The 56,739-nt window shown below is 71.9% G+C and carries 53 protein-coding genes (2 of these 53 running past the window's edge); 19 read left to right on the forward strand and 34 right to left on the reverse strand.

Going from position 1 to position 56,739, the window contains the following annotated elements; genetic code table 11:
• From AB0M43_RS34370 to AB0M43_RS34395, 6 genes are all read right to left on the reverse strand, one after another.
• Positions 1–762, reverse strand: partial view of a family 16 glycosylhydrolase gene (locus AB0M43_RS34370; protein ID WP_363730746.1) — the 5' portion only. It extends 546 nt beyond the left edge of the window; the window shows 762 of its 1,308 coding nt (coding positions 1–762); its start codon is at positions 760–762; its stop codon lies off the left edge, out of view.
• A 132-nt stretch (positions 763–894) separates the two neighbouring features.
• On the reverse strand, positions 895–2,058 hold the full coding sequence (locus AB0M43_RS34375) for an ABC transporter substrate-binding protein (RefSeq protein ID WP_363730748.1): 1,164 nt from the start codon (positions 2,056–2,058) through the stop codon (positions 895–897).
• Positions 2,059–2,149: 91 nt separating this feature from the next.
• Positions 2,150–2,866: an ABC transporter ATP-binding protein gene (locus AB0M43_RS34380; protein ID WP_363730750.1), complete on the reverse strand. Its 717-nt coding sequence runs from the start codon at positions 2,864–2,866 to the stop codon at positions 2,150–2,152.
• Positions 2,863–3,630, reverse strand: coding sequence for an ABC transporter ATP-binding protein (locus AB0M43_RS34385; protein WP_363730752.1), 768 nt, complete (start codon positions 3,628–3,630; stop codon positions 2,863–2,865). The genes AB0M43_RS34380 and AB0M43_RS34385 overlap by 4 nt, the downstream gene beginning before the upstream one ends.
• Entirely contained in the window at positions 3,627–4,601 is a 975-nt protein-coding gene (locus AB0M43_RS34390; RefSeq protein ID WP_363730755.1) for a branched-chain amino acid ABC transporter permease, read from the reverse strand. The genes AB0M43_RS34385 and AB0M43_RS34390 overlap by 4 nt, the downstream gene beginning before the upstream one ends.
• Entirely contained in the window at positions 4,598–5,506 is a 909-nt protein-coding gene (locus AB0M43_RS34395) for a branched-chain amino acid ABC transporter permease (protein ID WP_363730757.1), read from the reverse strand. The genes AB0M43_RS34390 and AB0M43_RS34395 overlap by 4 nt, the downstream gene beginning before the upstream one ends.
• Positions 5,507–5,840: 334 nt before the next feature.
• Between AB0M43_RS34395 and AB0M43_RS34400 the strand changes: the two genes are divergently transcribed.
• Genes AB0M43_RS34400 through AB0M43_RS34415 form a run of 4 tightly spaced genes read left to right on the forward strand, consistent with a single transcriptional unit; the run spans position 5,841 to position 11,458 of the window.
• Positions 5,841–10,046 (forward strand): nitrate- and nitrite sensing domain-containing protein, encoded by a 4,206-nt coding sequence (locus AB0M43_RS34400; RefSeq protein ID WP_363730759.1) that lies wholly within the window; start codon positions 5,841–5,843, stop codon positions 10,044–10,046.
• Positions 10,043–10,456, forward strand: a complete 414-nt coding sequence (locus AB0M43_RS34405) for a roadblock/LC7 domain-containing protein (protein ID WP_197006867.1) — start codon at positions 10,043–10,045, stop codon at positions 10,454–10,456. The genes AB0M43_RS34400 and AB0M43_RS34405 overlap by 4 nt, the downstream gene beginning before the upstream one ends.
• 29 nt (positions 10,457–10,485) lie before the next feature.
• The gene (locus AB0M43_RS34410) at positions 10,486–10,851 is read left to right on the forward strand and encodes a DUF742 domain-containing protein (protein ID WP_363730761.1); all 366 of its coding nucleotides are present in this window, start codon (positions 10,486–10,488) and stop codon (positions 10,849–10,851) included.
• Between the two features lie 46 nt (positions 10,852–10,897).
• The gene (locus AB0M43_RS34415; RefSeq protein WP_197008787.1) at positions 10,898–11,458 is read left to right on the forward strand and encodes an ATP/GTP-binding protein; all 561 of its coding nucleotides are present in this window, start codon (positions 10,898–10,900) and stop codon (positions 11,456–11,458) included.
• 65 nt (positions 11,459–11,523) lie between these two features.
• Here AB0M43_RS34415 and AB0M43_RS34420 read toward each other — a convergent pair whose 3' ends face one another.
• The 8 genes from AB0M43_RS34420 to AB0M43_RS34455 form a co-directional block, all read right to left on the reverse strand.
• Positions 11,524–11,886, reverse strand: coding sequence for a roadblock/LC7 domain-containing protein (locus tag AB0M43_RS34420; protein WP_231400526.1), 363 nt, complete (start codon positions 11,884–11,886; stop codon positions 11,524–11,526).
• A gap of 27 nt (positions 11,887–11,913) precedes the next feature.
• Positions 11,914–14,049, reverse strand: a complete 2,136-nt coding sequence (locus AB0M43_RS34425; RefSeq protein ID WP_363730765.1) for a transposase — start codon at positions 14,047–14,049, stop codon at positions 11,914–11,916.
• A 34-nt stretch (positions 14,050–14,083) separates the two neighbouring features.
• Positions 14,084–14,953, reverse strand: coding sequence for a DNA primase (locus AB0M43_RS34430; protein WP_363730767.1), 870 nt, complete (start codon positions 14,951–14,953; stop codon positions 14,084–14,086).
• A gap of 183 nt (positions 14,954–15,136) precedes the next feature.
• Positions 15,137–16,771, reverse strand: a complete 1,635-nt coding sequence (locus AB0M43_RS34435; RefSeq protein WP_363730770.1) for an enoyl-CoA hydratase-related protein — start codon at positions 16,769–16,771, stop codon at positions 15,137–15,139.
• A 192-nt stretch (positions 16,772–16,963) separates the two neighbouring features.
• Positions 16,964–17,779 (reverse strand): aldehyde dehydrogenase family protein, encoded by an 816-nt coding sequence (locus tag AB0M43_RS34440; RefSeq protein ID WP_363730771.1) that lies wholly within the window; start codon positions 17,777–17,779, stop codon positions 16,964–16,966.
• Positions 17,772–19,190 (reverse strand): aldehyde dehydrogenase family protein, encoded by a 1,419-nt coding sequence (locus AB0M43_RS34445; protein WP_363730774.1) that lies wholly within the window; start codon positions 19,188–19,190, stop codon positions 17,772–17,774. The genes AB0M43_RS34440 and AB0M43_RS34445 overlap by 8 nt, the downstream gene beginning before the upstream one ends.
• Positions 19,190–20,122 (reverse strand): deoxyribose-phosphate aldolase, encoded by a 933-nt coding sequence (gene deoC / locus AB0M43_RS34450; protein WP_363730775.1) that lies wholly within the window; start codon positions 20,120–20,122, stop codon positions 19,190–19,192. The genes AB0M43_RS34445 and deoC overlap by 1 nt, the downstream gene beginning before the upstream one ends.
• A gap of 41 nt (positions 20,123–20,163) precedes the next feature.
• Positions 20,164–20,508, reverse strand: coding sequence for an MmpS family transport accessory protein (locus tag AB0M43_RS34455; RefSeq protein WP_363730777.1), 345 nt, complete (start codon positions 20,506–20,508; stop codon positions 20,164–20,166).
• 98 nt (positions 20,509–20,606) lie between these two features.
• On the opposite strand from AB0M43_RS34455, the gene upp reads away from it, so the two are divergent.
• On the forward strand, positions 20,607–21,239 hold the full coding sequence (upp, locus tag AB0M43_RS34460) for a uracil phosphoribosyltransferase (RefSeq protein ID WP_363730780.1): 633 nt from the start codon (positions 20,607–20,609) through the stop codon (positions 21,237–21,239).
• An 84-nt stretch (positions 21,240–21,323) separates the two neighbouring features.
• On the opposite strand, the gene AB0M43_RS34465 is transcribed toward upp, so the two are convergent.
• Both AB0M43_RS34465 and AB0M43_RS34470 read right to left on the reverse strand, forming a co-directional pair.
• The gene (locus tag AB0M43_RS34465) at positions 21,324–22,970 is read right to left on the reverse strand and encodes a phospho-sugar mutase (protein ID WP_363730783.1); all 1,647 of its coding nucleotides are present in this window, start codon (positions 22,968–22,970) and stop codon (positions 21,324–21,326) included.
• A 32-nt stretch (positions 22,971–23,002) separates the two neighbouring features.
• Positions 23,003–24,796, reverse strand: coding sequence for a protein kinase (locus AB0M43_RS34470; protein ID WP_363730786.1), 1,794 nt, complete (start codon positions 24,794–24,796; stop codon positions 23,003–23,005).
• A gap of 454 nt (positions 24,797–25,250) precedes the next feature.
• Here AB0M43_RS34470 and AB0M43_RS34475 point away from each other — a divergent pair, with 454 nt between their 5' ends.
• Positions 25,251–26,501 (forward strand): amidohydrolase, encoded by a 1,251-nt coding sequence (locus AB0M43_RS34475; protein WP_363730788.1) that lies wholly within the window; start codon positions 25,251–25,253, stop codon positions 26,499–26,501.
• Positions 26,502–26,546: 45 nt separating this feature from the next.
• Here the strand turns inward: AB0M43_RS34475 and AB0M43_RS34480 are convergent, their stop codons facing one another.
• The 3 genes from AB0M43_RS34480 to AB0M43_RS34490 are packed head-to-tail and all read right to left on the reverse strand — an operon-like array spanning position 26,547 to position 29,035.
• Positions 26,547–27,311 carry a methyltransferase domain-containing protein gene (locus tag AB0M43_RS34480; RefSeq protein WP_363730791.1) on the reverse strand — a complete coding sequence of 255 codons (765 nt, stop codon included), beginning with the start codon at positions 27,309–27,311 and terminating at the stop codon, positions 26,547–26,549.
• On the reverse strand, positions 27,295–28,422 hold the full coding sequence (gene solA / locus AB0M43_RS34485; RefSeq protein ID WP_363730793.1) for an N-methyl-L-tryptophan oxidase: 1,128 nt from the start codon (positions 28,420–28,422) through the stop codon (positions 27,295–27,297). The genes AB0M43_RS34480 and solA overlap by 17 nt, the downstream gene beginning before the upstream one ends.
• Entirely contained in the window at positions 28,409–29,035 is a 627-nt protein-coding gene (locus AB0M43_RS34490; protein WP_363730795.1) for a hypothetical protein, read from the reverse strand. Before AB0M43_RS34490 ends, solA begins: the two co-directional genes overlap by 14 nt.
• An 83-nt stretch (positions 29,036–29,118) precedes the next feature.
• Between AB0M43_RS34490 and AB0M43_RS34495 the strand changes: the two genes are divergently transcribed.
• Positions 29,119–31,131, forward strand: coding sequence for a hypothetical protein (locus AB0M43_RS34495; RefSeq protein ID WP_363730797.1), 2,013 nt, complete (start codon positions 29,119–29,121; stop codon positions 31,129–31,131).
• Positions 31,132–31,203: 72 nt separating this feature from the next.
• On the opposite strand, the gene AB0M43_RS34500 is transcribed toward AB0M43_RS34495, so the two are convergent.
• Entirely contained in the window at positions 31,204–32,592 is a 1,389-nt protein-coding gene (locus AB0M43_RS34500) for an NAD(P)H-quinone dehydrogenase (RefSeq protein ID WP_363730799.1), read from the reverse strand.
• A 75-nt stretch (positions 32,593–32,667) separates the two neighbouring features.
• Between AB0M43_RS34500 and AB0M43_RS34505 the strand changes: the two genes are divergently transcribed.
• Positions 32,668–33,111: a gamma-glutamylcyclotransferase gene (locus AB0M43_RS34505; RefSeq protein WP_363730801.1), complete on the forward strand. Its 444-nt coding sequence runs from the start codon at positions 32,668–32,670 to the stop codon at positions 33,109–33,111.
• A 121-nt stretch (positions 33,112–33,232) separates the two neighbouring features.
• Here the strand turns inward: AB0M43_RS34505 and AB0M43_RS34510 are convergent, their stop codons facing one another.
• Genes AB0M43_RS34510 through AB0M43_RS34520 form a run of 3 tightly spaced genes read right to left on the reverse strand, consistent with a single transcriptional unit; the run spans position 33,233 to position 35,566 of the window.
• Positions 33,233–34,174, reverse strand: coding sequence for a GNAT family N-acetyltransferase (locus AB0M43_RS34510; RefSeq protein WP_363730804.1), 942 nt, complete (start codon positions 34,172–34,174; stop codon positions 33,233–33,235).
• 49 nt (positions 34,175–34,223) lie between these two features.
• Complete coding sequence (locus tag AB0M43_RS34515; protein WP_363730807.1) at positions 34,224–34,967, reverse strand: hypothetical protein; 744 nt, start codon at positions 34,965–34,967, stop codon at positions 34,224–34,226.
• Positions 34,968–34,969: 2 nt separating this feature from the next.
• Positions 34,970–35,566, reverse strand: a complete 597-nt coding sequence (locus AB0M43_RS34520; protein ID WP_363730809.1) for an MBL fold metallo-hydrolase — start codon at positions 35,564–35,566, stop codon at positions 34,970–34,972.
• Between the two features lie 70 nt (positions 35,567–35,636).
• Here AB0M43_RS34520 and AB0M43_RS34525 point away from each other — a divergent pair, with 70 nt between their 5' ends.
• Positions 35,637–36,578 (forward strand): DUF4349 domain-containing protein, encoded by a 942-nt coding sequence (locus AB0M43_RS34525; RefSeq protein ID WP_363730812.1) that lies wholly within the window; start codon positions 35,637–35,639, stop codon positions 36,576–36,578.
• A 173-nt stretch (positions 36,579–36,751) separates the two neighbouring features.
• Here the strand turns inward: AB0M43_RS34525 and AB0M43_RS34530 are convergent, their stop codons facing one another.
• Positions 36,752–37,192 (reverse strand): DoxX family membrane protein, encoded by a 441-nt coding sequence (locus AB0M43_RS34530; RefSeq protein ID WP_363730815.1) that lies wholly within the window; start codon positions 37,190–37,192, stop codon positions 36,752–36,754.
• A 72-nt stretch (positions 37,193–37,264) separates the two neighbouring features.
• Between AB0M43_RS34530 and AB0M43_RS34535 the strand changes: the two genes are divergently transcribed.
• Complete coding sequence (locus AB0M43_RS34535) at positions 37,265–37,798, forward strand: TetR/AcrR family transcriptional regulator (RefSeq protein WP_363730817.1); 534 nt, start codon at positions 37,265–37,267, stop codon at positions 37,796–37,798.
• A 142-nt stretch (positions 37,799–37,940) separates the two neighbouring features.
• On the opposite strand, the gene AB0M43_RS34540 is transcribed toward AB0M43_RS34535, so the two are convergent.
• From AB0M43_RS34540 to AB0M43_RS34555, 4 genes are all read right to left on the reverse strand, one after another.
• Positions 37,941–39,686: a biotin carboxylase N-terminal domain-containing protein gene (locus AB0M43_RS34540; RefSeq protein WP_363730820.1), complete on the reverse strand. Its 1,746-nt coding sequence runs from the start codon at positions 39,684–39,686 to the stop codon at positions 37,941–37,943.
• A gap of 154 nt (positions 39,687–39,840) precedes the next feature.
• Positions 39,841–41,193 (reverse strand): ABC transporter substrate-binding protein, encoded by a 1,353-nt coding sequence (locus tag AB0M43_RS34545; RefSeq protein WP_363730823.1) that lies wholly within the window; start codon positions 41,191–41,193, stop codon positions 39,841–39,843.
• 12 nt (positions 41,194–41,205) lie between these two features.
• Positions 41,206–42,012 carry a carbohydrate ABC transporter permease gene (locus tag AB0M43_RS34550; RefSeq protein WP_363730826.1) on the reverse strand — a complete coding sequence of 269 codons (807 nt, stop codon included), beginning with the start codon at positions 42,010–42,012 and terminating at the stop codon, positions 41,206–41,208.
• The gene (locus tag AB0M43_RS34555) at positions 42,009–42,899 is read right to left on the reverse strand and encodes a sugar ABC transporter permease (protein WP_363730829.1); all 891 of its coding nucleotides are present in this window, start codon (positions 42,897–42,899) and stop codon (positions 42,009–42,011) included. The genes AB0M43_RS34550 and AB0M43_RS34555 overlap by 4 nt, the downstream gene beginning before the upstream one ends.
• A 160-nt stretch (positions 42,900–43,059) precedes the next feature.
• Here AB0M43_RS34555 and AB0M43_RS34560 point away from each other — a divergent pair, with 160 nt between their 5' ends.
• The 3 genes from AB0M43_RS34560 to AB0M43_RS34570 are packed head-to-tail and all read left to right on the forward strand — an operon-like array spanning position 43,060 to position 46,010.
• Complete coding sequence (locus AB0M43_RS34560) at positions 43,060–44,013, forward strand: ATP-binding cassette domain-containing protein (protein WP_363731153.1); 954 nt, start codon at positions 43,060–43,062, stop codon at positions 44,011–44,013.
• Positions 44,010–44,780 (forward strand): ABC transporter permease, encoded by a 771-nt coding sequence (locus AB0M43_RS34565; RefSeq protein ID WP_363730831.1) that lies wholly within the window; start codon positions 44,010–44,012, stop codon positions 44,778–44,780. The genes AB0M43_RS34560 and AB0M43_RS34565 overlap by 4 nt, the downstream gene beginning before the upstream one ends.
• A 51-nt stretch (positions 44,781–44,831) precedes the next feature.
• Positions 44,832–46,010, forward strand: a complete 1,179-nt coding sequence (locus tag AB0M43_RS34570; protein ID WP_363730834.1) for an MFS transporter — start codon at positions 44,832–44,834, stop codon at positions 46,008–46,010.
• A 50-nt stretch (positions 46,011–46,060) separates the two neighbouring features.
• Here the strand turns inward: AB0M43_RS34570 and AB0M43_RS34575 are convergent, their stop codons facing one another.
• Positions 46,061–46,690: a Maf family protein gene (locus tag AB0M43_RS34575; protein ID WP_363730837.1), complete on the reverse strand. Its 630-nt coding sequence runs from the start codon at positions 46,688–46,690 to the stop codon at positions 46,061–46,063.
• Between the two features lie 153 nt (positions 46,691–46,843).
• Here AB0M43_RS34575 and ddaH point away from each other — a divergent pair, with 153 nt between their 5' ends.
• From ddaH to AB0M43_RS34595, 4 genes are all read left to right on the forward strand, one after another.
• The gene (gene ddaH, locus AB0M43_RS34580) at positions 46,844–47,644 is read left to right on the forward strand and encodes a dimethylargininase (RefSeq protein WP_363730839.1); all 801 of its coding nucleotides are present in this window, start codon (positions 46,844–46,846) and stop codon (positions 47,642–47,644) included.
• A complete protein-coding gene (rocD, locus tag AB0M43_RS34585) occupies positions 47,644–48,837 on the forward strand; it encodes an ornithine--oxo-acid transaminase (protein ID WP_363730841.1) in 1,194 nt (397 codons plus the stop codon). The genes ddaH and rocD overlap by 1 nt, the downstream gene beginning before the upstream one ends.
• Positions 48,838–48,985: 148 nt before the next feature.
• Positions 48,986–49,366, forward strand: a complete 381-nt coding sequence (locus AB0M43_RS34590; protein WP_363730844.1) for a nucleotide pyrophosphohydrolase — start codon at positions 48,986–48,988, stop codon at positions 49,364–49,366.
• A 164-nt stretch (positions 49,367–49,530) separates the two neighbouring features.
• Positions 49,531–50,076 carry a UTRA domain-containing protein gene (locus tag AB0M43_RS34595; RefSeq protein ID WP_363730846.1) on the forward strand — a complete coding sequence of 182 codons (546 nt, stop codon included), beginning with the start codon at positions 49,531–49,533 and terminating at the stop codon, positions 50,074–50,076.
• A gap of 125 nt (positions 50,077–50,201) precedes the next feature.
• Here AB0M43_RS34595 and AB0M43_RS34600 read toward each other — a convergent pair whose 3' ends face one another.
• Both AB0M43_RS34600 and AB0M43_RS34605 read right to left on the reverse strand, forming a co-directional pair.
• Complete coding sequence (locus AB0M43_RS34600) at positions 50,202–50,435, reverse strand: acyl-CoA carboxylase subunit epsilon (protein WP_363730847.1); 234 nt, start codon at positions 50,433–50,435, stop codon at positions 50,202–50,204.
• Complete coding sequence (locus tag AB0M43_RS34605; RefSeq protein ID WP_363730848.1) at positions 50,432–52,009, reverse strand: acyl-CoA carboxylase subunit beta; 1,578 nt, start codon at positions 52,007–52,009, stop codon at positions 50,432–50,434. Before AB0M43_RS34605 ends, AB0M43_RS34600 begins: the two co-directional genes overlap by 4 nt.
• A 15-nt stretch (positions 52,010–52,024) precedes the next feature.
• Between AB0M43_RS34605 and AB0M43_RS34610 the strand changes: the two genes are divergently transcribed.
• Positions 52,025–52,828 (forward strand): biotin--[acetyl-CoA-carboxylase] ligase, encoded by an 804-nt coding sequence (locus AB0M43_RS34610; RefSeq protein WP_363731155.1) that lies wholly within the window; start codon positions 52,025–52,027, stop codon positions 52,826–52,828.
• A 45-nt stretch (positions 52,829–52,873) separates the two neighbouring features.
• Complete coding sequence (locus AB0M43_RS34615) at positions 52,874–53,392, forward strand: PH domain-containing protein (protein ID WP_363730850.1); 519 nt, start codon at positions 52,874–52,876, stop codon at positions 53,390–53,392.
• A 72-nt stretch (positions 53,393–53,464) separates the two neighbouring features.
• On the opposite strand, the gene AB0M43_RS34620 is transcribed toward AB0M43_RS34615, so the two are convergent.
• The 3 genes from AB0M43_RS34620 to AB0M43_RS34630 form a co-directional block, all read right to left on the reverse strand.
• Positions 53,465–53,935, reverse strand: a complete 471-nt coding sequence (locus AB0M43_RS34620; protein WP_363730853.1) for a GtrA family protein — start codon at positions 53,933–53,935, stop codon at positions 53,465–53,467.
• A 112-nt stretch (positions 53,936–54,047) separates the two neighbouring features.
• Positions 54,048–54,530: a GtrA family protein gene (locus AB0M43_RS34625; protein ID WP_363730855.1), complete on the reverse strand. Its 483-nt coding sequence runs from the start codon at positions 54,528–54,530 to the stop codon at positions 54,048–54,050.
• Positions 54,531–54,540: 10 nt separating this feature from the next.
• Positions 54,541–56,739, reverse strand: partial view of a sigma-70 family RNA polymerase sigma factor gene (locus tag AB0M43_RS34630; protein ID WP_363730857.1) — the 3' portion only. Its footprint extends 567 nt past the window's final position; only the last 2,199 of its 2,766 coding nucleotides appear in the window; its start codon lies off the right edge, out of view; its stop codon occupies positions 54,541–54,543.

Genomic DNA, 56,739 nt, shown 5'->3' on the forward strand with positions numbered 1-56,739 from the left:
CGCCGGGGTGACCCGGAAGTACTCCTGGCCGTCGAGCTTCCAGACGATCAGGTCCGGGCTCCACTCGACGCCGTACCGGTGGAAGTTGTCGGCGAGCTTCTCCCCGTTCGGGAGGGTCCGCGAGCCGCCCTTGCCGCCCGCGCCGGAGTAGCCGGGGCCGTGGATGGTGCCGTACACCGTGGAGGGTTCGCGGCCGATGTTCTCCATGATGTCGATCTCGCCCCGGTCGGGCCACGTGCTGCCCTCGCCGAGCATCCAGAACGCGGGCCAGATGCCCTGCCCGCGCGGGATCCTGATGTTGGCCTCGAAGGTGCCGTACGTCTGGGTGAAGGTGGCGGCGGTCAGCAGCCGCGCGGAGGTGTAGGAGCCGTTGGCCTCCTTCCGGGCGGTGATCACCAGGTGGCCCTGGCCGTCGTGGGCGGCGTTGGCGGTGCTGTTCGTGTAGGTCTGCAGCTCGTGGTTGCCCCAGCCGCCGGCGCCGAGGTCGTGCCGCCACTTCGTGGAGTCGGGCGCGGTGCCGGCGGGCCGGTCGAACTCGTCCCCCCAGGAGGCGGCGAGCGGCGCGCCGCCGGGCGCGAGGGCGGCGGAACCGGTGGCGGCGAGCGGCTCGGAGCCCGAGGCGGAACCGGCGGCCGTCCCGGGCGCGGCGGGCGACGCGGCACCCGGCACCGTGAGGGTCCCCGCGTGACCCGTGGCCGGCGCGGCCAGCGCGGCGGCGAGCAGCACCCCGGCCGTACCCATCAGACGCATTTTTCTGAACACGGTTCCTCCTGAGGGGATGGAGAAGATCAGTGTCGATATGTGTATCCCGAGAGCGCTCTCTCAACAAGGGTTGTGATCAAAAGCGGCACGAAAAAGGCCCCCTCCGCAGAGGGGGCCTTTCACGGGTCACGCCTAGGAGGCCAGGCGCCACTCGCCGTTCTTCACGACGACGATCTTCAACGCGTCGGGCTGGAGCCCCGAGTGGTTCTCGGCCGTCATCTTGATCGGGCCGGTCATCCCGTCGAGTTGGATCGTCTCGAACGCATCCCGCAGCTTCTCCGGGTCGGTGTTGCCCGTCTTCTTGACCGCCTCGGCGACCAGGGACACCGCGTCGGCCCCGAAGGACGCGAAGCCGGAGTAGTTGCCGTAGGCCGTGGAGTAGTCCTTGAACCACGCCTTCTGGGCGGTGACCTGCGGCGTCGTCGCGACCGCGTCGTTGATCGCGAGGATGCCCGGGAACACCATGTACGTGTTCTCGGCCGCGTCCTGCGCGCCCTTCACGAAGAGCTCGGCACCGGCGCCGGCGTCGAGGTACACCCCGCCGGTGAACTTGGCGGTGCTCAGCGACTGGGCGATCAGGCCGGCGGCGGGCATGACGGCCCACGCCACGATCGCCTGCGGGTTCTTCTCGACGAGCTTGCTGACCTGGACGGTCATGTCCTTGTCGTCCTGGTTGAACTCCTCGGCCGCGACGACCTGGATGCCCTTGGCCTGCGCCTTGGCGGTGACCTGGGCCTTGCCGTCCTGGCCGTAGACGTTCTTGACGCTGATCAGGCCGATCTTCGTGATGTTCTTGCGGGCCAGCTCGTTGACGATCACGTCGGCGTCCTCAGCCGGGTTCGGCGCGATCTTGAAGACGAACTTGGCCTCGCTGACAGGGTTGGTGATGGCGCTGGCGGCACCCAGGGCGATGATCGGCACCTTCTTGGTGTTGGCCGCCGCCTTGGCGCCCATCACGCAGGCGCTGCAACCACCCGTGATGATCGCGGAGACCTTCTCGTTGTCGATGAAGTGGTTGACGTTCTTGACGCCCTCCGCCGGATCCGTCCGGTTGTCGCGAATGATCAGGTTGATCTTCCTGCCGTTCACCCCGCCGGCATCGTTGATCTGCTTGACCTTGAGCTTCAGTGCCTTCTCGAACGTGGTACCGATCGAGGCGGTCGCGCCCGACAGCTCCAGGCTCGCGCCGATCTTGATCTCGCCCGCCGGCGCCTTCTTGTCCTCAGCGGCACAGCCAGCCATGCCGGCAGCGACACTTAAGGACAGCAGTGCGACGAGAATGCGGGGTTTCCTCACGGGTGGTCCTCTCCGTTATCTCCCCAAGTCAGGTTCGCTCGGGATGCTATGGGCGATATTCGAGCGCGGTCAAGACCTCGTCACGGAGAGTTCACACAGTCTCGCCCAGATACGCCGCGCGGACCCGGGGGTCCGTCCGGAGTTCGTCCACGGGTCCTGAGAGGACCACCCGGCCGCGATCCAGCAGGTAGCCGCGCTGCGCGACCTTGAACGCGGCGTGCGCGTTCTGTTCGACCAGGACCAGGGTGCAACCGCGGCGGACCAGTTCACAGAGGACTTCTGTGACCTCACCGACAGCCTTGGGCGCGAGGCCCAGCGACGGCTCGTCGAGGAGTACGACACTCGGCCGGGCCATCAGCGCCCGCCCGATGGCCAGCAGCTGCTGCTCGCCGCCCGACAGGGTGCCGGCCTGCTGGTGCCGGCGCTCGGCCAGCTTGGGGAAGAGTTCGTACACCTCGGCGCTGGTCTCGGCCCTCTCGGCCCGGCTGCGGTGGTACCCGCCGAGTTTGAGGTTGTCGGCGACGCTGAGTCCCGAGAACACCCGGCGGCCCTCGGGGACCAGCACCAGGCCGTCCCGGGACCGCTTCTCCGCCGCCCGGGTGGTGACGTCGCGCCCCTCCCAGGAGACGGTGCCCCGCCAGGGCCGGAGCAGGCCCGCGACACTCTTGAGCAGCGTCGTCTTGCCCGCGCCGTTCGAGCCGATCAGGGTGACCGCCTCGCCCTTGGCCACGGTCAGGTCCACGCCGTGCAGGGCCTCGATCCGGTCGTACCCGGCGACGAGCCCGCTCACCTCCAGAACGGCGGTCACTCTTCTTCTCCCAGGTAGGCGGCTCGCACCAGCGGATCGGCGGCGACCTGGGCCGGGGTGCCGTCCGCGAGCAGCGCGCCCCGGTCGAGGACCAGCACCCGGTGGCTGACGCTCATCACGCTTGCCACGTCGTGCTCGACCAGGATCACGGTCACCCCGTCGGCGGCGAGTTTGGCGCACAGCGCGGTCAGGTCGGCGCTCTCGGAGCGCGACAGGCCCGCGAGCGGCTCGTCGAGCAGCAGGAGCTGGGGCCGGGCGGCCAGGGCGCGGGCGATCTCCACCCGGCGTTGCAGGCCGTACGGCAGGCTCGCGGCGTTGGTGTCCGCGTACGCCGAGATCCCGACCCGGTCCAGCAGGTCGGCGGCGAACGCGGCCTGGGCCCGGCGGGACCGGCGCGCGGCCGGCAGCCCGACCAGCCCGCCGACGGCGGTGGCCCAGTGCCCGACGAGCTGGGGGACGAGCACATTCTCGGTCACGGTCAGCGAGCCGAAGAGCTGCAGGTTCTGGAACGTCCGGGCCACGCCGAGCCGGGCGACCTTGTCCGCCGGGTACCGGCCGATGCTCCTGCCGTTGAGCCGCAGCGACCCGGAGGTGGCCCGCCCGACGCCGGAGAGCACGTTGAGCAGCGTGGTCTTGCCGGCGCCGTTCGGGCCGATCAGCCCGACCACCCCGCCGGAGTCGTGCCGGAGGGTGACCCGGTCGACGGCGGTCACCCCGCCGAACCGGACGGTCAGGTCGTCGAGTTCGAGTGTCGCCGTCGTCATGTCCGCGCCGTCCTCAGCCGTCGCCACAGGGAGGTCAGTCCGCCGGCGACGCCGTTGGGCAGGAAGACGAGCACCAGGATCAGGGCCAGGCCGTAGACCACGATCTCGTAGCTGCCGCGCGCGTTGGGCAGCACCATCGGGATGTACAGCTTCGACATCTCCGACAGCGTGGTGACCGCGAACGCGCCGAGCAGCGGGCCCCACACCGTGCGCAGGCCGCCGACCGTCGCGAAGATCAGCAGGTACACGGAGTTGAGGATGTGCAGCATGCCCGGGTCGACCGTCATCTGCCAGTGCGCGTGCAGCGCCCCGGCCAGCCCGGCCAGCCCGCCGGCCAGCGTGAACGCCCACCGGCGCAGGGCCGAGATCGAGATCCCGCTCGCGGCGGTGGCGATCGGGCTGTCGCCCAGCGCGGTCAGCGCCCGGCCGATGTCGGAACGCAGCAGCGCGTCGACGGCCAGCACCGCGAGGAAGAGCACGGCCGCGATGAAGTACCACATGGTGACGTTGTCGGACAGGTCCAACCCGAACGGGCGCAGCGGCGGCAGGCCGCTGAGCCCGTTGTTCGCCCCGGTGAACTCCAGCTGGTTGAACAGGAAGCCCAGCGCCAGGCCGAACGCCAGGGTGGCCAGCGCCAGGTAGTGCCCCTGGGTGCGGAAGATGAACAGCCCGACCAGCCAGGCGACCAGCGCGCCGAGCGCGAGACCGGCCAGAACCGAGAAGAGCACGCCCATGTGGTACTTGGTGGTGAGCAGCGCCGTCGTGTACGCGCCGATCCCGTAGAACGCGGCCTGGCCCATGGAGACCTGCCCGGCCCGCCCGGTCAGCGGAACGAGCCCGAGCGCGGCGAGCCCGAACAGCGCGATGAAGATGGCCACGCTCATCGTGTAGAACGGCACCCGGGTGAACACCGCGGGCACCGCCAGCAGGACCGCGGCGAAGACCGCGAACCCGAGGACCCTGTTCCTCATACCTTGACCACCGAGGCCCGGCGCAGCAGCCCGGTCGGCCGGAACAGCAGCACCGCCAGGAGCAGCCCGAACCCGATCGTGTCCTTGTACGTGCTCCCGATGTACCCGGCGATCATCGCCTCGGCCACCCCGAACATCAGCCCGCCGGCCACCGCGCCCGAGGGCGAGTTCAGCCCGCCGAGGACGGCCGCCGCGAAGCCCTTGAGCCCGAGCGGAACCCCGACCATCGCGTCGAACTGCTGCAACGGGGTCAGCACGATCCCGCCGAGCGAACCGAGCGCGGCGGCCAGCGCGAACGCGAGCAGCGCCATCCGGGCCGGGGAGACGCCCATCAGCTGGACGGTCTCGCGGTCCATGGCGGTGGCCCGCATCGCGGTACCCATCGTGGTGCGGGTCAGGAAGAGCCACATGGCCACCACGGCCACGGCCATCGTCCCGGCGCACCAGACGTACTGCGAGTCGATGAGTACCCCGAGGATCTCCACCGAACGGTTGGAACTGAACCGGGGGGTGACGTGCGGGTCGGGCCCGAACGCCAGGAGCGCCGCGCCCTGTAACGTGATCGACGCCCCGATCGTCAAGATGATCAATCGGTCGTGGGTCGCCTTGCGGGCCGGCGCGATGACCAGGAGATTTATCAGAGCTCCGACGGCCGTGGTGACGCCGAGGGCGATCAGCGCCGCTTCGATCGTGCCCATGTGCTCGGTGAGAATCGCGAAGAGAACGCCGCCGAGCATCACGAAATCGCCCTGTGCGAAATTGATGACTCCGGTGACCTGGTAGACGAGAGCGATGCCGAGACCTACCATCGCGTAGGTGGTCCCGGTTGCGAGTCCAATAAGGGCGTAATTAAGAAATTGTGCCATTTGTCCCACCGGGAGAAAGATCACCAAGCCACCGGCCATCCTGTCGGCACTCCTCCCCGCCAGTCAAGGGAACGCCCAAATAGTGTCTTCCTCGACCGTTCTACGCTCACCGACAGTCTGCGAACGGACACGTTGTGCGATCGATCGGGCCAATGATGGCGGGGAATAGACGCACAGGCCGGCAAAGTGGACCGAGGGGCTCTTTCTCTTTGCCACAGACCGTGATGGAATCTCGGGGGCTCGATATCGTCAAGACAGCATCGAGTACGTCGAGCACCGCGTCGGGAGGACGTCAGTTGTGAGCACGCCGACCACCAAGGCGACGGTCTCCGCGCCCCGCCGTGGCCGTTTTCCTCGGCTTCGCGACTTTCGGGTGCGTTCCAAGCTGGGGTTGATCCTTGCCGTCCCCATTACGGCAATCGTCACCCTGTCGGCGATCAGCCTCATCGACGCCGGGCAGCGGGCCGTTGTCGCAGACAACGTCAACTCCCTCGCCAAGCTGAGCGCGGACGCCTCCGAACTCGTCCACCACCTGCAGAGCGAACGCACCGCCGCCGTGAACCTGCTCGCCGGGCTCAGCGACGTGCCGTCGTACACCGCGCAGCACAACGGCACCGACGTCGCCGTCGACGCCTACAAGAGCAGCCGCAACGGCCTCACCGACCTCAGCCCCGCCGTCACCGACAAGCTCAAGCCGATCGACGACAGCCTCGCCAAGCTCAAGGACCTGCGCGGCGAGGTCACCAAGGAACGCGGCGTCGACCGCCTGTCCCTCGGTGCCGCCGTCTTCCGGTACGACGTGCTGGTCGACAACCTCCTCGCCTACCGGGACACGGTGTGGCAGAGCAGCGACGACGCCAACGTCACCGACGAGGTCCGGGCCGCCTCCGCGTTCTCCCGCGCGAAGGAGTACGCGGCCCAGGAACAGACCATCGTCCTCGGCTTCGGCGGCAAGGCCTCCCCGGCGCAGTTCCGCGCGTACCAGATCGCGACCGCCGGCCAGCAGGAAGCACTCCGCGAGTTCTACAACGCGGCGACGCCCAGCCAGCGCATGGTCGTCGAGTCCCTGGTCAAGGGCCCGGCGGTGCAGGACGTCGAGAAGATGGAATCGCAGATCAACGAGGCGATGTCCATCAGCACCGTGCCCGTCGCCCCCGGTGACTGGGTCCGCGCCACCGTCGGCAAGCTCGAACAGATGCGCGCCGCCGAGCAGCAGCTCGACCAGCTCGCCTCCGGCAGCGCCACCAGCGCCCTCAACACCGTGCGCCGCCAGGTGATCACCGAGTCCGCGCTGGTCCTCGCGACCCTGCTGCTGGCCGTCGTGCTCACCCTCGTCGTCGCCCGGTCCATGGTCCGCTCGCTGCGCCAGCTCCGCGAGGCCGCGATCGGCGTGGCCTACGAGGGCCTGCCCAAGGCCGTCGCCCGGCTCCGCGACCCGGAGGTGGCCGGCGAGGCCAACCCGGAGACGATCGCCGCGCAACTCGACGATCCACTGCCCGTGCGCGGGCGCGACGAGTTCGGCCAGGTCGCCCAGGCCTTCAACGTCGTCCACCGCGAGGCGGTCCGGATCGCGGCCGAGCAGGCCGTACTCCGTGCCAACGTCTCCACGATGTTCGTCAACCTGGCCCGTCGGTCCCAGATCCTGGTCGACCGGCTGATCGGGCACCTCGACCGCCTGGAGAAGGGCGAGGAGGACCCCGACCGGCTGGCCGCGCTCTTCCAGCTCGACCACCTGGCCACCCGAATGCGCCGCAACGACGAGAACCTCCTCGTTCTCGCCGGGGCCGACTCCACGCGTATCCAACGCGACCCGGCCCCGTTGGGTGACGTGCTGCGCGCCGCCCAGTCCGAGGTCGAGCACTACACCCGGATCGAGTTCGGCGTCATCGAGCGCGACATCGAGATCGCGCCGCACGCGGTCAACGACCTCGTGCACCTGGTCGCCGAGCTGTTCGACAACGCCACCGCCTTCTCGCCCCCGGACACGGCCGTCGTCGTGGACGCCCGCCGGGTCGGCGAACGGGCCATCCTCCAGGTCGAGGACCGCGGCATCGGCATCTCCGCCGAGCAGCTCGCGTCCCTCAACGACCGGCTGGCCAACCCGCCCATGGTCGACGTCGCCGTCTCCCGGATGATGGGCCTCGTCGTGGTCGCCCGGCTGGGCAACCGGCACGCCGTCCGCGTCGAGCTCCAGCCGGCCCGGGAACGGGGCATCATCGCCCAGGTCCTGCTGCCCGCCGAGGTGCTCGCCGGCGCCCGGGGCAACACCCGCAACGCGCCGAACGCCCTGCCCCAGCCGGCCTCGCCGCTGGCCCTGGACAGCGCGCCGGCCCGGCCGAACACCGGCTCCATGTTCGCCACCAACCCGGCCCCCGCGCCCGCACCCGGAGCCAACGGCACCCCGGTCAACGGCGCGACCATCGCCGCGGCCCTGGCCGGCGGGCGTACCGAGCTGCCGCCGCGCGACACCGGCGGCTTCGCGACCACCCCGCCGCCGCCGAGCGGGCCGCAGGGCGGCGCCGCCCGTCCCGTCCCGGCCTGGCACGACCTGACCGGCGCGGGCCCCGCCACCGAGGACCGCCCGGCCCCGCCGCCGGCCGCCCCGGACGCGGACCCGGCCAGGGGCGGGCTCCCCGTCCGCCGGCCCGGCGCGACCGTGGACGCGTCGGGGGAGTTCCCCGCCGTCGGGTCGCCCACCACCGCGCTGCCCACCGTGAGCCCGGCCGTCGGTTCCCTCGTGCCGGTCAACCGGCCCGGGGTGCCCGGCGACGACATCGTCGAGGCCGAGATCGTCGAGGACGAGCCGGCCGCCAAGGGGATCCCGCGCCAGCTGCCGTCCTCGCCCGAGGTCCCGCCGCCGGCCGACCACCCGACCGGGCTGCTCGGTCTCGTCGCCCCGCCGGTCCCGCCGACCGTCTCCCCGTACGCGCCGTCCGCCCCTCCCGGGCAGAACCGGCCGGACGTCACGTTCGAGATGCCGACCGTGGACCCGGCCGAGGCCGCCGCGCCGCAGACCTTCTCCGGTTTCGAGCCCCGGCCCGCCCAGGGCGAGTCCGCCGACCCGCCCCGGCAGGTCTCCGGGAACACCGAGTCCTCGGTGACCGGGGCGCTGCCGACCGTGGGCCGGCCCTCGGGAGCCTTCCCGACCGTGTCGGGGGACAAGACCTCGACGGGTACGGGTTCCTTCCCGGCCACCGCGCCGTCCGGGTCTCCCGCAGGTGCCGGTGCCTCCGCTGCCGAGTCCACGGGCCGGCACTCCGGGGCGTTCCCGACCGTGGTGCCCACCAACTCGGGCGCGTTCCCGTCGGTGCGGACCAACTCGGGTGCGTTCCCGGCGGTCGGCACCCCGGTAGGGCCGGACGGGTCGACGCAGGCTCCGGGCCAGGGCCAGGGTCCGGTGTCCGGGCAGGCTCCGGCATCCGGCCAGGGTCCGGCGTCCGGGAAGGACGCTTCCGGTCAGCCGACGACGCAGCCGGCAGCCGGGCAGAACGCTTCCGGCTCGGGTGCTTCCGGCCCGGTCACCTCCGGCTCGACCGCTACCGGCCCGGGTGCGCCCGGCCAGACGGCGGCCGAGCGGGCTGTTTCCGGCCAGGCCCCGTCCGCCAAGTCCCCGTCCTCCAAGACCCCTTCCGCCCAGGCCCCTTCCGGTCAGGACGTGAACGGTTCGGCAGCGGGCGGTCCGACGACGGCTGCGGCCACGGCCTCCGACCCGACCGCCGGTCCGGCCACGCCGACCGGACCCGCCGCCCCGGCCACGGGCCCGACGTCCGGCCCGGGTCCGGTGTCGACCTCGGCGCCGACGCCCGGCCAGACGACCCCGCCCGCCGTGGCCGAGCAGACCCCGGCCGCCCCCGCCACCCCGGCCCCGGCCGCCGACGCCCTGAGCGCCGCGCTGCCCACCGAGGACGACGGCGAGGAACTCCTGATCTTCCGGGAGATGGAGTCGGCGTGGTTCACCACCGGCCACGACGTCCCTGAGCTGCACAGCGAGCCCGAGCCCTGGTCGTTCGGCGCCGACGCCCCCGTGGCCGAGGCGACGCCGACCGACGCCGGGGCCAAGCCGGCCGACGCTGGGGCGGTGACCTCGGCGCCGGATCCGGCTACGGTGGTCGCACCGGTACCAGTACAGGAGGCGCCCGTGGTCGCGGAGCACACCCCACCGCCGACCCCGGCCCGCGTTCCCGTCGAGGCGCCCGCCCCGGCCCCGCGCCGCGTCAGCCCCGCCCCGCCGCCGTCCGCCGACGAGCGCTGGCAGACCGCCGCCGACCGTGGCTGGCAGGCCGCGTCCGCCGCGTCCGCGCCGGCCGTGGGCGGCACGACGGGTACCGGCCTGCCGCGCCGGGTGCCGATGGCGCAGCTCGTTCCCGGTGGCGTGGCCGCCGGGAGCAACGTCACGGACAAGCGGAACCCGGAAGCGGTCCGGGGCCTGCTCTCCGCGTACCACCGCGGCGTGCAGCGCGGCCGACAGCGTCCCAACGGCGAGGGCGACGCCCCCGCACCCGGTGACGAGTCCGGCCAGCCCAAGACGACCACCCCTCAGCACACCCAGAACGGCCCAAGCAAGGAGCAGAAGGCATGACATCCCAGATGGGAATCCAGGATCTCAGTTGGCTCCTCGCGAGCTTCGCCGACCGTGTGCCCGGAGTGGCACACGCGGTGGCGGTGTCCGCGGACGGGTTGCTCCTCGCGGCCTCGCGGGACCTGCCACGGGACCGCGCCGACCAGCTCGCGGCGATCGCCTCGGGTCTGGTCAGCCTGACCCAGGGCGCGGCCCGCTGCTTCGAGGGCGGTGCCGTGCTGCAGACGGTGGTGGAGATGGATAACGGGTTCCTGTTCCTGATGTCGATCTCGGACGGTTCGTCGTTCGCGGTCCTCGCGGCGCGTTCCTGCGACGTCGGTCAGGTCGGGTACGAGATGGCGCTGCTCGTGGACCGGGTCGGCGAGGCTCTCACGCCTCCGCCGCGTCCGACCGCGTCAGCACTGAATTAATGTCCGACGAGTCGGGGGAGTGAGGCAACATGGCTGAGCGTGATGAGCCGACCGGGGCACTGGTCCGGCCGTACGCTGTCACCCGTGGCCGCACCAGGCCCCGGCTGGATATAGCACTGGAGGCACTGGTCGAGACCACGGATCGTGGTCGGCGCGAAGGGCTGGTGTTCGGGAGCGAGCAGCAGCACATCGCCGGGCTGTGCACCGGACGACTCCAGTCCCTCGCGGAGATCTCCGCCAGAATGGCGCTGCCCCTCGGCGTCACGCGGGTCCTGGTCGCGGACATGGCGACGGATGGATTGGTAGCGGTGCACGCGCCCTCCGGAATAGATGCCAACGGTGGCGTAGGCACAGATTTGCTGGAGCGAGTTTTGAGTGGACTTCGGAGGCTGTGACGTGACGTACGAGAATGCGGCGTACGACGCTTCGGCCGCCCAGAGAGTGACCTCCGCGAAGATCGTGATCGCGGGCGGTTTCGGCGTCGGCAAGACCACGCTGGTGGGCTCGGTTTCGGAGATCACCCCGCTGACCACCGAGGCGATCATGACCTCGGCCAGCGTGGGCGTCGACGACAACAAGGACGTGCCCGGCAAGACGACCACGACGGTGGCCATGGACTTCGGTCGGATCACCATCGACCGGGATCTCATCCTGTACCTGTTCGGCACCCCCGGCCAGACGCGGTTCTGGTTCATGTGGGACGAGCTGGTACGCGGTGCGATCGGTGCCGTGGTGCTCGTGGACACCCGACGGCTCGCGGACTGTTTCGCGGCCATCGACTTCTTCGAGCACCGCCGGCTGCCGTACCTGATCGCGGTGAACTGTTTCGACGGCCAGAACTTCCACGAGCTGCAGGACGTCCGCGAGGCCCTGGCGATCCCGGACGACATCCCGGTGATCTCCACGGACGCGCGGAGCCGGGAGTCGACCAAGCAGACTCTCATCACCCTCGTGGAGTACGTGCTGTCGATGCGCAAGCCGCGCGCGGGAGCACCCGTCTAGACCAGACGAACTGGGCCCCGAACTCCAACGGAGTTCGGGGCCCACGTCGTTCCGGGGGTACCCGCCTAGAGCAGGGTCACCAGCAGCGGCCGGACCCGGTCCACGAACAGCCCGACCTCGTACCCCAGTCGTTCGCGGTCCGCGTCGCTGTTCGCCAGCATGGTCAGGCCGACCCGGGCCGCCACGGGCGCGGCCAGCACCAGCCCCATCTGCATCTCGACGATCACCTGGTGCGGGGCGCCGAAGCCCATCACCTGGCCGGCGCCGCTGGCGATGCTCAGCAGCCCGGCGCCGATGCCGGCGAGCTGCTCGGCGCGGTCGGTCGGCAGGCCCGGCGACACGGCGACGGGAATGCCCTCAACGGAGGCCAGGACGGCATGGGTGAGCCCTGGGGTGTCGGTGACGAGCGTGCCCAGCAATGAGCCCATGCTGCTCGCGTAGAAATCCACTTCCGCCTATGCTTCGACGCCGCGTCCGCGCTGCCAGCCGCGGAAGTATCCACTGGTGTGTGCCGCGATCTCGGCCGCGTCCCGCCGGGCGGGCATCGGCCTCTCCACGGTGAGTGGGGCCGCGCTGCCGGGCACCAGGTTGGCCTGGGGCACCCGACGGGGCAGCCCTCCGCCCGTGGTGCCGCCGACGGCCGGCCGGCTGGCCTTGTCCGCCGCACGCCACCCGGCGTCGGCGGTGCCACCCCATTCGAACTCGGACTCCGGGTTCGGGTCGGTGAACCACGCGGACCGGGCCGCGGAGAAGATCAGCAGCTCGCCGTCGCCACCCTCTTCGGGGATCGGGGCGGTCCGGGGCTCGGCGGTGGCACGCGCGGCGGGCCGGCGCCGGGATCCGGCCCGACCGGCGTCCCGCTCGCCGACGAGCCGCAACGGGCGCTCCTCGGGGGCGTGCGGGGCGGGGGCCAGCGAGTCCGGGCCGTCGAGGTTCAGCGTGGGCTCGGGGCCCGGCATCAGCGAACCCTCGGCGAAGCTGGGCTTGCGCGGGGGCGCGGCCTGCGGCGGCGGGGGCGGCGGCTGGCGCAGGGCCGGGTCGGCCAGCGGGGCCGGCTCGACCAGGCGGAGCGCCGGCGGCTCCTCCGGCAGGTCGTCGGACTGCCACGGCGGGGCGATCCGGGTCTGCTGGGGCTGGTTCGGCGGGGCCGGCAGCAGCGTCGGCTGGGTGTTCACGATCGTCGGCGCGACGGGCGGCGGCACAGGCATGACCCGGGGCGTGAACGGCGCGGCCTGCTCGGTCGGCGCCGGGGGCTGGGCCGGCGGCGCGGGCGGGGGCGTGGGCTCGGGGCCCCGGCGGCGGCCGGAGACCTGCCCGGGCATGGTCGAGAACGCGCCCGACAGGTTGCGCCGGCCGCGACCGGTGGTCTGCTCCTCGGAGGCCGCCGGTACGACGGGCATCGCGGCCGTGGTCGACGACGGGGCCGGGACGCTGGTCAGGGTCAGCTTGGGCTGCGGCCAGTCCTGTGAGGTGGGCGGGGTGGCCGAGGCCGCGGGGGCCAACGGGGTCGGCGTACCGGGGAAGACCGGCACGATGCCCGGGGGCGGCGGCGGCAGCGTACCCCCCGTGCGGGTGGGCAGTTTCTCCACCGGCGGCTGCTGGGGCGCGGCGGCGGCCGGGGGGAAGGACGCGGGCGCGGCGGGCGGGAAGGCCTGCGGCGCGGGGGTCTGCTCCGGCTCGGGACGGGCCCGGCGGCGGGTCGACGGCGCGGCCGGGGCGGCCGGCGGCGGGGTCGTGGCCCGGTTGGCGGCGGTGATGGCGGCGGCGGGACGGCCGGGCAGCCCCGGGGGCTCCAGCCGGTCGTTGAGCGCCTCGACGAGCGCGGCGGCCCCGGACTCCCCGGCCCGGACGGCGGCGACGGCCTGACGCACGGCGGCGGCCACGGCGGCCGTCGTGGAGCGGCCCAGGCCGGCCTTGCGGGGGGAACCGGTCACGGCGGTGCGCAGCGCCTCGATGGAGGCCGCGACCTCGGCCACATCGGCGGCGAGCCCGTCGTTGACCAGGTTCTCGGCGAGCTGGGCGGGCTTGACCCGGACGGGCAGGCCCGGCTCCGGCAGCGAGTCGAGGACGGCGAGCGGGATCAGCTCGGCCGGGTCCCGGTAGGCCCGGAGCGCGGCCGGGTACAGCTCGCGGAGCACCTCGCGCAGGGCGACCGCGCTGGCCTGCCGGCCCGTGATCAGGGCGGCGTGCGCGGCGAGCACCGGGCGCAGTGCGGCCAGGTCCCGGGGGGCGGGGTGTGGCGTGGGCAGCAACGCGCCGCGCTGCAGGGCCCGGGCGAGCATGCCCGCGTGCCCCGCCTCGTCGCGGCCGTCGGTGTCGGGGTCGCCGACACTGGACGGGTCGGCGAACGCGATCAGCCGACCGGCCGCCGCGAAGAGCCGGGCGATGACCCGGGTCTCGGCGTCGGCGGCGATCGGCACGGCCGCTGGCGTCGCCGTCTGCTCAGCGAGCAGCCCGACGACGGTGCCGTAACCGGCCGGGTCGTCCGTCACCTCGACAACGGCGAGAACGCGCCCGGCGTCGTCGACAACCGCGACGCCGAGTCGTTCACCGGCTTGTGCCAGTCCGCAGTACACGCCCAACGATGCCACCTCCAAGGACTACACCGATGCTCCCTGGTCAGGGTCAGTCGCGCCAGTCCGTAGCGGCAGAGATCTTGCCGATGATCGTGCGCCAGGCGAGAGCTGCCTGTTCTGCCCCGATTTTCTTGGTACGCCGCTTCGCGAGGAAGCCGCCGAATCCACCCTCGACACTCTTGCGGAGCGACTCGTCGAGATCGTCGAGCGGGGAACCGGGGGAGATCGAGGTCCGGACCGACTCGAGCTTGAGCGCGTAGGCCAGGTCGCGGGTCAGTTCGCCGGCCGAGATCAGCAGGTCAGCGTCCCAGGCGTCGTGGCCGCCGCGGAGGTTCTCCACGACCAGGTCCAGCTCGTAGGTGTCGTCCTCGGCCGGGACCAGCTGCTCGACGGACAGTTTGCCGGCGACCTTGTCCCACCCGTCGAGCGCGGCGAGATCGTGCGGCGCGTCGGAGGAGACAAAAGCGGCGAGCCCTTCCACGGTACGGAAGAGGAGCAGCTTGCCCCGGCGCGACAGGAAGAGCGGAACCTCCTCGACGACGGGTTCCGCCGGCTCGGCGTCCTCGTCGTCCTCGGGCTCGTCCTCGAAATCCTTGGGGTCGGGCTCGTCGTAGTCGGCGTCCGCGGGGTCGACGTCGTCGTCCCCGTCGTGGTCGACCTCGGCCTTCTCCTCGCCACGGACGACCCGGCGGCGGGCCACGGGCTCGTCGTCGTCGGCGACCCGGGTGACCAGTTCGTCGGTCTCGGACGTCTCCTCGTCGGAGGTGTCCTCCTCGACGGCCTCGGGGAGTTCGTCGGACATCCGATAGGCGCGGAGTGTGTAGCCCACTCCGGCGGGCAGTGCCACGCACACCGGCTGAATCCGGACATCGGTCCAGAACTCGTCTACCTCGTCGGTCCGCTCAAACTCGTTATCCACAGCGTTGTCCACAACTCCGCTACCCGATGCCACGTGGTCCCCGCCACCCTACCGTCTGGGCGCTCAGGCGCTCGCCAACCGAGGCTCGCGACTTCGCACCTTAGTCCTTGCCGACCACAAACACACGGACGAGGGGCCCGCCAAACCCGGAACATCGGATGAGGCGGGCCCCTGACACCGATGTCAGGGCCGGCAGGTGAGTTTCGCCGGGGTCTCGCTCGGACGCCGTTTGTGGACGAAGGAGTCCCGGGCGGCGGCGAACCCGCTCCGGTCGTCGTACATGTCCACGGCCATCTCCGCCAGTTCCCTGGCCTCGTAGTAGTCGAGCGGCCGGTCGCCGGTGTGCCGGGCGTCGACGATGTTGCGCCACGCGCCCGGCTCGGCGTAGCGGTCGGCGAGCGACGCCAGCCAGCTGTCGAACTCGGCGGGCGCGCCCGGCCCGACGAGGTCCACGAGGCCGAGCTTCATGGCGCGTTCGGTGCCGACGGGCAGCTTGGCGCCGAGGAGCTCCAGGGCGGTCTCCTGGCCGACCCGGCGGGGCAACGTCAGGGAGTGCAGCTCCGAGCCGTACAACCCGATGTCGTAGTAGGGGTTGAGGACGACGCCCGAACGGGCGGTGACCACGTCGGCGCCGAGGGCCATCATGACCCCGCCCGCGCCGGCGTTGCCGGTGAAGGCGGTGATGGTCAGCTGGCCGGTGGACTCGATCAGGGTCCGGCACACGTTGTTGATGGCCCGGATGTTCGCCCAGGCCGCGGCGGCCGGATCGGGGGAGGCCTCGATCTCGCCGAGGTGGATGCCGTTGCAGAACACGTCGTGCCCGGCCCGCAGGACGAGCACCCGGGTGTCCTGGCCGGCGGCGTGCCGCAGGGCCGCCTCCAGCCGCATGCACTGTTCGACGCCGGCCGCGCCGTTGTAGAAGGTGAAGGTGAGCTCGCCGACGGGGCCGCGCCGCCGGTACCGGATCTCGCGCGGACCGTCGGCGACCCGGGGCGCGTGCACGGGCAGCACGGTCGTCGCGGGCAGCTTGATCCCGCCGGGCAGCTTGAGCTGACCGATCCAGACGGCGCCCTTCCCGGCGGCGACGAGCAGGTGCCCGTTGCGCCGGCCGACGATCTGGCCGGGTTCGCCGGGGGCGGTGCCGGGCGGGGCGAGCCGGGCGTCGAAGGCGCTGACCTCGGTGCCGTGCAGCACGGTGCGGACGCCGGGGTAGCCGTCGGCCGCCCGGATCCGCCGGACGATGTCGGCGGCGTCGTCGGCCCAGTCGAAGCCGCGCGCGGCCTGCTTGAGGACCGGCTGGGACCGGGTGCCGGGGACGGGCCGTTCGGCCTCGGCGAGCGGGACGGGGTGGAAGCCCGGGTCGGCGGCCTTCTCGGCGACCTCCAGGGCGATCTCGACGGCCGCCTCGGTGACGGGGCCGCCGTAGAGGGCGGACTTGCGGACCGGTTCGGTCGGCATGGGGAACGTCCGGTGGGCCCAGATCGGGCCGGCGTCGAACTCCTCGACGGCCTGGATGGCGGTGACCCCCCACACGGGGGCCGCTTCCATGATCGCGCGGTCCAGTGAGGACGGACCCTGATCGCCGACGGGTCCGGGATGGATGATGACCGTCGGCCACTTCCGCCAGACCTCGGCGGGAACCCTCTCCTTCAGGTACGGGCACAGGACCAGGTCCGGTTGCGCTGCGTGCACGGCGTCGGTGACCTGCTCGGAGTCGAGACACAGCTCGACGGTGACGTGATGGCCCTTTGTTCTGAGTTCGTCCCAGACGCGCTGGGTCAGGCCATTGAACGCGGAAACCAGGAGGAGTATGCGCACGAATACAGAGCGTACGGATGACTACGCGAAAGGGACAAGAGAACAACTCCACTTTGGCACAGTCTGCATCATGCACTGTATCGAACTGGTTCAGTTCGGTCATGGACGCGCCAACGGGCACACAGTACTAACGCTGTGTGCCCGTCGTTCGTTACGCCGGACCCGCCGTGGCGGCGACGGCGGGTGCCGGGGCTAGGAGCCCTTGGGGTGCCAGACGGTCTTGGTCTCCAGGAAGGACGTCAGCCGGTTCAGGCCCGGCTCGGCCGCCCAGTCCGGGGTCGACGGCCGCAGGACCCGCTTGAGATTCTGGGCTGCGGCGATCTCCAGGTCCACGCCGAGCGCGGGGTCGGAGACTCCGGTCAGGTCGAGGGCGTTGACGTCGAGGTGCGAGGCCAGCCACGGGGCCACCTCGGCGGTCGAGCCGGTCAGGATGTTGACCACCCCGCCGGGCAGGTCCGAGGTCGCCATGACCTCGCCGAGGGTGACCGCCGCGAGCGGGGACTCCTCGGCCGCGAGCACGACCACGGTGTTGCCCGTGGCGATCGCCGGCGCGATCACGCTGACCAGGCCCAGGAGAGGCGAGGACGGCGCGACGATCGCGACCACGCCGGTCGGCTCGGGGGCGGACAGGTTGAAGTACGGGCCGGCGACCGGGTTCGCGCCGCCGACGACCTGGGCGATCTTGTCGGTCCAGCCCGCGTACCAGACCCAGCGGTCGACCGCCGCGTCCACCTCGGCCGGCTTCGAGCCGAGCGCGACGAACTCGTCCCGGCGACCCTCCAGCATCTCGGCGATCCGGTAGAGCACCTGGCCCCGGTTGTACGCGGTCGCGCCCGCCCAACCCTTCACCGCGGCCCGGGCGGCGAGCACCGCGTCCCGGGCGTCCTTGCGCGATGCCTTGGCGACGTTGGAGTCCTGCACCCGGTACGTCCGTCCTGACTCGCTACGCGGGAACTTGCCCCCCACGTACAACTTGTAGGTCTTGAGAACCGCCAGCCGGTCAGACATCGAGGTACCCCTCCAGGCCGTGCCGGCCGCCCTCCCGGCCGTAGCCGGACTCCTTGTAGCCGCCGAACGGCGACGTGGGGTCGAACTTGTTGAAGGTGTTGGCCCAGACCACACCGGCGCGCAGCTTGTCGGCCATCGACAGGATCCGGGACCCCTTCTCGGTCCAGATCCCGGCGGACAGCCCGTAGGGGGTGTTGTTGGCCTTCTCGACGGCCTCGGCGGGGGTGCGGAAGGTCAGCACCGACAGCACCGGCCCGAACACCTCCTCCTGGGCGATCCGGTGCGCCTGGGTGACGCCGGTGAAGATGGTCGGCGCGAACCAGAAGCCCTTGCTCGGCAGCTCGCACGGCGGCGACCAGCGCTCCGCCTCCGCGGATCCGATCTCGGCCAGGGCGGTGATCCGGGCCAACTGCTCGGCGGAGTTGATCGCGCCGATGTCGGTGTTCTTGTCCAGCGGGTCGCCGACGCGCAGGGTCGCCATCCGGCGCTTCAACGCCTCCAGAACCTGGTCGGCGACCGATTCCTGCACGAGCAGCCGGGAGCCAGCGCAGCACACGTGGCCCTGGTTGAAGAAGATCCCGTTGACGATGCCCTCGACGGCCTGGTCGAGCGCGGCGTCCTCGAAGACGATGTTGGCGGCCTTGCCGCCCAGTTCCAAGGTCACTTTCTTCCGGGTACCGGCGACGCTGCGCGCGATCAGCCGGCCCACCTCGGTCGAGCCGGTGAAGGCGACCTTGTCCACGCCCGGGTGGTTGACGATCGCGGCCCCGGTCGCGCCCGCGCCGGTCACGATGTTGACCACGCCCGGCGGCAGGTCGGCCTGCTGGCAGATCTCGGCGAACAGCAGCGCGGTCAGCGGGGTGGTCTCCGCCGGCTTGAGCACCACGGTGTTGCCGGTGGCCAGCGCCGGGGCGATCTTCCACGCGAGCATCAGGAGCGGGAAGTTCCACGGGATGACCTGGCCGGCCACGCCCAGCGGCTGCGGGTTCGGCCCGAAGCCCGCGTAGGACAGCTTGTCGGCCCAGCCGGCGTAGTAGAAGAAGTGCGCGGCGACCAGGGGCACGTCGACGTCCCGGGACTCCCTGATCGGCTTGCCGTTGTCCAGGGACTCCAGCACCGCGAGCTCGCGGGACCGCTCCTGGATGATCCGGGCGATCCGGAACAGGTACTTGCCCCGCTCCGAGCCCTTCATCTTCGACCACTTCTTGAACGCCTTGCGCGCGGCGGCCACCGCCCGGTCCACGTCCGCCTCGTCGGCGAGCGCGACCTCGGCGAGCACCTCCTCGGTGGCCGGGTTGATCGTCTTGAACGCGCCGGAGCCGTCGGTGAACTTCCCGTCGACGAACAGCCCGTAGCTGGGCTTGAGGTCGACGATCGCCGTGGACTCGGGGGCGGGAGCGTAGGTAAACATCAGTCCACCGTCATGTAGTCGGGGCCGGAGTAGTGGCCGGTCCGCAGCTTGTGCCGCTGCATGAGCAGGTCGTTGAGCAGGGTGGACGCGCCGAACCGGAACCAGTCCGGGTCCAGCCAGTCGGGGCCGGCGATCTCGTTGACCGTCACCAGGTACTTGATCGCGTCCTTGCTCGTCCGGATCCCGCCGGCCGGCTTCACGCCGATCTTTGTACCGGTGGCGTCGCGGTAGTCGCGGACGGCCTCCAGCATCAGCAGCGTCGTCGGCAGGGTGGCCGCCGGGGACACCTTGCCGGTGGAGGTCTTGATGAAGTGCGCGCCGGCCATCATCGCGAGCCAGGAGGCCCGGCGGATGTTGTCGTAGGTGGCCAGCTCGCCGGTCTCCAGGATCACCTTGAGGTGGGCGTCGCCGCACGCCTCTTTCACGGCGGCCACCTCCTCGTACACGTGGAGGTAGTCGCCGGCCAGGAACGCGCCCCGGCTGATCACCATGTCGATCTCGTCGGCGCCGGCCGCGACCGCCGCCCGGGTATCGTCGAGCTTCACGTTCAGCGGGGCCTGCCCGGCGGGGAACGCGGTGGCGACGCTGGCGAGGTGGACTCCCGACCCCTTCAGTTCTTCGTGGGCGACCGCGACCATGCTCGGGTAGACGCAGACCGCCGCCGTGGAGGGGCAGTCCGGGTCGCTCGGGTCGGGCCGCATCGCCTTGGCGCACAGCGCGCGCACCTTGCCGGGGGTGTCCGCGCCCTCCAGGGTGGTCAGGTCGACCATCCGCAGGGCGAGGTCCAGCGCGTACGCCTTCGCCGTGGTCTTGATCGAGCGGGTACTCAGGCCAGCGGCCCTCTGCTCCAGCCCGACCGCGTCAACTCCCGGGAGACCGTGGAGAAATGCGCGTAAAGTCGCATTCGAGGGACTGGTTAACAACGCCGTCATGTTCCGGAGTCTAGTGCGGGGGCATGACGGCGGGTCCGGCCTCAGCCAAGTGTGGTGTCACATTTCACGACGGGTACGTCCGTGCTCGTCTTCGTACTGACGACCTGACCGTCGACCTTCAGGACGCAGACCAGCGCGCCGTCGCCGGCCCCGTTCGTCAGCACCGACATGTACGCGCCGGTGCGCGACTTCACGGTCAGCGTCCACGGCAGGGCCACCACCCGACCCTTGATCAGCTGGGCGTCGCCGTCGACGTACGCGACCTCGGCCGTCTCCTGCCCCGACACCTCGTACACCACCGTGTGCTCGCGGGTCGGCTCCCGGCCGCCACACGCCCCGGTCACGGCCACCGCGGCGCACAGCGCGCCGATTCGCAGGAAGGACATGGCGGACAAGATACCGTGCGTTCCCCGAGCACGAATTCGCGCGAGGGGGTCGACGAACCTTGGACTCAGTGACCCCCGACACCCGCTAGCCTGAGTCGGTGGATGTCCTAGTTGTCGAACACCCCCTTGCCCAGGCCCGGCTCACCGTCATGCGCGACGAGCGCAGCGACTCGGCCACCTTCCGGGCGGCCCTGCACGAACTGACCACGATGCTCGCGTACGAGGCGACCCGTGATCTCGCCGTCGACCGGCCGGCGATCCGGACCCCGGTGACCGACACGTACGGCATCGCGCTGGCCAACCCGCCGCTGCTCGTCCCCGTGCTGCGCGCCGGCCTCGGGATGGCCGACGCCGCCCTGGGCCTGCTCCCGGAGTCCTCGATGGGCTTCGTCGGCCTGGCCCGCGACGAGGCCACCTACGAGCCCCGCGCGTACCTGGAGTCGCTGCCCGCCGACCTGACCGGCAAGCCCGTGATCGTGCTCGACCCGATGGTCGCGACCGGCGGCTCGCTGGAGCACTGCGTCCGGCTGCTGCACGACCGGGGCGCCACCGACATCACGGTGCTGTGCTGCCTGGCCGCCCCGGAGGCGCTGCGCCGGCTCGACGAGAGCGGGCTGCCGATGCGGATCGTCACGGCCAGCATCGACGAGGGCCTCAACGAGCACCGGTTCATCGTCCCGGGCCTCGGCGACGCGGGGGACCGCCAGTTCGGCGGCATGCCCCGGTTCTAGGGCATGACCGTGCATAGCGGCATGCCCCGGTTCTAGGGCATGACCGCGCATAGCGGCATGCCCCGGTTCTAGGACGTCCCAGATTCACCAGATCCCCAGTGCCGCTGCCATCTCCGTGCGCAACGCCGAGATGGCAGCGGACCCCAACTGCCGGGCCGCCGCCACGTCCCCGTCGTGCACCGGCTCCACGACCTCCAGGTACGCCTTCAGCTTCGGCTCCGTCCCCGACGGCCGCACCACCACCCGCAGCCCGTCCCCGCGCAGGATCACCACGTCCGCGGCGGGCAGCAGGTCCTCGACCCGGACCGGCTCGTCCAGGAGCGTGGTCGGCGGCTTCGCCCGCAGCCGGGCCATCGCGCTGGTGATCTCCGACAGGTCGTCCACCCGGACCGCGAGCTGGTCGGTGACGTAGCAGCCGAACTCAGCCGCCAGCTCGTCGAGCCGGTCGCCCAGCCCGCGCAGTTCGGACCGCAGCCCGGCGGCGAGCTCCGCGACGGTCAGCGCGGCCGTGATGCCGTCCTTGTCCCGGGCGATGCGGGGGGCCACGCAGTAGCCGAGGGCCTCCTCGTAGCCGAAGGCCAGGTCCTCGCCGGCCCGCACGATCCACTTGAACCCGGTCAGCGTCTCGCCGTACGGCACGCCGCGCTTCTCGCACAGCGCGCGGAGCATGGACGAGGACACGATCGTCGTCGCGTACCGGCCGCGCACGCCCCGGCGGATCAGGTGGTCGGCGAGCAGGATGCCCACCTCGTCCCCGCGCAGCGTCCGCCACCCGGCGGGGGTCGGGATGGCCACGGCGCACCGGTCGGCGTCGGGGTCGGTGGCGATCGCGAGGTCCGCGCCCACCTCCCGGGCCAGCGCGGTCACCAGGTCCATCGCCCCGGGCTCCTCCGGGTTGGGGAAGGCCACGGTCGGGAAGTCCGGGTCGGGCTCGGCCTGCAACGGCACGACGGCCGGGGCGGCGAAGCCGGCCCGGGTGAACGCCGCCGGCAGGACGGCCCCGCCGACCCCGTGCATCGGCGTGTACGCCACGGCCAGCTCCCGGGGCGAGTCGGCGTCCACGACCCCGGCCGCCGCCGCCAGGTACCCGTCGAGCAGTTCCGGTCCGAGCACCTCCCCGGACTGGCCGAGCGGCACGTCGGCGAGCGGGCCCACGGCGCGGATCGCGGCCTCGATCTCGGCGTCCGCCGGTGCCACGAGCTGGGCGCCCGCGCCGAGGACCCCGCCGAGCTGGGCCCCCAGGTACACCTTGTAGCCGTTGTCCTGGGGTGGGTTGTGGCTCGCCGTGACCATCACGCCGGCGGCGGCGTCGAGCTTGCGGACGGCGTAGGCGAGCACCGGGGTGGGCAGCGGGCCGGGGAGCAGCAGCGCGCGGCGGCCGGCCCCGGTGCTGACCCGGGCGGTCTCCTCGGCGAACAGCTTCGAACCGTGCCGGGCGTCGTAGCCGATCACCAGCGGGCCGGTGGCGCCCTGTCCGGCGAGCCAGCGGACGAGCCCGGTGGCGGCGGCGCGCACCACGGCGAGGTTCATGCCGTTCGGGCCGGCGCGCAGGGGGCCGCGCAGGCCGGCGGTGCCGAAGGTCAGCGGCCCGGAGAACCGGTCGGCGAGGTCGGCGGCGGTACCGGGCAGACCGGCGAGCAGCCGGGACAGCTCGGAGCTCGTGATCAGATCGGGGTCGTCGGCCAGCCACTCTTCAGCCTGGGCGCGCAGTCGCTCCACGTCGAGGTTCATGGAGCCATGCTGGCATATTTGCGAAGATCGGTTCAGGTTCCCAGCTTGAACGACCGGACCAGTTCCTCGTGGATCGGCATGCTCTCGGTGAACCGGGCGGCCGGCACGGTCAGGTAGAAGTGGTAGACCTTGCCGTCCTTGACCACGCCCCGCCACAGCCCGCGCCGCAGGGTGTCGCCCGTGCCGCAGGTGTAGTCGAGCTCGGCGGCGGCCAGCCCGGACAGGGTGGTGTCCTTCAGGCCGAGCTGGATGAAGTTCGGGCAGACGTCGGTGCGGGTCTGCAGGCCGTGCGCGGCGACCTCGGCCCAGCGGCGCGAGCTGGTCGCGTTCTCCACGTTGACCCGGATCCGCCGGCCGGTCTTGCCCGGCTCGGTGAAGTCGTAGTAAGGGTTCGCGGTGGCGGGGCCGGTCCGGTCCCAGCCGGTGGGCACGTTGAGCGAGAACCCGCGCGGGTCCTGGTACGCCGTCGTGGCGACCGCCGGCCCGCTCGGACTGGCGACCGGCTTCTTGTCCTTGTCGGGTTCGTCGCCGGAGAACAACGCGATCGCGCCCACGACGAGCAGCACGAGGACGAGGGCGGCGGCCCCGGCGGGGATGACCCAGCCGGGGAACCTGCGGCCGGCGGCCGGGCGCAGCGCGAGCCCCGGGGGAAGGTTGGCCGGGGGATACCCGCCTCCGGGCGGCGGCGGGTAGCCGCCCTGGTTCTGCGGGGGCACCCCGTGGTGCTGCTGCTGCCAGGCGGGCGGCGGCTGGCGGTCGGCCAGGTTGATGGTCTGCTGGTCCTCGGGCGGCTCGACGGTCGGCGCGGCGCCGGTGGCGACCTCGACCGCCTCGGGCGCCGGGCGGGCGGCGTTCATCCGGGCGTGCCGCTGCGCGGGGGTCTCGCCGGGGGCGAGCATGGCGCGGCCACCGATGACGCTGTCGGGCTGCTGGTAGACGGGCTTCGGCGGCGGGGCCATCCGGAGCACGGCGTGCGGGTCGGTCTCCTCGGGCGGCGGCTGGCGGTGCGACAGCGGGCCGTCGATCAGTTCGCGGAGGGCGGCGCGGGTCCGGGCGACGTCCCAGCGGCGGCGCGGGTCCTTCTCCAGGAGCCCGTGCAGGATCGCGGTCAGCGGGCCGGCGTTGCGCGGCGGCTCGGGCTGGGCCTGCACGACGGCGTGCATCGTCTCGATCGGGTCGCCCCGGTCGAACGGCGGCCCGCCCTCGACGGCGGTGTACAGCGTGACCCCGAGGGAGAACAGGTCGCTGGGCGGCCCGAACGCCTGCCCCATGGCCCGCTCCGGCGCGATGTAGTGCGGGGAGCCCAGCACCATGCCCGGGGTGGTGAGGTCGCTCTCCATGGTGAGCCGGGCGACCCCGAAGTCGGTGAGCACGCATCGACCGTCGCCGCTGATCAGCACGTTGGCCGGCTTCACGTCGCGGTGCAGGATGCCGGCGGCGTGCGCGGCCTCCAGCGCGCCGAGCATCGCCAGGCCGATCTTCGCCGTGGCCCGGGCGGTGAGCGGCCCGTCCTCGGTGACGATCTCGGCGACGCTGCGGGCGGCGAGCAGCTCCATGACGAGCCAGGGCCGGCCGCCGTCGGTCACGACGTCGTACATCCGGACCACGGCGGGGTGGTTCAGGCCGGCTGCGGCCCTGGCCTCGCGCAGGGTCCGTTCGATGAGGACATCGCGGTCCGTCTTGGCCATGTTGACCGGGATCAGGACCTCTTTGATGGCCACATCGCGACGAAGTAGCTGGTCGTAGGCGCGCCAGACGGTGCCCATGCCTCCACTGCCGACGGCGGCGCGGAGCATGTACCGTCCGCCGACCGTGGAGCCAGCCACTCCGGGGGTGCTAGGTGCCTCAGTCGTCACGTGGTCGTTCCTCCCGAACCCGACGCGCCTAGTGTCCTAGAAGACCGCCCGGATGCGAAATCGGGAGACGAAATCGTCGTACTCCTTGACGATGCGTCTATGCGACTGGCACACAGGGTGGTATCTCGCCGCTTGGGCCCGACGGCGCGACCGCGTGATGCGGGTCGATGCCGGGCGCGCCACGATCGTAGCCAGAATTATCGGTCTTCCGACATGGAAAGTGGCGCACATAGTGTCCGCTTGTCGCCCCATGAGTAACGGTTAGTGTTGGCCGTGACCCCCGCTGAAACTACTCACCGTAGTTAGATCATGACCTTTTTCTTCCCATGTTATGGATACTTCACCTGCGGAGCGTGACCGGGACGGGGGTCGGACGTTATAAAGAACATATTCCTTAGTCCCGACTGGAAATCGAGAAAAGACAGTGACGAGCGCACTGAGCACGCTGACGTCGCCCTGGCCCTCTGACTCCGACAGCCTCACCGGCTCCGACCCGCTGCCCGGTCAACTCGACCGCTGGCTCGCGGCGCACGGCGCCGAGCTCGTGGCTACCCGACGACACATCCACGCCCACCCGGAGCTCTCCGGCCAGGAGTTCGGCACCGCCGAGCTCGTGGCCGAGAAACTGCGCGCGGCCGGTCTCTCGCCGCGCCTGCTACCCCGGGGCAACGGGCTGTTGTGTGACATCGGCGAGGGCGACCGGGTCGTGGCACTCAGAGCCGATCTCGACGCCCTTCCCCTCCCGGACATCAAGGACGTGCCGTACCGGTCGACCCGCGACGGCGTCGCGCACGCCTGCGGCCACGACGTGCACACCACGATCGTGCTCGGCACGGGCCTGGCGCTCGCCCAGCTCGCCCGGGACGGCCAGCTCGACGGCCGGGTCCGGCTCGTGTTCCAGCCGTCGGAGGAGAAGACCCCGCAGGGCGCCCCCGAGATGATCGGCTTCGGCGCGCTCCAGGACGTCAGCGCCATCTACGCCCTGCACTGCGACCCGCGGCTGCCCGTCGGCCTGCTCGGGGTGCGGCCCGGCCCGATCACGGCCGCCGCCGACATCCTCGAGGTCGAGCTGACCGGCCCGGGCGGGCACACGTCCCGACCGCACCTCACCGTCGACCTGGTCAACGCCCTGTCGAGGATGGTCACCGACGTGCCCGCGCTGCTCAGCCGCCGGGTGGACCCCCGGGCCGGGCTCGTGATGGTGTTCGGCGCGATCGGGGCGGGCGAGGCGGCCAACGCGATCCCGAACACCGGGTTCGCCCGGGCGACGGTGCGGGTCCTCAACCGCGACGTGTGGCGCACGCTGCCCGACCTGGTCACCGAGCTGGTGCACGACGCGCTGGCCGGCACCGGGGCGAAGGCCAACGTGACGTACACCCGGGGGGTGCCGCCGGCGATCAACGACCGGATGGCCAACGCCGTCCTGGCCGGGGCCGCCAGCGCCGCGCTGGGCGCGGACCAGGTGGTCGAGACCGAGATCAGCCTGGGCGGCGAGGACTTCGCGTTCTACCTCGACCAGGTGCCCGGCGCGCTGGCCCGGCTCGGCGTCGGGGTGCCCGGCTCGGGCAAGGTCGTCGACCTGCACCAGAGCGGCTTCGACGTGGACGAGCGCGCGATCGGCTACGGCATCCGCGTCCTGACCCACACGGCCCTCGCCGCGGTGGCGACCGCCTAAGAACTTCATCTGGGTACGAGTACGGGAGTGACCGGGTCTCCTCGGTCACTCCCGCCGTGCGAGTACGACCAGGTCCACCGCGCTGGTCACCGGCGCGGACGGCTCCGACGCGGCGGCGGCCGCCAGCTGGTTCAGCCCGTTGGCCAGCTCCACCTCGGTCAGGTGCCGGAACGCCGACACGGCCCGGTGCCGGATCCGGTCCAGGTACGCCGTCAGGTTCGGCGCGATCTCCAGGGTGAGCGTCGACAGGCTCACCAGGCCCAGCCCGGCCCGCAGCGCCGCCTTCTCCGTCTCCTCCACGGTCGGCAGCCCCGTCTCCTCGATCTCGTGCGCCCGGGGGAAGTACGGCGACCAGGCCCTCGGTGACGGGCGGCCGGAGAAGTTGCCGCACAGCAGGACCCTGCCGCCCGGCCGGAGCACCCGGGCGATCTCGGCGAACGCGCCGGCCCGGTCGGCCACGTGGTGGTACACGAGGAACAGCAGCACCACGTCGCACGCGTTCCCCGGCAGCGGGAGACACTCGGCGCTGCCGGCGAGGTAGTGCACCCGGGGGTGCGGGCGGCGGGCCAGGGCGAGGGCGCGCATCTGCGCGGACGGCTCGACGGCGTACACGGTGCCGCCGAACCGGTCGGCGAGCCCGGGGCTGAACCGGCCCGTGCCGGCGCCGAGGTCCAGCGCGGTCAGGGGGCGGTGCGCGGGCGCGCGGGACGTGAACTCGGCGAGGAGCTGTTCGGTGGTGCCGGGCGGGAGCGACTGGCCGTCGTCGTACCCGACGTAGAGCCCGTCGTCGTAGTTAACGTCCCGGGTCATCGAACCGCCGGGGGTCGAAGAGGTCGATCGCCAGGGCGGAGCCCCCGTCGACGGCCAGCCCGGCGGCGGCCTCCCCGATGGCGGGGGCGAGTTTGAACCCGTGACCGGAGAAGCCGCCCAGGACGGTGAGCCCGTCGCGGGCGCCGACGAGGAAGTGCCGGTCGGGGGTCAGCGAGTACATGCAGGTGGCCATGCGCAGCGGCCTCGGGTCGACCCCGGGCAGGGTGCCGGCCACGATGTCGCCGAGCCGGGCCGCGTCGAGGGCGTCGGCGGGGCGGACCCCGGCGCGCGGATCCACCGGCTCGTCGATGCCGGGCCAGGCGTGCAGGCCGAGCTTGACGGCCCCGTCGATGGCGGGGAAGCCGTACCAGTTGTGCTCCCAGCTCTCGTCCATCCGGATGAACACCGGGAACCGGTCGGCCGCGTACGCGGCGGTGGCCGCGAACCAGCCCACCACCCGGCGGACCACCCGCACGTGCGGGGCGAGCCCGGGCACCAGCCGGGGGGTCCAGCCGCCGCCCGCGACCACGACGTGCCGGGCGGTCAGCGTCGTGCCGTCCGCCAGCCCCACGCGGCCCGGTTCGACCTCGACGGCCTCCCCCCGGACCACCTGTGCCCCGAGGGCCACGGCGGCGTCCACGGCCGCGTGGACGGCCTTCTCGGGGTAGACGACACCCGCGTCGTACTCGAAGACGGCCATCATGTCCTCGGCCACCCGGTGCTGCGGATAGAGCCGGTGCAGTTCGCGCGCGTTGAGCACGTTGTACTTCAGGCCGTGCTCCTCGGCCGACGCGATCGAACCGGTGATCGCGGGCGAGTCCTCCCGCCCGAGCATCAGGCCACCCGTGCGGTCGAGCAGAGTCGTGCCGGACTCCTTTTCGAGTTCCGCCCACAGCCGCCAGGAGTCGAGGAGCAGCGGCACATAGGCGGCGCCCTCCGCGTACGCGGTGCGGATGATCCGCGACCCGCCGTGGCTCGCCCCGCGCGAGTGTCCGATGTCGAACTGCTCGACGCCGACGACGTCCACGCCGCGGTGCGCGAGGCGCCACAGGGTCTGGCTGCCCATCGCGCCGAGTCCGACGACGACGACGTCCGCGTTAATAGTCCTCATGATTCTCGGCTTCCCTCCGCGCGCTCTCTGCGGGCTGCTTGGGGGCGTGCCGGGCGGGCGTCTTGCGGATGTGGAATGCGCCCTTCTCGAATACTACCCAGGAGCGCAAGAGGCTGGTCACGGTCTCGGGGGCCAGTGGTTCGCGACTGATGATCGCGGTACCGGCGGCGGGATTGAGATCGTGGTCGTACGCCAGCCAGATTCCCGGGATGATGCCCGCGTTCGAGGGGATCCGATTCACGAAGCGGTAGACCAGAGTTTCGGTGTGCGTACGGCCCTGGAACACCATCACGTAGTGGTCGTGTTCCTCGTACACGCTGCCGCGATAGCGCAGGGGCGGCGGGGTGGCGCCGAAAGTCGGCGGCGGATAGCGGCCGAAGTTCTCCCGGCTGACCACATAGCGCTGGAGCACCCCGGAACGCACGTGGAACGTGCCGTGCCGCAGGTGCAGCCGGCCGTCGATGAAACTGTAGCTGTACGAATACCAGAGGCCGCCGAGCGGATGTCGGCGCAGTCTCCGAAAGGGATAGAGGAGGACGCGGTAGAAGGGAACGACCAGCACGCCGATCACGGCACCTACGACGGACGTGATGATCCAGTTCGGTTCCACCACCCGTTTTCCCCCTCCCGGCAGGGATTGGTTCGGACAGCATAGGTGATCTATCTCTTTGCGTCGATATCGGCGACACTCTGGGTATGCCTCACACCGAACTCCGGGTGCACGGAGTCGCCGGCCATTCCGCCGAACACATCCTCGGCCGCCAGCACACCACCCGGGTCGCGGGGGACTCCGACGCCGGCTTCTACCGGCCCACCCCGCCCGAGGATCCGCGGGGCCCGGCGGGCCTGGACCTGGAGGCGTACCGGTGGGGCAGCCTCACCTCGGGCGCCGCGTCCAGGGCACTGTGGCTCCTGCTCCTGCCGTTCACCCTGGCCAACCTGACGTACTGGCTGCGGCCCGCCGGCCCCCGGGGCGCCGGCCTGAGCCGCCTGTTCGCGCTCTCGCTGACCGGCTCCTTCGTGGTCGGGATCAGCGGGGTCACGATGGACGTGCTCGGCTGGCAGCGCGGGCGCGGCGACTGGGTCGGGGCCGGCGCGCTCGGCACGGCCGCCGTGATCGGCGTGCTCTGGTTCCTCGGCCGGCAGACCTGGAAGCGGTACGAGTCCTACCGGGGCACCGCCACCCCGCCCGGCACCGCCAGCCTGTGGAACGGCGAACTGCCCGTCGTCCGGGGCCGCGCGCTGCACGTCGGGGCGGCGTTCGCGACCCTGGCCGCCCTCGTCCCCGGGCCGCGGGGGTTCACCGTCGCCGCCGTGCTCGTGCTGGCCTGCGCGGCCGTCCTCGTCCTGGTGCCCGCCGTGCACGACAGCGGGAGCCGGCAACCCCGGTGGACCCTCGGCACCGGGGCGGTGCGCACCGCCGGCCTCCTGGTCGCGGCGGTCACCGTCACCCACGCCCTGACCGCCGACGTCGCCTACACCCGCGACGCGCCGCTGCCCGGGTACGCGGACACGGTCCTCTGGCTGTTCGCCGGCCAGTCCCTGCTCCTGCTGGTCCTCGCGGTGCGCGCCGGACGCACCCCGGCCCTCGTCGGCTCCTACGCGCTGTGGACCACCGCCCTGTTCAACGCGGGGCTCACGCACCGGGTGGCCCGGCTGGTCGAGCGGCCGTGGGACGACTGGGTGCTGCCGGCGGCGTACAAGTGGACGGCTCTCGGTTTCGACTTCGCGCTCGTCATCGGGGTCGTCGTGGCGCTGCTCGCGTGGCGGGTGCTCCGCCGGGGCAGGGCCGCCGCGCGCGCCGTCGCCGACAGGGACTTCCCCGGCGGCCGGGCCGCCGACCCCACCCGGGCGGGGAAGATCGACACCGCGATCAGCGGGTCGCGGCTCACCGAGGCGGCCCGCCCCCTGCTCCTCGGGGCCTACGTGCCGCTGCTGCTCGGCGCGCTCGCCGCGACCGGGCTCGCCATCGCCGACGCCCGGGTCCCCACCGCCCTGGTCTGGGCGGTCAACCTCGGAACCTGGCTGATCGGGGCGTGCGTGCTGGCCGTCATGGCGCTCGGCCTGTGGGCCTACAGCTCCCAGACCATGCGCCGGACCGTCGGCGCGCTGTGGGACATCGGCACCTTCTGGCCGCGCCTGGCCCACCCGCTGGCCCCGCCGTGCTACGCCGAACGCGCCGTGCCCGAACTGGCCGGCCGGGTCCGGGACCTGCGCTCGGTGGTCCTCGTCGGCGACAGCCAGGGTTCGGTGCTGTCCCTCGCGGCCGTCCTGCACCTCGCAGGGGACCGCCCGGCCGGCCTGGGCCTCGTCACCCACGGCTCACCCCTCGGCCGGGTCTACGCGCACTACTTCCCGGCGTGGTTCGACGCCGACGTGTTCGGCCGGGTCGACGTGCCGTGGGTCAACCTGTGGCGGGACACCGACCCGCTGGCCGGCCCCGCGCCCGACGCCGACAACCGCCGGCTGCGGGACCCGATCGAGTTCACGGGCCCGATCAGAGGCCACGGGGGGTACCGGGCGGACCCGGCCTACTCCACGGCGATCTGGGACGTGGCGGGCCACGAACGCGGGCCCGACGCGCCCCCGGCGCCACGGGAAGGCCCGGAGGTCGGCGGCACGCCGGGGCTGGTGCAGCAGCGCCGACCGGAGCCTGGCCGGGTGCTGGACGGGGCCGGGCGGCCGGAGCCCGACGACGCCGGGCCGTGACCGCGGACCGGGCCCGGGGGACTTCCCGGCCGGGACCGGGGTCGGGTACTCCCCGGCCCCGGCGCGTCCGGTCTAGACGAACTCGTGCTGCATCAACTGCCGGGCCGCCTCGGCCAGCGACCCCGCCAGCGACGGGTAGATCGTGATCGTCTGGGCCAGCTGGGACACCGTCAGGTGGTGCTCGATGGCCAGCGAGATCGGCAGGATCAGCTCGCTCGCCTTCGGGGCCACGACCACGCCACCGATGACCAGCCCCGACGCCGGCCGGCAGAAGATCTTCACGAAGCCGTCGGTGATGTTCGCCATCTTCGCCCGCGCGTTGCCGTCCAGCGGCAGCATCACGGCCCGGGCCGGGACCTTGCCGGTATCCACGTCGTTCTGCGACACGCCGACCGTGGCCAGCTCCGGATCGGTGAACACGTTCGCGGCGACGGTCTGCAGGCGCAGCGGGGAGACCGCCTCACCCAGGGCGTGCCACATCGCGATCCGGCCCTGCATGGCCGCGACGCTGGCCAGGGGCAGGACGCCCGTGACGTCGCCGGCCGCGTAGATGCCCGGCACGTTGGTGCGCGACACCCGGTCGGTGGAGATGTAGCCCCGGTCCGTCTTCACGCCGTACTCGTCGAGCCCCAGGCCCTCCGTGTTCGGCACCGAGCCCACGGCCATCAGCGCGTGGCTGCCCTCGACCTTGCGGCCGTCGGCCAGCTCCACCAGCACGCCGTTCGGGGTACGGGTGACCTTGTCGGCGCGCGACCGGCCCAGGATCGTCATGCCCCGGGCCCGGAACACCCGCTCGATCGCGGCGGCCGCGTCGGCGTCCTCGTGCGGCATGACCCGCTCCCGGCTGGAGACCAGCGTCGTGTCCACCCCGATCGCGTTGTACGCGCTGGCGAACTCCGCGCCCGTCACCCCGGAACCGATCACGATCAGCTTCTCGGGCAGGTCCGGCAGGTCGTACACCTGGCGCCAGGTGAGGATGCGCTCCCCGTCCGGCACCGCGTCCGGCAGCACCCGCGGGGTGGCCCCGGTGGCGAGCAGCACGATGTCGGCCTCGACCACGTACTCGGTGCCGTTCGTTGGCTGGATCACCACCCGGTGGGTGTGCCCGAGCGCGTCGGAGCCCAGCCGGGCCCGGCCGTGCACGAAGTCCACGCCCACCTTGCAGAGCTTTGCCCGGATATCCTCGGACTGGGCGATGGCGAGGTGTTTCACCCGGCTGTACACCGCCTGGGCGTCCACCACCGCCGGGCCGGCGCTGACCCCGAGGGCCGACGCCGCCGACATGGCGGTCACGACGTCCGAGGACGCGATGAAGGTCTTCGACGGCACGCAGTCGGACAGGACGCACGCCCCACCGGCCCCGTCCGCCTCCACCACGGTGACGTCGGCGTCGAGTTGGGCGGCGACGAGCGCGGCCTCGTACCCGGCCGGGCCACCACCAATGATCACGATGCGAGACACAAGCCAACTCTCCAAACAACTCGACTGCCGGCCAGGCTTATTCTCCACCACGGCAATTCAAGCTATCGTCGGCTGGTGCCGATGTACGCAGCGTATGGCTCAAATCTCGATCCCGGCCGCATGCGGGCCTACTGCCCGCACTCCCCGATGGTGGGGACCGGCTGGCTGGAAGGCTGGCGTCTGACCTTCGCCGGGGAGAAGGAGATCGGGCCGGAGGGCTCGGTGGCCACCCTGGTGGAGTCCCCGGGCGACCAGGTGTTCGTCGCGCTCTACGACATCCACTCCTTCGACGCCCAGGCGCTCGACGACCTGGAGGGGGTGGCCTCCGACACGTACCGGAAGCTGCACGTCCGGGTCGCCACCCTGGAGGGCGAGTACACGGCGTGGCTGTACGTCTTCACCGGCTACGAGGGCGGCCTGCCCTCGGCGTGGTACCTCTCCGAGATCGCCAACGCGGCGGAGAAGGCCGGCGCGCCCGACGACTACGTGGCCGCGTTGCGGGCCCGACCCGCGGCGTAACGGGGCGACACGCCCGGGCGCGGGTTCACGGGACAATTTTCTGGAAGGCACCGTCGGGCCCAGCTCTGGGCGGTGCCGCCGTGCTGGAGCACCGGGCGCCCCCGGTACCCCGCTGAAGGGTCTAGACCGGAACGGTCTGCTTGTAGATGTTCGCCACGTAGGCCGGCGTCATGCCCAGCGACTCGTACAACCGGTACGCCCCGGTGGGGTTCGTCGTGTCCACGCCCAGCCCCACGGCCGTGCGGCCCTTCTCCGCGTACAGCGCGAAGGCCGTCTCCAGCAGCATCCGGGCCAGGCCGCGCCCCCGGTACGCCGCCAGCACCCCCAGGGTGCGCACCCAGCCCTCGTTGCGGTCCAGGGCCTGGTTGGAGGACCGCAGCACCCCCACCATGCCCCCGTCGACCTCGCAGACCAGCCACTCGTCCCACGGCACCTCCCCGGTCAGGGTGGCCTGGAACTCCTCGAACGACCGGTGCAGCGGGTGCGCGGTGTCCGCGAACGTCGTGACCGCGATCTCGTCGAACCGGCGCAGCTCCTCGGGGCGCATCACCCTGATCACCACGCCCTCCGGCGGCACCGGGGCCTTCTCGTCGCCGTCGAGCGGCCGGCTCATCCGGGCGTGCTGGGTGGCGAACTCGAAGCCCGCCTCGGCGAGGAAGCCGATGTAGCGCTCCTCGGTGCCGGGCACCGCCCCCGCGGCGAGACCCAGCTCGGTCGACCCCTTCGCTCGGGCCCGCTCCACCGCCCGGGCCGTCAGGAGGGCGATCATGGTGCGTTGCAGCTCGGCCGGCTCCTCCGGATGCTGGTAGGCCTCGCAGTAGATCTCCTGGTCACCGTCCTCCAGATACCCCCAGCAGACCAGGCGGCCCGCCGGATCGCGGACCAGCCAGGAATCGGCCTCCGGGTCGAAGCCGGTGGCCGTGAGCACCTCCGTGACCTGCGACTCGTCGAAGTCGGGGAAGCCGATCGCGACCATGTCGCTCGCGTGCAGCATCGTCAGGATCTCCGGGACGTCGTCCAGGTGCGGTCGCGCGGTCGTGAACCCCGTGGGAAAAGTGCTCATGTTCCCAGTGAAGTCCGGCCACCCCACGTCGTCCACCAGATTTCATAAATCAGGGCTTGCGGGTTACCACTTCCCGCGCGGCGGAGACGAGACTCACCAGCTCGGCGCGCTCCGCCGGGACCAGCGCCCGGAACGCGTCACCCGCGAGCCGGTCCGTCAGGACCTCGGCGTTCGCCCGACGACGGAAGAGCGGAGCGATCTCCGGGTACGGCGGCTGCCAGCCGAACGCCATCGCCCCCGCCGGACCCTCCGGCCCCGCCACGATCGCCTCGATCGGGGTGAGCCCCACCGCCCGGACCGCCAACAGGTGCACCCCGCCCCGGAACTCCCGCAACAGGTGCAGGGCCACCGCCGCCCGGGCACCGGGACCGTCCTCCGGGGCCGGCGTCGACCGCCACGCCCCGAACAGGGTCAGCCCCGCCGCGTCCGCCGCCGCCGCGACCCGGCCCGCCAGATCCGCCAACCGGGCCACCCCCGCGAAGCCGTCCAGCCGCTCCCGGCCCCACCGGCAGCACTCCGCCAGGCTCGCCTCCGCGATGTCCGTCGGCCGGGCCGTACGGCGCGCCGCGTGCCAGCCGTCGCGCACCGCGTCCAGCGCGATGAAGCCCATGGCGCTCGCCACCACCTCCGGGCGGACGTCGCCGAGCACGCCACCCCGGCCGGCCACGTAGAAGCCCCAGCCGGTCAGGCCCATCGCGCGGGCCCGGCGCAGGGTCTGCGGGCACTCGCCGTACGCCGCGCCCAGGGTGTACACCGCCGCCTTCAGGGCCGCCGCCGTCTCCGCCGGGGTCATCGTCAGACCGTGTCGCCGGGACGCACGCGGACGTAGCCCACGTCGGTGTACTCGTGCAGCCACCCGTCGAAGGTCGGCAGCGCGCGCTCCTGGTACATCCCGTCGTGGATCGGGATCGTGCGCTCCGCCTTCACGTTCCTCGCGAAGTCGATCGCGGCGTCCAGGTGCCACCACGGGCCGCCCAGGGGCAGCAGCAGGGTCTCCACGGACTGCTCCGGACGGGAGAAGGAGTCGCCCGGGTGGTACACGCGGTCGTCCACGACGTAGCCCAGGTTCGCGCACCGGGGCCGGTCCCCGTACGCCGTGGCGTGCTCGCCGCCCACCGCCCGGATCCGGAACCCGGCCGCCGTGAACTCCTCGCCGGTCCGCACCGACGTCACCGGCAGCCCGTCCAGGTCGGCGCCCGCCGGGGCGAACACCGGCACGTCCAGCGCGCGGAGCCGGGCCAGGTCCGCGTGGTCGGCGTGCTCGTGGGTCAGCAGCACCGCGTCCGCGCCGGCCAGGGCCTCGGGTTCGGCCCACAGGCCGGGGTCGATCACCAGCACCCCGCCGTCCCGCGCGAGGCGGACGCAGGCGTGGGTGTACTTCGTGAGCTCCATGTGACCTAGCCTATGCCGACTCGCAACCGACCGGACGGAACCGGGTGCCCAGGACGCACATCGGATCGACATGCGTACCAAGTGGATAGTCATCCCCCTGTTGGCGGTCGCCCTGACCGGCTGTTCCTCCGCCTCCGACGACCGTGCCGAGAAGAGCGCCGCGGGCCCTGCGGCGCAGGCGCCCAACGGGGCGCCGCCGCCCGCCAAGGACGCCGCCCCGCCGCTCAAGGGCGCCCCGGCCCAGGTCGACGTGAGCACCCGCTCGATCATCTACACCGGAACGACCACCGTGAAGGTGGACAACATGGAGACCGCGGCCGGGGACGCCGCCGCCATCGCCGAGCGGGCCCGGGGCTTCGTGGGCGGCGAGCAGCGCGGCACCGGGCGGGGCGCGCCGACCGCGACCCTGACCCTGCGGGTGCCGTCCGCCGCGTTCTACGCCACGGTCACCGAGATCGCGAAGCTCGGCAAGGAGCAGGCCCGCGAGATCAAGACCGAGGACGTCACCTCCGCCGTGGTCGACGTCGACGCCCGGATCATCGCCCAGCGGGCCAGCGTGCAGCGGATCCGGGGCCTGCTCGACAAGGCCACCGGCCTGTCCGAGATCACCACCATCGAGGCCGAGCTCGCCAAGCGCGAGGGCGAACTGGCCTCGCTGGAGGCCCGCAAGCGCAGCCTCGACGACCAGGTGACGCTGTCCACGATCACCGTGAAGCTGATCGGGCCGGACGCACCGGTCAAGGTGGTCGAGCCGAAGAAGCCCGAGACCGGGTTCCTCGCGGGGTTGAAGTCCGGGTGGAAGGGGTTCACCGGGCTGGTCGACGCGGCGCTGACGGTGTTCGGGGCGCTGCTGCCGTTCCTGGCGGTGCTGGCGGTTCCGGTGGTCGGGCTGCTGGTGTGGCGGCGGCGGAGCAGGGGGGTCGCGCGGGTGGCGCCGACGGCGTCCGCTCTGGCGACGTCGGCTCCGACCGGGACCGCTCCCGCCTCTGCCGCCGCTCCGCAGGAGAGCTGACCTGGCGGTGAGCTGACCTGGCGCTGAACCCGGGCCGGTGGCCGCGACCCGCCGTCGCGACCACCGGCCCGGGGCCGTCAACGCCAGGCCGGGGTCGGCCTGAGGACGCCTGACCTGTGAGGATCCGTGCCGGGCCCTCGCGCCGGAACCGTGACCCGGTCCCGGGGCCTGGGCTACAGCGCCGCCACCACGCACGCCGCCAGGAACACGACCTGCTCGATGGTGCGGGGCAGGAGCGCCGTGGCCGGCCGGCCGCCGAACATCAGCTTCGCCCGGGCCGCGTACACGTTCGCGGGGAACATGGCCAGGAGTAGCAGGCCCAGGCAGACCGCGGCGAGCCGGGCCGTCGGGGGGAGGAGGAGACCGGCCGCGCCGGCGAGTTCGAGGACGCCGGTGGCCGTGACCAGGAGGGCCGGGGCGGGCAGGGCCGGCGGCACCATCGCGATCATGTCGCCGCGCAGCTTGGGGTGGAAGTGTGCGATCCCGGTGACCAGGAACATCAGGGCCAGCCCGCCGCGCAGGGCTTCCGGCCAGGTGTCGAAGAGGTCCACGCCGAGCCAGCCGGTGCCCCGGAACAGCAGCGAACCGACGACGAGTGCGATGAGGGGTGCCATGTCCGTACTCCAATCTTGTCAGTGTCAAGACTAGGGCTGGCATCCTGAACTTGTCAATGGCAAGATGTGGGCATGGGCTACCACCACGGAGATCTCCGCCGCACGCTGCTCGCCACCGCCGCCGAGGCGATCGCCGAGACCGGCCCCGCCGCGCTCAGCCTCCGCGACCTCGCCCGCCGGGCCGGCGTCTCGCACGCGGCGCCCGCCCACCACTTCGGCGACAAGCTCGGGCTGCTCACGGCACTGGCCATCGAGGGGTACGAGCTGCTGGCCGAAGCCCTCACGGCGGCCGGCGGCGACATCCTCGACGCGGGAGTGGCCTACATCCGGTTCGCCATGGCGCACCCGGCGCACTTCGAGGTGATGTTCCACCCGACCCTGTACCGGGAGGACGAGATCGGGCCCGCCCGCGACGCCAGCGCCGCCGCCCTCCAGGCCGGACTGGCCAACCGCCCCGCCCCGGAACTCGGCCCGGACCCGCAGCTCACCGGCTACGCGGCCTGGTCCATCGTGCACGGCTTCGCCACCCTGGCCCTGGCCGGCAACCTGCCGCCCGAGGTTGTCGCCGACCCCCGCCCGGTGATCCGGCTCCTCTTCGCGAAGTGACCGGCCCGGGAGCTGTCACCGCGCCGGCCCACGACGCCCCGCGCGCCCTAAGTCGCAGTGCGCGCGCCGCCCGGTGGCGGCGTGACCAGGGCACGAGAAAGGGCCGGCCCGCGAACGGACCGGCCCACCTCGTACCCGAAAACTAGTCCTTGATCTCGCAGAGCACCGCGCCGGCCGAGACGACCTCGCCCACCACGGCGGCCAGGCCCGTGACCGTGCCCGCCTTGTGCGCGTTCAGCGGCTGCTCCATCTTCATGGCCTCCAGGACCACGATCAGCTCGCCCTCGGCCACCTGCTGGCCCTCCTCGACCGCGATCTTCACGATCGTGCCCTGCATCGGGCTGGCCAGCGACGAACCGCTCGCGGCCTTCTTCGCGCCACCGCCGCCGCCCCGCTTCGGGGCCGCCTTCTTCGCGGCCGGGGCCGAACCCGCGCCCAGCCCGGCGGGCAGCGTGACCGACAGCCGCTTGCCGCCGACCTCGACCACGATCGTCTCGCGCGGCTCGGACTCCTCGGACAGGGCCGGATCGGTGAACGGCGCCACCGAGTTGACCCACTCCGTCTCGATCCACCGGGTGTGCACGGTGAACGGGTCGGCCGTGAACGCCTCGTCCCGGACGATCGCCCGGTGGAACGGCAGCGCCGTGGCCATGCCCTCGACGACCAGCTCGTCCAGCACCCGGCGGGAACGCTCCAGGGCCTCCGTGCGGGTCGCCCCGGTCACGATCACCTTGGCGAGCAGCGAGTCGAAGTTGCCGCCGATCACGGAGCCGGACTCGATGCCCGCGTCGACCCGCACGCCCGGCCCGGACGGGGCCACGAAGCGGGTCACGACGCCCGGCGCGGGCAGGAAGCCCCGGCCCGGGTCCTCGCCGTTGATCCGGAACTCGAAGGAGTGCCCGCGCGGCGTCGGGTCCTCGGTGATCTCCAGCGCGAGCCCGTCGGCGATCCGGAACTGCTCGCGGACCAGGTCCAGGCCCGTGGTCTCCTCCGACACCGGGTGCTCGACCTGGAGCCGGGTGTTGACCTCCAGGAAGGAGATGGTGCCGTCGACCCCGACGAGATATTCGACGGTACCGGCGCCGTAGTAGCCCGCCTCGCGGCAGATGGCCTTCGCCGACGTGTGGATCTGGGCCCGCTGCGCGTCGGAGAGGAACGGCGCCGGGGCCTCCTCGACCAGCTTCTGGTGCCGGCGCTGCAACGAGCAGTCCCGGGTGCCGACCACGATCACGTTGCCGTGCTGGTCGGCCAGGACCTGCGCCTCGACGTGCCGGGGCTTGTCCAGGTACCGCTCCACGAAGCACTCGCCCCGGCCGAACGCCGCGACGGCCTCCCGGGTCGCGGACGCGAACAGCTCGGGGATCTCCTCCAGCTCGCGGGCCACCTTCAGCCCGCGCCCGCCGCCGCCGAACGCCGCCTTGATCGCGACCGGCAGGCCGTGCTCCTTGGCGAACGCCACGATCTCGTCGGCGTCGGACACCGGGTCGGCCGTACCCGCGACGAGCGGCGCGCCGGCCCGGGCCGCGATGTGCCGGGCGGTCACCTTGTCGCCCAGGTCCCGGATGGCCTGCGGGGACGGGCCGATCCAGGTCAGGCCCGCGCCGGTCACGGCCTCGGCGAACTCGGCGTTCTCGGACAGGAAGCCGTAGCCGGGGTGCACCGCGTCGGCACCGGACCGCCGGGCGACGTCGATCAGCTTGTCGATCACCAGGTAGGTGTCGCCGGGGGTGTCACCGCCGAGCGCGAAGGCCTCGTCGGCCATTCGGGCGTGGGGGGCGTCCCTGTCCGAATCGGCGTACACGGCGACGCTGGCGAGGCCGGCGTCCCGACAGGCCCGGATGACACGAACCGCGATTTCGCCACGATTGGCGATCAATACCTTGCGCACGGTCCGGAGTCTAGCGGTCCCCGTTTCCCGGGGGCCCCGAACGGGCCCCCGGGAAATGTCACTCCGGGAGGTCTTGCGCGGCGGCTCGGAAACCGGGCCGGATCAGGCTCCGTGACCAGGCCAGGGCAGGCCCCGGGCCGCCGCCCGGCTCGACCTACTTGACTGCCCTGTTGTACGCGTCGATCGGCGACTTCAGCGTCCCGGCCGCGTCCGTCATCGCCTCGTCCGCGTTCTTCGTGTCCGTGATCGCGGCCTCCAGCCCGTCCTCGGCGGCCTTGCGGGCCTGCGGCATCACGCCGAGCGCGCACCCGGCCGAGGCGACCGACGGCGGCAGGTCGTGCAGCTGGGTCACCGCCGTGCCGAACTGCGGGGCCGCGTCGATCACGGCCTTGCGGTTGACGGGTACGTAGCCGGTGCCCGTGTGCCACTGGGCCTGCTGGGTCGCCCCGACCGCCCACTTGGTGAACTCCCACGCGGCCCGCTGCTCGGCGGCGGAGTGCCCGACCCCGTTGATCCACAGTGACGCGCCCCCGATGATCGGACCGCCGGTCGAGGTCTTCGCGACCTTCGGGAACGGCGCGGTGGCCACGGTGAACTTGCCCTTCGCCGCGTCCAGGTAGCCCCGCAGCGTCGAGGTCGACTCCAGGTGCATGGCGACCGTGCCCGACTTGAACGCGGCCTGGGCGTCGTCGGTCTTGCGGCCGGTGTTGGTGGCGTTGCCGGACTTCACCAGGTCCGCCCACCACTGGGCGACCTTGATCCCGGTCGGGGACGCGAAGTTGACCTTCGTGGCGAGACCGTTGCGGCCGTTGCCCTGGTCGCAGTACTCCTCGGCGTTGGTGGCCAGCAGCTGTTCGACGAACCAGCCGTAGATGGCGGCGTTGAAGCCGTACTGGGTGACCTTGCCGGAGGAGTCGCGGACGGTGAGCTTGCGCGCGTACTCGGAGATCTCGTCGAGCGTGCGCGGCGGCTTCGTCACGTCCAGCCCGGCCCGGTCGAACGCCTCCTTGTTCAGGTAGAGCAGGGGCGTGGACGAGTTGAACGGCATCGACTGGAGCTTGCCGCCGACCTTGTAGTAGCTGGCGATGTTGGGTTCGAGGTCGTCGAGCGCGAACTTGTCGGCGTCCACGAAGCTCTGCATCGGCACCGTCTGCTTCGAGTCCACCATGAACCGGGTGCCGATGTCGTAGATCATCACCAGGGTCGGGGTGTTCTTCTGCTGCACCGCCGCCTTGTACTTGGTGACGGTCTCGTCGTAGCTGCCCTGGTACACCGGACTGATCTTGATCTTCCCGGCGTGTTCCTTGTTGAACGTCGAGGTCAGCGCCTCCAGGGCCGTCGCGTTGGCGCCCTTCATCGAGTGCCAGAACTCGACGTTCGTCTCACCCTTCGCGTTGGCGAGCGCGTCCGCACCGGGCGCGTCGGTCGGCGCCTGCGCCTTCGGGGTGCTGGTGCACGCGGCGGCCAGGCCGAGCACGAGGAGCAGGGGGAGCAGCCTTCGTTTCATGGGCGAGCCTTTCTACTTGACCGCACCGGCGGTCAGACCACGGACGATGTGCCGCTGCCCGAAGATCACGATGGCGAGGGTGGGCAGCAGGGAGAGTACGACCCCGGCGAGGATCAGGCCGGGCGAGGCGGCCTCGGCGTCGTTGAGCTGGGACACGCCGATCTGCAATGTCTGGTACGACGGGTCCCGCACCAGCAGCAACGGCCAGAGGAACTGGTTCCACGCGGACAGGAACACGTACACCCCGACGGCGGCGATCGCGGGCTTGGACAGCGGCACCAGGATCCGGAACAGGAACCTCAGGTGCCCCGCGCCGTCCATGGCGGCCGCGTCGCGCAGCTCGGCGGGGAACTGCCGGAAGCTCTGCCGGAGCAGGAAGGTCCCGAAGGCGCTGGCGAGGAAGGGCAGGACCAGTCCGAGGTACGTGCCGGGGCCGCGCGCCAGGCCCCAGTCCGAGATCCGCAGGTAGTTCGGGATGATGATCGACTCGACGGGCACCATCAGGGTGGCCAGGAAGCCCCAGAACACGAACCTCGGCAGTCGCAGGTAGACGAAGGCGTAGGCCGCGAGAATGCTGGTGAGCAGCTGGCTGGCCGTGATCACCCCGGCCTGGACCGCCGAGTTGGCGTACTGCCTGGCCAGAGGCACCGCTTCCAGGACCTCGCCGAAGTTGCCCGGACGGATGCCGCTCCGGGGGAACAGGGCCGGTGGGCTCAGGTCGCCGGGCACCATGACCGAGCCGGCGAACGCGTAGTACACCGGGAAGAGCACGGGGATGGCGGCGAGGGCGAGTACCAGGTAGACCGGCAGTTTTCTCATCTGTAGTGCACCCGCCGTTCCAGCACGCCGAACTGCACCGCCGTGCATGCCAGCACGATCAGCAGGAGGACGATCGCCCGCGCGCTGGCCCCGCCGAAGTCCGAGGAGCCGTAGGCGAAGGCCTTCTCGTAGATCGAGTACACCAGGGTGGTGGTCTGCCCGTTCGGCCCGCCCTTGGTCAGGATGTGGATCTGGCCGAAGCTCTGCAACGCGTGGATCGTCGAGACCACGACCAGAAAGAACAACTGCGGGGACAACAACGGGATGAGTACGCCCCGGGCGAGTTTCCAGCCGGTCGCCCCGTCCAGTCGGGCCGCCTCCACCACCTCGGCCGGGATCGAGCCCACCCCGGCGGACAGCACCAGCACGTTGTACCCGAGGTTCATCCACACCGTCGTCGCCGCGACCGAGACCAGCGCCATCGACGGGTCGGTGAGCCAGTCGACCCGGTCCGCGCCGAGGCTGCCCAGGGCCGCGTTGGCGATCCCGACCGCCGGGTTGTAGATCACGGCGAACACGACGCTCGCGGTGGCGACGCTGAACGCGAAGGGCAGCGCGAACACGGTCCGCAGGAACCGGACGCCCCGGATCCGCGCCTCCAGCAACAGCACCACGAACAGCGCGCCCACGACGGCCGGCACCACCGACAGCACGGTGAACCCGAGCGTCACGAGCAGCACCTGGCCGAACTCCGGATCGGCGAACATCTCCGTGAAGTTCAGCGGCCCGACATACGCGCTCGGCCTGCCGAACAGGTCGTTGCCATGGAGTGACAGCGAGACGGACTGGCCCAGCGGCCAGAAAATGAAGAGGCCAAAACCGACAATCGAGGGCAGGATGAAGGCCCAGCCGAGTCCGGACGCGGAGCGGCGTGGCAGCGGGGACACCGGGCTCCTTCGCGCTATGACCGTTATAGCTACTGGCGGGTACATCCTGTCGGAAACTGTCGGTGGTGACCAGCACAATGCGGGTGCGGTTTCGTGAGTTGACGTGACGTCATAGTGATGTCACCATGATGCCGAGAATTGACGTCTGGAGCATGTAGTGATCATTGAGACAGTGGGGCTGAAGAAGACCTTCAGCTCCCGTAAGGGAGATGTCGAAGCCGTGCGCGGCGTCGACCTCGCCGTGGAGGAGGGCGAGATCTTCGGCTTCCTCGGCCCCAACGGCGCCGGCAAGACCACCACCCTCCGTATGCTCGCCACCCTGCTGGAGCCCTCCGGCGGCACCGCGACCATCGCCGGCGCCGACCTGCGCAAGCAGCCCGGGGACGTCCGCGCCCGGATCGGGTACGTCGCCCAGGGCGGCGGCACGTGGGACGAGGTCAGCGCCCGCGAGGAGCTCGTCTACCAGGGCCGGCTGCACGGCATCAACCGCACCGAGTGCAAGGCGCGGGCCGAGCACGCCATCAAGGCGTTCCAGCTCGAGGAGTTCGCCGACCGCAAGACCAAGACCTACTCCGGCGGCCAGCGCCGCAGGCTCGACATCGCGCTCAGCCTGATGCACAAGCCGCAGCTCGTCTTCCTCGACGAGCCCACCACCGGCCTGGACCCGCAGAGCCGCGCCCACATGTGGGGCGAGGTCCGCCGGCTCCGGGACGAGGGCATGACCGTCTTCATCACCACCCACTACCTGGACGAGGCCGACGCGCTCTGCGACCGGATCGCGATCATCGACCACGGCCAGATCGTCGTCACCGGCGGCACCGACGAGCTCAAGCGCCAGGTCTCCGGGGACGTCGTGAACATCGGGGTCCTCGCCCACGACCTCGCCGCCGCCGAGGCCCTGGTCAAGGAGGAGAGCTACGTCCGCGAGGCCGAGACCACCGCGTCCGGTCTCCGGTTGTACGTGGAGGACGGCTCCGCCGCGCTCCCGCACCTGCTGCGCCTCCTCGACAGCAAGGCCATCCCGCTCAGCTCCATCGAGCTGCACCGGCCGAGCCTCGACGACGTGTTCCTGCGCCAGACCGGCCGCTCGCTCCGTGAGGGAGAGAACGCGTGAAACTCCTCCGTGACACCTGGCTCGTCTTCGCCCGGCAGATGGCGCTGCTCCTGCGCAACCCGGTCTGGGTCATCGTCGGCATCATGCAGCCGCTGTACTTCCTGTACCTGTTCGGCCCGCTGCTCACCAAGGCGTTGCAGGCCCAGCTCCCGCCGGGCGCGCCCGAGTCCGCGGCGTACCAGTTCTTCATCCCCGGCCTGCTGATCCAGCTCGCCATGTTCGGCTCGATGTTCGTCGGCTTCGCGCTCGTCGCCGAGCTCCGGCAGGGCGTCATCGAGCGGATGCGGGTCACCCCGGTCAGCCGGCTCGCCCTGCTGCTCGGCCGGTCGGGCCGCGACATCGTGATGCTGATCTTCCAGTCGCTGGTGATCGTGCTGCTCGCCCTGCCGCTCGGGCTCAAGGTCGAGATCGGCAACCTGGCGTTGGCGTTGGCGCTTCTCGCCCTCATCGGGCTGCTGATGTCCTCGTTCTCGTACGCGATCGCGCTCATCCTGCGCAGCGAGGACGCCCTCGCCCCGCTGCTCAACACGATCAGCATGCCGATCTGGCTGCTCTCGGGCATCCTGCTGCCGATGACGTTCGCCCCGGGCTGGCTGTCGACGATCTCCAAGTTCATCCCGTTCAAGTGGGCCGCCGACGCCGCCCGGCAGCTGTTCGCCGGCAACCCGGGCGACCCGGTGGTGTGGAAGGGCCTGCTGTTCGTGGCGATCCCGACCCTGCTGTGCGTGGTCTGGGCGAGTCGGAAGTTCGCCAAGTCCGTCCGTTAGTTTCGCTACACGGTTGCGAATCTGCACGCCCCTGGCGCTAGCGTCAGGGGCGTGCCCCGTCTCCTGCGCGACCGACTCACCTGGCTGAGCTACGCCCAGCTCGGCATCTGGGGCTACTTCCTCTACGCGTTCGCCCCCGTCGTCCCGTTGCTCCAGGACGAACAGGGCACGAGCAAGTTCGTCGCCAGCCTGCACGGCAGCGCCCTGGCCGTCGGCTCGATGATCGGCGGCGGCCTCGTGTACCCGCTGCTGCTCCGCAGGTTCGGCCGGGGCCGGGTCGTGTGGATCGGCCTCGCCGGGGTGGCCGTCGGCGTCACCGCCCTCGTGCTGTCCGAGCCGCTGCCGCTCACCCTCGGCGCGACCCTGCTCGCCTCGATCTTCGGCATCGTCGTGGTCAGCTACATCTCGCCCACCCTCACCGACGCGCACGGACCCAGCGCCCCCGCCGCGATCAGCGAGGCCAACGCGATGGCCTCCGGGCTCGGCGTCATCGCCCCGGCCGTGGTCGGCGGCGCGGTCGCCCTCGGGTACGGCTGGCGGCCCGCCATCGCCGTGACCGTCCTGCTCATCGCGGCCCTGGCCCTCTACGCCAAGGTCACCCACACGAGCACCGTGACCGGCGGGTACGCGGTCGTGCACGGCGACCGCCCCGGCCGGCTGCCCCTCGCGTACTGGTTCGCGTGGGCCGTCATGGCCCTGTTCGGCGCCGTCGAGGTGTGCCTCACCCAGTGGGGGAGCACCGTGCTGCGCGACCACGCGGGCATGTCCGACGGCGCGGCGGCCGGCAGCATCTCCGCCGTCATCGGCGGCATGTTCGTCGGCCGGCTCGTCGGCGGCCGGCTCGGGCTCCGGTACCGGCCGGCGACCCTGCTGCTCGGGTCGCTGGCGTTCGCGCTCGCCGGGTTCGCGCTGTTCTGGACGAGCACCGCGCCCGCCCTGGCCGTCGTGGGGCTGGTCCTCGCCGGGCTCGGGATGGCCGTGCACTACCCGATGGGCATCGCGCTGTGCATCGACGCGTCCGGCGGGCACCCGGACCGGGCGACGGCGCTGTCCTCGTACGCGATGGGGATGTCGTTCGGGATGACCACGTTCATCCTGGCCCCGGTCGCGGACCGGATCGGCACCCACCGGGCGTTCCTGCTGCTGCCGATCCTGTTGGCGGTGGGGGCGGTGTGCGTGTGGCAGGCGAGCCGGCGGCTACCGGCGCGCGTGCCGGCCACCACGGGCTGACCCGGGTCGGGGCTCCGGGATCGGGGCGCGCCGGAATCGCGGGCTCGCGCCTAGGGGGTCGGCGGGGCCCACAGGTCGGTCACCGCGACGCCCAGCTCGGCCAGCATCCGGCGGAACAGCGGCAACGACAGGCCCAGTACGTTGCCGTGGTCGCCCTCGATGCCGTCGACGAACCAGCCGCCGTACCCGTCGAGGGTGAAGGCGCCCGCGACCCACAACGGCTCGCCGGTGGCCACATAGGCGTCGATCTCCGCGTCGGACGGGTTCCCGAACCGGATCACCGTGCCGGCGACGGCGTTGACCTCGCGGTCGCCGAGGACCAGGTGGTGGCCGGTGTGCAGGATGCCCGACCTGCCGCGCATCCGCAGCCAGCGGGCCCGGGCGTCGGCGGCGTCGTCGGGCTTGCCGTAGACCTCGCCGTCGAACTCCAGCACGGAGTCGCAGCCGAGGACGAGGGTGCCGCCGGCCGCCCCGGGAGCCGGGTCGTCCGAGGCCGGCGTGCCCTGCCCCGCCGCCACCGCCCGGCACTTCAACCGGGCCAACTCCCCGGCCACATACGCCGCCGGACCGGTCACGACGGATTCGTCCACGCCGCTCACCACGACCGCGGGATCCAGGCCCGCCGATCGGAGCAGGGCCAACCGGGCGGGGCTGGCGGACGCCAGGATCAGACGGGGCATCGGGGGATCGTATCCCGCGCAACGAATCGCCGTTGAGGCCGGGAAAGACGCAACGAGTCGCCGTAATAGAGCAACGAAGCGCAATGGTTTTCGGTCTGCGCGTTGCCTACCGTTTGGGTCATCACGATAAGACGATCTCGCCCCGGAGGATCAATGAAGCTCCAGCCCAGGCACTATCTCATGTGCCGCCCGACGTACTTCACCGTGGAGTACGTGATCAACCCGTGGATGGACCCCGAGGTGCCGACCGACACCGCCCTCGCCGTCTCCCAGTGGGAGAAGTTGGTCGAGATCTACGGGCAGCTGGGCCACAAGGTGGACTTCATCGACCCGATCCCGGGCCTGCCGGACATGGTCTTCGCGGCCAACGGCGCGACCGTCGTCGACGGCCGGGTGCTCGGCGCCCAGTTCCGCAACGTGCAGCGCGCCGACGAGGGCCCGGCCTACTCCGCCTGGTTCGAGGCCGCCGGCTACGACGTCAAGGCCCCCAAGCATGTCAACGAGGGCGAGGGCGACTTCCTCGTCACCGAGAACTTCGTGCTCGCCGGCACCGGCTTCCGCACCGACCCGGGCGGGCACTCGGAGGCGCAGGAGTGGTTCGGCCGCCCGGTCATCTCGCTCCAGCTCGTCGACCCGCGCTACTACCACCTGGACACGGCGCTGTTCGTGCTGGAGGCCGACCAGGTCGCGTACTTCCCGGGCGCGTTCAGCCCCGGCAGCCAGCAGGTCCTGGCCCGGCTGTTCCCGGAGGCGCTCCTGGTCAGCGCCGCCGACGCGGGCGTGTTCGGCCTGAACTCGGTCTCCGACGGCCACAATGTGATCGTCCCGCCGCAGGCCACCCAGCTGATCGCGGACCTGACGGCCCGGGGCTACAACCCGATCACGGTCGACCTGTCCGAGCTGCTCAAGGGTGGCGGCGGCCCCAAGTGCTGCACCCTGGAGATCCGGCCGTGATGACCACCGACGCCGTCGAGTACGCCGAGCGGCACACCGCGCACAACTACCACCCGCTGCCGGTGGTGATCGCCGACGGCGAGGGCGCGTGGGTCACCGACATCGACGGCAAGCGGTACCTGGACTGCCTCGCCGGCTACTCGGCCCTCAACTTCGGCCACCGGCACCCGGTGCTGATCGAGGCGGCCAAGGCCCAGCTCGACCGGGTCACCCTGACCTCGCGCGCGTTCATCCACGACCAGTTCGGCCCGTTCTGCGAGGAGCTGGCCGAGCTGTGCGGCAAGGAGCTCGTGCTCCCGATGAACACCGGGGCCGAGGCCGTGGAGACCGCGATCAAGGTCGCCCGCAAGTGGGGCTACCAGGTCAAGGGCGTGCCGCAGAACAAGGCGAAGATCATCGTCGCGGAGAACAACTTCCACGGGCGCACCACGACGATCATCAGCTTCTCGACCGACGAGGACGCGCGGGCCGACTTCGGGCCGTACACCCCCGGCTTCGAGATCGTGCCCTACGGCGACCTGGCGGCCCTGACGGCCGCCATCGACGAGAACACCGTCGCGGTCCTGCTCGAACCCATCCAGGGCGAGTCGGGGGTCCTGGTGCCCCCGCCCGGCTACCTGGCCGGCGTCCGCGCCGTGACCAGCGCCAACAACGTGCTCTTCCTGTGCGACGAGATCCAGTCGGGCCTCGGCCGGACCGGACGCAACTTCGCCATCGAGCACACCGGCGTCGTCCCGGACATGTACCTGCTGGGCAAGGCCCTCGGCGGCGGCGTCGTACCCGTCTCGGCCGTCGCGGCCAACCGGGACGTCCTCGGCGTGCTCAAGCCCGGCCAGCACGGCTCCACGTTCGGCGGCAACCCGCTCGCCTGCGCGGTCGGCCGGGCGGTCGTCGGCCTGCTGCGCACCGGCGAGTACCAGGCCCGGGCGGTCGACCTCGGCAAGCAGCTGCACGCCGGGCTGGAGGACCTGGTCGGGCACGGCATCCTCGCCGTCCGTGGCCAGGGCCTGTGGGCCGGGATCGACATCGACCCGGCGCTCATGACGGGCCGGCAGGCCTGCGAGAAGCTGATGGACCTGGGCGTCCTGGTCAAGGACACCCACGGCTCCACCATCCGGCTCGCCCCGCCGCTGGTCGTCACGGGCGACGAGATCGACCTGGCGGTGGAGCGGCTCCGCACGGTCCTGGGATAACTCTCGGGGCGGCTCCGACCGGGAGCGGCGTCACCTCCGGGTGGCGCCGCTTCCGCGCGTTCCGGAACACCCCAACCCCTCAGATGGGTACTCCGCTGGAGCGCCGACGGTCGTCCTGCCGCTGTCCGGCCGGCACTAGACTCGGCGGGTGACCCAGAGTGACGAATTGCGCGCCCGGTTGGCGAAGTTCACGGCGGACCGGGACTGGGGACAGTTCCACCGGCCGAAGAACCTGGTCATGGCCCTGGCCGGCGAGGTGGGCGAGCTGCTCGCCGAGTTCCAGTGGCTGACCCCCGAGGAGTCCGACGCCGTGATGGCGGACCCGGAGCACGCTGCGCGGGTCCGTTCCGAGATGGCCGACGTCTTCACGTACCTGTCCCAGTTGGCGATGCGGCTGGACATCGACCTGTACGAGGTCGCGCACGAGAAGATGGACGAGGTCGAGGTCAGGTATCCACCCGGTGTCGTACCCCGCTCGGCGGGGCAGCGGGCCGGCCACGACGGCGGGTCGGACACGAAGTCGGCCTGACCCCGGCGGCGGGCCGGACGCGACCTGGCTCGACCTGGCGATCCCGGACACGACCGGCTCGACCTGGCGGGGCCGGACACGACTCAGCCCGACCTGGCAGGACACGACCCGGCCCGGCCCCGGCGGTGCGGGTCACGTCCACGGAATCGACTGAGGAGCGACAGGTGTCCGGTACCCCTCGATGGTCCGCTTCTTCTCTGCCCTATTTGCTGCCGCGCGCGGCCGGCCAGCCCGACGCGTGGACGGCGGAACTCGCCGACGCCGGGCTGACCGGGTCGCAGCAGCTCACCGAGGTGGCGGAGGTGCGGGCCCCGGCCGATGTCGCGGCGGCTCTGGGGCTGCCGGCCGGCGCGCGGGTGGTGGTGCGGCGGCGGGTGATGCGGGTCGGGGACCGTACCGTCGAGCTGACCGATTCGTACTACCCGGTGCACATCGCCGCTGGTAACCGACTTGCCGAGCACCGGAGGATCCCCGGCGGGGCGGTCACGCTGCTCGCCGCGCTCGGCCACGTCCCGGCGCGGGCGCGCGAGGACGTGACCGCGCGGATGCCCACTCCGGAGGAGCGGGTGGCGCTCGCGCTGGGCGAAGGGGAGCCCGTGCTCGTGCTGTGCCGGCTGCTGCTCGCCGCCGGGGACGTACCCGTCGAGGTGAGTGTCATGACGATGCCGGCGCACGGCCGGCACCTGGGCTACGAGACGGCGCTCGGCTAGCCGACCCGGCCGGCCGACCGGAAACTGCCACCGCCGCCTGGCCGGTCCGCCGCAACGTCGACGGCGAACGCTTGCCGCCGGCAAGGCTGACGGTGAACGCTTCGGCTGGAGGGCCGGTCGCCGGGTCAGCGCGGGAGGGCGCTGGACCGCCAACCCCTCTGCGGCGCCGGCAGGGCGCTCGCCCGCCACGGGGTGAACCCGGCAGGGGCCGGCTCCTCCGCCGCTGACGGGCGCGACGACAACACCGCCACCAGGGCGGCCAGCTCCTCCGGGGTCGGATTCCCCGACACGGTGATCGCCGGCACCGTGACGGCCGGCGCGCCAGCCCCGGCCCCCGGCCCGGCTTCGGTCCCGGTCACAGCGGGATGTTCCCGTGCTTCTTCGGCGGCAGCGTCTCCCGCTTGCCGCGCAGGGTCCGCAGCGCCTTCACCAGCTGAACCCGGGTCGACGACGGCGGGATCACCGAGTCGATGTAGCCGCGCTCGGCCGCCACATACGGGTTCGCCAGCGTCTCCTCGTAGTCCGCGATGAACTGGGCGCGGGCCGCTTCGGGATCGGAAGCCGCCGCCAGTTCGCGCCGGTAGAGGATGTTGACCGCGCCCTGGGCGCCCATGACCGCGATCTGGGCGGTGGGCCAGGCGAAGTTCAGGTCGGCGCCGAGGTGCTTGGAGCCCATGACGTCGTACGCGCCGCCGTAGGCCTTGCGGGTGATGACCGTGAGCTTCGGGACGGTGGCCTCGCCGTACGCGTAGATGAGCTTCGCGCCGCGCCGGATGATGCCGTCCCACTCCTGACCGGTGCCGGGCAGGAAACCCGGAACGTCCACAAAGGTGAGTACCGGGATGTTGAACGCGTCGCAGGTGCGCACGAAGCGCGCGGCCTTCTCGGAGGCGTCGATGTCCAGGCAGCCGGCGAAGTGCATCGGCTGGTTGGCGACGACGCCGACCGGGGCGCCCTCGATCCGGCCGAAGCCGATCAGGATGTTCGGCGCGAACAGCGGCTGGACCTCGCAGAACTCGCCGTCGTCCAGCACGGCCTCGATGACCTTGTGCATGTCGTACGGCTGGTTGGCCGAGTCCGGGATCAGGGTGTCGAGGGTCCGGTCCTCGTCGGTGACGTCCAGGATGGCCGGCGCGTCGAACACGGGGGCCGGGTCCAGGTTGTTCGACGGGAGGTAGGACAGCAGCGTCTTGACGTACTCGACGGCGTCGTCCTCGTCGGTGGCCAGGTAGTGCGCCACGCCCGACTTGGTGTTGTGCGCGCGGGCCCCGCCGAGTTCCTCCATGCCGACGTCCTCGCCGGTGACCGTCTTGATCACGTCGGGGCCGGTGATGAACATGTGCGAGGTCTGGTCGACCATGACCGTGAAGTCGGTGATCGCGGGGGAGTACACCGCGCCGCCCGCGCACGGGCCCATGATCAGGGAGATCTGCGGGATCACCCCGGAGGCCCGGACGTTGCGGAAGAAGATCTCGCCGTACAGGCCCAGGGAGGCGACGCCCTCCTGGATCCGGGCGCCGCCGGAGTCGTTGATGCCGATCACGGGGCAGCCGGTCTTCATCGCCAGGTCCATCACCTTGACGATCTTCTCGCCGAACACCTCGCCGAGGGAGCCGCCGAAGACCGTGAAGTCCTGGGCGAACACGCAGACCGGGCGGCCGTCGACCGTGCCGTAGCCGGTGACGACGCCGTCGCCGTAGGGCCGGTTCTTCTCCTGGCCGAAGTTCGTCGACCGGTGCCGGGCGAACTCGTCCAGCTCCGTGAAGGAGTCCTTGTCCAGCAGGGCGTCGACGCGCTCGCGGGCGGTCTTCTTGCCGCGGGCGTGCTGCTTCTCCACGGCACGGGCGGAGCCGGAGTGCACGGCCTCGTCGTACTTGTGCAGCAGGTCGGCGATCTTGCCGGCGGTCGTGTGGCGGTCGGGCGCATCGGTCACGGACCTGATCCTAGGCTGTTACCCGTGAGTGAATACAAGGAGTTGGAGCGGCCGCCTTTGCGGCAAACGGAGTTAGTTCGGTCACTCCTGCGCCCGGGATCGATCTGGACGAACATCGAGGTACTCCACGAAACGGGCTCCACCAACGCGGACCTCGCCGACCGGGCGCGCGCCGGGGCCCCCGAGGGCACCGTGCTGATCGCCGAGCGGCAGACCGCCGGTCGCGGCCGGCTCGACCGGCAGTGGGAGTCCCCGGCCCGGGCCGGGATCGCGCTGAGCCTGCTGGTCCGGCCCACGGCGCCCGTGGCCCGGTACAGCTGGCTGCCCCTGCTCGCGGGCGTGGCCCTGGTCGAGGCGGTCGGCGTCGGCGGCCTGAAGTGGCCCAACGACCTGCTGATCGAGGGCCGCAAGTGCGCCGGGATCCTCGCCGAGGTGGTCGACGGGGCCGTCGTGATCGGCATCGGGCTCAACGTGTCCCTCCGCGCCGACGAGCTGCCCCGCCCCGACGCCACCTCGCTCGTCCTGGCGGGGGCGCCGCTCACCGACCGGGGGCCGTTGGTGAAGGCGCTGCTGCGGGCCTTCGAGACCCGGTACACGGCCTGGAACGACGCCGGTGGGGATCCGGTGGCCAGCCGGCTGCTCGCGGAGTACTCGGAAAAGTGTGTGACCTTGGGGTTGACCGTGCGTGCGGAGCTTCCCGGCGGGCGCACCCTCACCGGCACCGCCGTGGAGATCGACCGCGACGGCCGGCTGGTACTGGAGCACGACGGCGGACGGATCCCCGTCGCGGCGGGTGACGTGGTGCACGTCAGGACCTAGACTCAGCGCGTCCACGCCGCGACATCACCATTCAGGAGGCTGGCGGTGGCGTTCCCCGATGAGGTTCTCGCCGACGATGAGCAGGTCGTCGTCCACCTGCACCCGCACTGGAAGACCATGGTCCGGCCCGGGTTGGTGTTCCTGCTGGTCGTGGGTGCCCTCGCGTTCGCCGCGGTCGCGCTGCCCGACGAGAGCTGGGCGCACGTCGTCCTGCTGGTGCTCGCGGCCTTCGGGCTGATCGCGCTGCTGGTCTGGGTGCTGGTGCCGTTCCTGCGCTGGCGGACCACGCACTACGTGTTCACCACCCACCGGGTGCTGCTCCGCGACGGCATCCTGTCCCGGCACGGCCGCGACGTGCCGCTGAGTCGGATCAACGACGTGTCGTTCTCGCACAACGTGCTGGAGCGCATCCTCGGCTGCGGCACGCTCGTGGTGGAGTCGGCCGGCGAGAACGGTCAGGTGACCCTGAAGGAGATCCCCAGCGTGGAGCAGGTGCAGAGCACGCTGTACCAGCTGGTGGAGGACGATCACGACCGGCGGACGACCGACGACGACGGGATCTGAGCGGCGGGGGCCGCGTGGTGCGGCCTCCGGGCGTGGGGTGCGGTTCTGAGCGGCGGGGCCGGGTCAGCGGCTCTAGCGCGAGGCCAGCTCGGGCTCGGGCACGACCGGGGCCTGCCGGAACACGAACGTCCGGTAGGCCCAGAACCGGAACATGGTGCTCAGCACCAGGCCGACGACCTGCGCGGCGTTGAAGGCGGCGACGCCGTCGAGACCCAGCGGGTACTTCGTGATCCAGGTGACCAGGGCCGTGATGCCCATGCCGACCGCGTTGAAGAAGAAGAACAGCGCGTACTCCCGGCGGAGCGAGCCGCTCGGGCGGTGCCGGTAGGTCCAGAACCTGTTCATCAGGTACGCGAAGACCGTGGCGATCAGGGAACCGGCCGTGGCCGCCTTGACCTCGCCGTGCTGGAACACGGTGTGCAGCAGCAGGTTCGCCACGCCGAAGCTGACGATCGTGTTGATGACACCGACGACGCCGAACTTGGCGACCTCGCGGGCGAGGCCGTGCCACCGTTCGGGAACCAGCTTGAGGATAGGACGCACCGACCAACCATACGGGGTACTGCCTCGGCGCGGCAGTGACCCGGAGCTGGGAGCTTTGTGAGGATACTCTCCGGAGTCGAGTAATTGTCCTGCGTCACCAAATGTGGGGCGGTTACTCCGCCGCCACGAACACCCAGCGCCGGTACGCGTAGAACCGGAACATCGTGCCCAGGACCAGGCCGAACACGTTCGCCGCGATGAAGTCCGCGATCTCGGTCTCGAACACGTTCGGCCACACCGAGCCGAGCGCCGAGTGGCTCAGCCACAGGCAGCCCAGCGCGATGCCGAGGCCGATCGCGTTGAACAGGAAGTACAGCAGGTACTCCCGGTGCAGGCCCGACTTCGGCCGGTCGCGCCAGGTCCAGAACCGGTTGCCGAGGAAGGCCAGGGTCGCGGCGACGGCCACGGCCAGGGTCTTGGCGGCGTAGGTGTTCCAGCCCAGCGCGAGGCCCGCGGCGTAGATCCCCGAGTCGACGACGAACGTGATCCCGCCCACGACCCCGAACTTGCCCAGCTCGCGCACGAGCCCGGCGAACCGGTCGTAGAGCCGCAGCACGAAGTTCCGCGGCGGGGTGGACGTCAACTCGGTCGACATCGTTGGGATTCTACCGGTTGACGCTCACCGCCAGCAGTCCGAGCTCCATCGGGTCCTCCCCGGGCCGCAGGGTGACAACGGACGCGCCGGACAGACCGGTCTCGAAGTGCGCCGCGTCCACGCCGTAGGTGCGCCAGTCGTACCCCTCCAGGGCGGTCGCGGAGCGGCTGTGGCCCACGTTGTCGGCGAGCAGTGTCCCGCCGAGGGACAGGGTGTCCTCCTCCAGCGGGGCGTCGCCGTCCCAGAGCAGCAGGTCCGCGCTGACCCTGGTGCCGGCCACCCGGACACTCAGCGGGCCGTGCCGCAGGGCCGTCGGGCCCTGGTAGACGGCGACGTCGCGGAGCGGGCCGGGCGACTCGTAGACCACGGCGAGACCCCAGCCGGCGTACTCGCCGACGCCGGTGGGCAGGCCGCTCGCCGACACCCAGACGGTCCCGGCGCGCACCAGGTCGGTGACCTCGGCATACGCCTGGCCGAGCTTGCGGGACCCGTTCTGCACGGTGCTCCGGCCGTCGGCGGTGACCGTGCTGCCGTTCAGCTGGACCGAGTACGGGGCGGCGCGTTGGGAGGTGGCCCAGTACAGGCCCGCCCAGCGGATCTTCGCGCCCGCCGGGATGGTCAGCCGGGCCCCGCTGGAACCCTGCTCGGGGCCGGCGGGCGCGCCGGGTGCCCGGTACGGGGCCATCACCGCGTCCTGGTTGTCCTCGGCCGTCGTCCGGCACCACGGGCGCGGGGTGCAGGACAGCAGCGTGTTGCCGGCCAGGGCGACGGCGGACGGGGTGCCGGCGACCGCGTACCCGACCCGGGTGCCCGTGGGGGCCACCGCGACCCGCACGTCGGCCTGGCCGCGCCGGCCGAGACCGGTTACCGACAGTTTGACCGGGTAGAAGCCCGAGGCGTCGGCGGTGACGGTGAGCTTGACCCGGGCGGTGCTGGACGCGCCGGGGGCCAGTGGGGGCCTGGTACACGTGATGGTGGTGGTTTTGGTGCAGGTCCAGCCTTCGCCGGCGTCGGGGGCGGTGAGGGTGAACTGGGGTGGCAGGTCGAGGGTGAGGGTGACCGGGGTGACGGGCGGGGGGGCCTCGGCGTTCTCGATGGGGGGCGCGGCGGAGCCGGCGCCGGAGCCGCTGCCGGGTTCGGTGGGGATGAGGGCGCGGGTTGGCGCGGGGTGCAGTTGGGGCGACGGGAGGCCGGAGTCGCTGCCCGGTTCCGTGGGGACCAGGGGGCTGGCCGGCGGGTTGATGTCGGGCGTGCGGGCCGACGCGGGGTGCGGCGGGGTCGGCTCTCGGTCGTCGGTGCCCTCCGGGCCGAAGGCGCGGATCCGTTCGCGATCGGCCCGGTCGGATCCGGTGGATCCGGTGGCGAACAGGCGAGACCGTTCGCGGTCAGCCCGGTCAGCCCGGTCAGCCCGGTCAGCCGGGTCAGCCCGGTCGGATCCGGTGGCGGCGATCGGGAACCCCGGGGCCGCCCCGGCCGGAGCCGGGACCGCAGCGGCCTCGGTGACCGGCCCCGACTCACCACGGGGTTCCGTGACGTCACGGATGTCCATGTTGATCGACCGGGCCGCGACGCCCGCCGGCCGAGGGTCCCGGACGGTGACCGGCAACTCGCCCGGCCCACCCGCAGACAACCCGCCGCCGTCCAGCGCGGGCGCCACCTCGAAGTCCCCGGGCACCGGAACCGGCGCGGGGGCCGGGGCGGGCGGGGTCGGGCGCGGTGGCGCGGGGGTCGACTCGACCGGCGGGGGTGGTTCCGCGGGCGGCGGCGGCACGACCACCGGCGGGGGCGGTACCACGACGGGCTGCGGCACGGTCGGCGCGAGGGCCGCGTCCGGTGGCGGCTTCTGGTCGCCGGAGACCAGGATCAGCACCAGCACGGCGGCCACCACGGCCGTCGCCCCGCCGCCGATGGCCAGGTTGCGGGTCCCGAGCCGGCGCACCCAGCCGACCAGGGCGAACCAGTGCGCGGCGATCCAACCCCCGACCATGATCTTGGTACCGCCGGCGCTCAGCCCCAGGTACCCGACCGTCGCCCCGCCCAGCACCACGGGCCCGATGACGACCCGGATACTGGAGTTGATCTCCATGAGTTCGACGTGCCGGAGCTTGCAGCCGGCGCACCCGCCCAGGTGCCGCTGCACCTTGTCGGAGTCCCGGCCGGCCAGTCCGCCGCGCACGTACGCGCCGAGCCGCTCCGCCGCCCAGTGGCA

The organism is Longispora sp. NPDC051575 (assembly GCF_040681875.1).
In the GTDB taxonomy this organism is placed as follows: Bacteria; Actinomycetota; Actinomycetes; order Mycobacteriales; family Micromonosporaceae; genus Longispora.

What these genes read in the sequence shown, in the direction of transcription:
- AB0M43_RS34495 (WP_363730797.1), top strand. Translation starts at nt 29,119, where the DNA reads ATGCCTCACACCGAACTCCGGGTGCACGGAGTCGCCGGCCATTCCGCC.
- AB0M43_RS34440 (WP_363730771.1), bottom strand. Translation starts at nt 17,779, where the DNA reads ATGTCTGACCGGCTGGCGGTTCTCAAGACCTACAAGTTGTACGTGGGG.
- AB0M43_RS34385 (WP_363730752.1), bottom strand. Translation starts at nt 3,630, where the DNA reads ATGACGACGGCGACACTCGAACTCGACGACCTGACCGTCCGGTTCGGC.
- AB0M43_RS34395 (WP_363730757.1), bottom strand. Translation starts at nt 5,506, where the DNA reads ATGGCCGGTGGCTTGGTGATCTTTCTCCCGGTGGGACAAATGGCACAA.
- AB0M43_RS34625 (WP_363730855.1), bottom strand. Translation starts at nt 54,530, where the DNA reads ATGTCGACCGAGTTGACGTCCACCCCGCCGCGGAACTTCGTGCTGCGG.
- AB0M43_RS34525 (WP_363730812.1), top strand. Translation starts at nt 35,637, where the DNA reads ATGCGTACCAAGTGGATAGTCATCCCCCTGTTGGCGGTCGCCCTGACC.
- AB0M43_RS34465 (WP_363730783.1), bottom strand. Translation starts at nt 22,970, where the DNA reads ATGAACCTCGACGTGGAGCGACTGCGCGCCCAGGCTGAAGAGTGGCTG.
- deoC (WP_363730775.1), bottom strand. Translation starts at nt 20,122, where the DNA reads ATGACGGCGTTGTTAACCAGTCCCTCGAATGCGACTTTACGCGCATTT.
- AB0M43_RS34480 (WP_363730791.1), bottom strand. Translation starts at nt 27,311, where the DNA reads ATGACCCGGGACGTTAACTACGACGACGGGCTCTACGTCGGGTACGAC.
- AB0M43_RS34420 (WP_231400526.1), bottom strand. Translation starts at nt 11,886, where the DNA reads ATGGGCTCATTGCTGGGCACGCTCGTCACCGACACCCCAGGGCTCACC.
- AB0M43_RS34410 (WP_363730761.1), top strand. Translation starts at nt 10,486, where the DNA reads ATGGCTGAGCGTGATGAGCCGACCGGGGCACTGGTCCGGCCGTACGCT.
- AB0M43_RS34445 (WP_363730774.1), bottom strand. Translation starts at nt 19,190, where the DNA reads ATGTTTACCTACGCTCCCGCCCCCGAGTCCACGGCGATCGTCGACCTC.
- AB0M43_RS34530 (WP_363730815.1), bottom strand. Translation starts at nt 37,192, where the DNA reads ATGGCACCCCTCATCGCACTCGTCGTCGGTTCGCTGCTGTTCCGGGGC.
- AB0M43_RS34515 (WP_363730807.1), bottom strand. Translation starts at nt 34,967, where the DNA reads ATGACCCCGGCGGAGACGGCGGCGGCCCTGAAGGCGGCGGTGTACACC.
- ddaH (WP_363730839.1), top strand. Translation starts at nt 46,844, where the DNA reads ATGAAGCTCCAGCCCAGGCACTATCTCATGTGCCGCCCGACGTACTTC.
- AB0M43_RS34535 (WP_363730817.1), top strand. Translation starts at nt 37,265, where the DNA reads ATGGGCTACCACCACGGAGATCTCCGCCGCACGCTGCTCGCCACCGCC.
- AB0M43_RS34390 (WP_363730755.1), bottom strand. Translation starts at nt 4,601, where the DNA reads ATGAGGAACAGGGTCCTCGGGTTCGCGGTCTTCGCCGCGGTCCTGCTG.
- AB0M43_RS34520 (WP_363730809.1), bottom strand. Translation starts at nt 35,566, where the DNA reads ATGGAGCTCACGAAGTACACCCACGCCTGCGTCCGCCTCGCGCGGGAC.
- AB0M43_RS34550 (WP_363730826.1), bottom strand. Translation starts at nt 42,012, where the DNA reads ATGAGAAAACTGCCGGTCTACCTGGTACTCGCCCTCGCCGCCATCCCC.
- AB0M43_RS34545 (WP_363730823.1), bottom strand. Translation starts at nt 41,193, where the DNA reads ATGAAACGAAGGCTGCTCCCCCTGCTCCTCGTGCTCGGCCTGGCCGCC.
- AB0M43_RS34405 (WP_197006867.1), top strand. Translation starts at nt 10,043, where the DNA reads ATGACATCCCAGATGGGAATCCAGGATCTCAGTTGGCTCCTCGCGAGC.
- AB0M43_RS34575 (WP_363730837.1), bottom strand. Translation starts at nt 46,690, where the DNA reads ATGCCCCGTCTGATCCTGGCGTCCGCCAGCCCCGCCCGGTTGGCCCTG.
- AB0M43_RS34455 (WP_363730777.1), bottom strand. Translation starts at nt 20,508, where the DNA reads ATGTCCTTCCTGCGAATCGGCGCGCTGTGCGCCGCGGTGGCCGTGACC.
- AB0M43_RS34510 (WP_363730804.1), bottom strand. Translation starts at nt 34,174, where the DNA reads ATGAGCACTTTTCCCACGGGGTTCACGACCGCGCGACCGCACCTGGAC.
- rocD (WP_363730841.1), top strand. Translation starts at nt 47,644, where the DNA reads ATGACCACCGACGCCGTCGAGTACGCCGAGCGGCACACCGCGCACAAC.
- solA (WP_363730793.1), bottom strand. Translation starts at nt 28,422, where the DNA reads ATGAGGACTATTAACGCGGACGTCGTCGTCGTCGGACTCGGCGCGATG.